This window comes from Bacteroides ilei, from assembly GCF_900128495.1.
Classification (GTDB): Bacteria; Bacteroidota; Bacteroidia; order Bacteroidales; family Bacteroidaceae; genus Phocaeicola; species Phocaeicola ilei.
On the sequence record NZ_LT635801.1, the window covers coordinates 2981046 to 3038716 of the forward strand.

Genomic DNA, 57671 nt, shown 5'->3' on the forward strand with positions numbered 1-57671 from the left:
TAAGATAGACTGCATATGAACAAAAACAAATATATCTTTGCCCAATTGGTAGAATTTCTTGATAAAGATAAGTTTCGCCACTTAGTTGACAAATACAATGGCAATCGGTATGTCAAGTCATTCACGTGCTGGAACCAACTTCTTGCACTGATGTTTGGTCAGCTTAGTAATCGTGAAAGTTTACGCGATGTAGTCGTGGCGCTGGAAGCGCATCATACCAAATGCTATCATCTTGGAATAGGACGGAATCCTATTGCTAAAACGACATTTGCTTCAGCCAACCAAAATCGAGATTACCGCATCTTTGAAGACTTTGCATTCTTCATGATGGAACAGGCTCGGAAAAAACAGGCAACAGATATTTTTAAGTTGAAAGGGCATGTGTATGCTTTCGATTCTACGACAATACCTTTATGTCTGTCTATCTTTTGGTGGGCCAAGTTTCGTAAGAAGAAAGGTGGTGTAAAAGCTCATGTGTTGTATGACTTGGAAGCACAAGTCCCAGCATACTTCCACTTCTCTACAGCATCTGTCCACGATTCAAAAGCAATGAAGTATATTCCTTATGAATCAGAGTCTTACTATGTGTTTGACCGTGGTTACAATGCCTTCAAAGAACTCTATAAGATACATTTGCACGAGTCTTTCTTTGTGGTGAGAGCCAAGAAGAATCTACAGTTTAAATGTATCCGATGGAGACGCAGATTGCCAAAGAATGTACTTACCGATTCTGTAATAGAACTTACCGACATAATCACTCGGCAGAAGTATCCTGAGCGGTTGCGCTTAGTGAAGTACAGAGACGAAAATCAGGATAGAGAGTTTGTCTTTCTTACCAATGCTTTTCATCTCACTTCACTTGAAATCGTCGAACTGTATAAAAACCGCTGGCAGGTTGAGTTGTTCTTCAAATGGCTAAAGCAGCACCTCAAAATTAAGAAGTTTTGGGGTACTACGGAGAACGCTGTTCGAATCCAAATCAGTACTGCCATTATCAGTTATTGCCTTGTTGCTATAGTGCAACATGATATGCAACTGGAACGGTCAACATATGAAGTTCTACAAATTCTAAGCATTTCTCTTACGGACAAAACATGCCTTAAGGAACTGTTTGATAAGACTAATTTCAACGATGTCAAAGAACTCAATTCTTCCCTTTTTCCGGGATTGTTTGATTAATATTAATTTGTCCCGATTTTAACGGGACACTAATGATATAAAGTATATTCCTGAACAATGATATACATTCTATAATAAATTATTATGTTTTAAACTTTAATCTATGGAAAACAACAAAGTTGTGATTTCGAATCAATTAAGTTTGACCGGTCATTTATTGAGGATTTCCTTTATCCTGTTATTTTGGATGACGGCAGTTTTTGCTTATGGTCAGGTAAAAAATGTAAAAGGACAGGTCTTTGACACCAAAGGTGAATCTGTGATTGGTGCAAGTGTCCTTGTAAAAGGAACTACAAATGGTACTATTACAGACATGGACGGTAATTTTATTTTGTCCAATGTTTCGGACGATGCTATATTACAAGTCAGTTTTGTAGGTTATGTAACCCAAGATGTACCAGTTGCCGGTAAAAGTGAAATAAAGGTTACATTGTCTGAGGATACCGAGACTTTGGATGAGGTTGTTGTAATCGGTTATGGTTCAGTGAAGAAGAGTACACTTACCGGTGCTGTTTCTAAAATGAATTCCAATAGCATCAAGGATCGTCCGATGGCACGTGCCGAGAGTGCGTTGCAAGGACAATTAGCCGGTGTTACAGTACGTACGACGACAGGTGAACCGGGTGCTGACCTCCAGATCCGTGTCCGTGGTGCAGCTTCTGTAAATGCAAATTCTGATCCGTTGTATGTTGTAGACGGTGTTCCCATGACTACTTTAAGTGGATTGAATCCAAGTGATATAGCTTCCATTGAAGTGTTGAAAGATGCTGCATCTTCTGCTATCTATGGTTCCCGCGGTTCGAATGGCGTAGTTATTGTAAGTACTAAGAAAGGTAAGGATGGTAAGGCAAAGGTTTCATTTAATGCCAGTTTCGGATTTCAGACACTGGAGAAGAAGCTTGATGTGTTGAGCGCCACGGAATGGATGGAATTCAGGACCCGTTGGAATGATGCCAACTATTTGGCTTTAGCAAAGGATAAGGGAATTACTGGTGCAAGCATTAAGGATGACAGTGCAACCCGTTTGGCTAATTTGGGTATTGAAGCTGGTTCGGCCAAGGCTTTTGAAGTAGTTAATGACGATCGCTGGTTCAACTATTTAAGTCAGGATATGCGTGATTCACATACTTATACATATAATCCGGAAGAACTTTCCTTGTTGGACTGGCAGGATGAATTTTTCCGTAATGGTATTGTACAGGATTATAGCCTGAATGTTTCCGGTGGGACAGATAATACATCTTATTTGTTTTCCGGAGGATACATGAATCAGGAAGGTATTGTAACTGGTACTGATTATGAACGTTTTTCTTTCCGTGCAAATGTTGAATCAAAGATTAACAATTATGTCAGTATGGGTATAAATCTGGCTCCGACTTATATTGTAACAAATGGATCGGGAAGAGCAAATGGTAAGGATGCACAGGTACATAAAGCTCTTGCCGCTACTCCTGTTTCTGAACCGGGAGTAGGTTATATGGTTAATGTAGAGCCTAACAACCTGTATGACTGGGCCGGAAGTACTTCAAGTCCAAGTTATGTAATGAATACTAATATCAATCAGAAGAGAATGTTACGTATGACAGGAAATGCGTTTGTACGTATTACTCCTATTAAGGATTTGAGAATTGAATTATCGGCTGCGGCCAATTATTATGATCTGGACGGAAATACTTATGATTTTACAAGTACCACTTCCAAATGGGATCAAGGTGAAGGTCAGAATTCATCTGGAGGTCATACAACAGCCCGTCAATGGACAACATTATTACAGGCTGTAGCTAATTATGATCATAATTTCGGTGACCATGGATTGAGCCTGATGGCTGGTTTTTCTTCTGAAAGATCAAATTTGGGATTTGAAACGGAACAGACTTTCAAGTATCCATTCCCCAACGATGCTATAACCGGATCTTTTGACGGGAGCAAGGTTTCTGCAAATAAAAATACCGTGTCGGAACTTACACCGAACAAGTTATTGTCTGCTTTCGGACGTGTACAATATAATTACGCTGAAAAATATATGATTTCTGCAAGTTTGCGTTATGATGGTGGTTCTGTTTTTGGCTCTAACAATAAGTGGGGTATGTTTCCTGCGGTATCTGGTGGATGGTTAGTTTCGAATGAAAAGTTTTTCAGCGACTGGGCACCTGAATGGTGGAATACATTGAAGTTGAGGGCCAGTTACGGTGTAACCGGTAATAATTCGATTAGTAGTACTGCTGCATATGCTACATTGACAAATGCTGTCTATGCCGGTAATTCCGGATATTATACTGCTACGTTAGGTAATAAGGATCTGGGTTGGGAAAAGACTCATAGTACAGATGTTGCTATTGATTTGGGATTTATGAAAAACCGGATCCAGTTATCTTTGGACTGGTATACCAAAAATACTACCGATTTGTTGTACCAGGTTCCGGTAGAAGGTGCATCGGGCTTTACTACTATTTGGGATAATTTAGGTGATATTCATAACGAGGGTTTTGAGATAGAATTAAATACACATAATCTGACTGGTGAATTTACGTGGGATACATCATTCAATATGTCGTACAATAAGAATGAAGTGAAATCCATCGGTAAAGATGATACGCCTATTTATTCCGGATTCGACAAGAATAACCCTTCAAATATTTTATGTGTAGGTAAGCCAATCAATACATTCTATATGTATGATGCCATTGGTGTATGGCAGAGTCAGGCGGAAATCGATGCATATAGTGCTGCTCACGGTAACCAGCCTGTGACGTTTGAAGGTAAACAGATTGTTCCTGGCGATATCCGTTATCGTGATGTGAATAATGACGGTAAGTTTGATAAGGATAATGATAGGGATTATTTAGGAAGTCCTACTCCTAAATTTATATTCGGTATGACCAATACTTTTACTTATAAGAACTTTGATTTGTCGGTTTTGTTGACGGCGCAGACTGGTGGAAGTATATTTGGTGTTCTGGGACGTGCTATTGACCGTCCGGGTATGGGTGCCAAAAGTAATGTAATGGGATGTTGGAGAGATGCCTGGTGGTCGGAAGATGAACCAGGAAACGGCAAAGTTCCTTATATCTTGAGTACGACAACCGGTACTACACTTGATTCCCGTTGGTTGTATTCTTCTAATTATTTACGTATAAAGAATTTAACTTTAGGGTATAAACTTCCGATTAATCCTAAATTCATTTCTTATGCACGTATTTATGTATCTATCGAAAATTTGGCCAAATGGGATAGTTATTATGGAGGATTTTCTCCTGAATCGGCCAATGCAGGTGTGAGTGACGCCCCTGGTGGAGCTAGTGCATTGGGTTTGGATTACGGAGGTTATCCATTGGCCCGTACATTCACTTTTGGTATTAATGTCAACTTCTAACTTTTAAAATGAAAATTATGTTTAGATTAAGAAATATTTTATGGCTTGGCTTCTTATCATTGGCTTTGTTTTCATGTGAAGATTATCTTGATACTCCACCTGTAGATACTTTAGGAACAGAAAATTTCTATAAGACGGCGGCTCAGTCAGAACAGGCTATTGTCGGTATTTATGCTGATTTGAGGGATGTCCATAATGAAACTTATTTATATATGTCGGAATGTCGTTCGGATAATGCCTGGACAAATCCACGTCCGGACGGACTACGTGATTATGCCGAAATAGGCGCATTTAGGGCGAATGATGAATTGGCGACTTTTAATGACGCATGGAATACCTGGTATAAGCTGATTTATGATGCGAATGTTGCTTTAAGTAAAATTCCAGGATGTACCTTCAATGATGAGAAGGTTAAGCAACAGTTTATTAATGAGGCTCATTTCTTGAGAGGATGGGCATATTTTGAACTGGCACGTTTATTTGGTAATATTCCAATGGTAGTCCAACCTGTTTCCCCCGCTGAAATCAAGACGATAGGCCAGTCGTCAGCCCGCGAGATTATCGATCAGGTAGTGATTCCAGATTTGAAGGAAGCCTTGAATTTACCTTATACTGAAAAGATGCTCGATTCAAACGGTAATTCTATTTCTACTCAGGGCCGCGCTGACAAGATGGCTGCAACGGCGATGCTTGCACGGGTATACATGACATTGACTGGATTTCCTTATAATGATAATTCGGCGAAGTCTGAGGCTAAAAAATATTTGCAGGAGGTATTGGATTATTCAAAAAGTAACGGTGATAAATTCTGGGCTCCGACATTAGATGAATGGAGAAAACAATGGATTCCAAGTACTGACTATTATAATAAATATTCGATTTTTGCCATTCAGTATCGTGCAGGAGGTAGTGGTAATCCGGCGTTATTCAATTATACGGCGCAACTCCCTCCTTCTTATACCGACCAGCGTTTTTTCAGTAATCAGATTTATGTGGAAAAGAGTCTGGAATATGAATTTGAACGGACTTTCTCAAACGGACAGAAAGATGGTCGCGGTGAGGGCTTTTCAACTTTGATAGGTTTTGAAAAAGAAGGTAATACCCAGGCATATACGAATGATAAAGATTTTGTAACAGTCGATGGTCAAAATGTAGAAGTATATACCAAAACCATGATTTATAAGTATCTCCCTACCAAACGGAAGATAGCAGCTTTAGGAATGTCCTTGAATCCGGAAGAAAATATGTTGGATTATAATGACTGGCCAGTCAACTATCCGGTATTGCGTCTGGAGGATATGATGTTACTGTATGCCGAACTTTTGGCTGACGAGGGTAATGTAACTGAAGCCATGTCTTATGTCAATAAAATCCGTGAGCGTGCCGGTTGTGATCCTGAAACAGCTTCCAGTAAGGATGAGGCTTTGAAATACATCAAGCGTGAACGTAGAATCGAATTAATGGGTGAAGGTATACGTTGGTTTGACCAGATACGTTATGGGACATGGAAACAGGATATTTGTGACATGTTCGACCGTTATCATAATCCGGATGGTATGGATAAGGCCAATGTGAAAGACGGATATTATCTCTATCCTATTCCATTGAACCAGATAAATGTAACTCCCGGATTATATAAGCAGAATGCGGATTATTGATAAAATGATGTCTATGGCGGTTCAGGTTAATTTTAAAGAGGTTTGAAAATTATCTTGAGCAGTTAAAAATTAATATAAAAAGAGTCCTATCAAACTCTATTCGGGTAATGATAGGACTCTTTTCCATTTGGCTTACTTCCCTCCTACTATTTTTTTTATTTCATTGAGTTTGTTCAGTGCTTCAATTGGTGTAAGGGTATTTATGTCCAAATGAAGAATTTCGTCACGTATCTGGCATAGCACAGGATCGTCGAGTTGGAAGAAACTGAGTTGTACTCCATCCGTTTGCGATGTTTTTGATGACGATATTTTGTTACGGGTAGAAGAAGAAATGCCTTCTTGCCTGTTTTCTTTTTCCAGTTGGTGTAGAATTTCATCGGCACGTTTGACTATCGATTTAGGCATTCCGGCCATACGGGCTACATGGATACCGAAAGAATGTTCGCTTCCTCCCCTCTCCAGTTTACGGAGGAAAATAACTTTGTTGTCTATCTCTTTTACAGATACATTGTAATTCTTGATGCGGGGGAAGATTTCTTCCATATCGTTCAGTTCATGATAATGGGTGGCGAACAGTGTTCGGGCTCTTGCACGTTTATGCTCATGTATGTGTTCTACAATGGCCCAGGCAATGGAGATGCCGTCGTATGTAGATGTTCCTCTCCCCAGTTCGTCGAAGAGTACAAGGCTATGCGGAGACAGGTTATTCAGGATATTGGCAGCTTCATTCATTTCTACCATGAAGGTGGATTCACCTACCGAAATGTTATCACTAGCTCCTACACGGGTAAAGATTTTGTCGACCAGACCGATATGTGCACTTTCTGCCGGGACAAAACAACCTATCTGTGCTAATAAGGTTATGAGCGCTGTTTGACGGAGCAATGCGGATTTGCCGGCCATATTGGGACCTGTAATGATAATGATCTGCTGTGTTTCCGTATCCAGATATACATCGTTTGCTATGTATTTTTCTCCTACCGGCAATTGTTTCTCAATTACGGGATGACGTCCTTGCCTGATGTCCAGAATATCGTCATCGGCCACGACCGGACGGATGTACCGGTTTGCTTTTGCTATATTGGCAAAAGAAAGGAGGCAGTCAAGACGGGCTATTTGGGTAGCGTTTATCTGGATGGCAGGGATGAACTCGGACAGCTCTCCTACCAGTTCGTTGTAAAGGCGTGTTTCCAGAATCAGGATTTTGTCTTCCGCTCCCAGAATTTTTTCTTCATACTCTTTCAGTTCTTGGGTGATGTAACGTTCTGCATTGACCAGTGTCTGTTTGCGTATCCAGTTGGACGGTACTTTATCTTTGTGGGCATTTCTAACTTCAATGTAGTATCCAAATACATTGTTATAAGCTATCTTCAAGCTTGGAATGCCGGTCAGTTCACTTTCACGTTGTTGGATTTGCAACAAATAGTCTTTGCCCGAATAAGAGATATGACGTAATTCGTCCAGTTCTTCATTGACTCCATCTGCAATCACTCCTCCTTTATTTACCAGTAACGGTGGGTCATTGTTTATTTCTTTGGCAATCTTGTCACGGATAGATACACAAAGGTTGAGTTGTTCTCCGATACGGCGCAAACTTTCATTTTCGGCGTTCAGGCAAGCGTTTTTAATGGGCTCAATGGCCTGTAAGGCTACTTTAAGTTGCACCACTTCTCTCGGCGAGATCCGTCCCACGGCAGCTTTGGATATTATACGTTCCAGGTCACCTATCAGATGCAGTTTTTCCTCAATAAAGTCCTTGAATTCGGGTTCACGGAAAAAATATTCCACAACGTCCAGCCGTTCGTTGATAGGTTTCACGTCCTTTAGAGGAAAAACGATCCAGCGTTTGAGCATACGAGCTCCCATCGGGCTGATGGTGTGGTCAATGACATCGAGCAGGCTGGTTCCACCCTCGTTCATGCTGGTGAGCAATTCCAGACTACGTACTGTAAATTTATCCAGCCTTACATAACGGTCTTCTTCAATACGTGCCAATGACGTGATATGACTGATTTGGTAATGCTGTGTCATATCCAGGTATTGTAGAATGGCTCCAGCGGCAATGATACCGTTTTTCAGGTGTTCTACACCGAATCCTTTCAAGTTCTTTGTTTCGAAATGTTTCAGTAGTTTTTCGCGTGCCGAAGCTTCTGTAAATATCCAGTCATCCAGTTCGAATGTGAAGAATTTGTTTCCGAAGTTACCTTCGAACATCGGTTTTTTGCCGCGTTCGAACAATACTTCCTTGGGAGCGAAATTATTCAAAAGTTTATCTATGTAGTCGAAAGGACCTTCGGCCGTGAGAAATTCACCGGTGGATATATCCAGAAATGCTATACCACAGGCATTTTTCCCGAAATGGATGGCAGCCAGGAAATTGTTTTCTTTGTATGACAGTACATTGTCGCTAATGGCTATACCGGGAGTGACCAATTCAGTGATACCGCGCTTTACCAGTTTTTTAGTTGTTTTCGGATCTTCCAGTTGGTCGCAAATGGCTACACGACGTCCTGCACGGATTAATTTAGGTAGGTATGTGTCAAGTGCATGATGAGGGAAACCGGCCATTTCTACGGTCTTGCTTTGTCCGTTGGCGCGTTTGGTCAGTGTAATTCCCAATATTTCGGAAGCTGTTACGGCATCTTCCGAATAGGTTTCATAAAAGTCTCCACAACGGAACAGCATGATTGCATCGGGGGGTTTGGCCTTCAAATCAAAATATTGTTTCATCATGGGGGTCAATACCACATCATTATCTTTAGCCACAATTATGTCCTTTCTTCTTTTTTAGTTTTGAATAAACGGTTTAACAGAGCAAAGATACTTTAAAAAAGTGGGAATGGGAGTATACACAAGCAGAATAAAATGTGTATTTTCGTGAAATTGTTTAATGATAAAATTGTGATATGAAAGAATTGAAAGTCTCGGATCTGAAAGATAACATGTTCAATGCTATCGGTGATGAATGGATGTTGGTTACCGCCGGAACTCCGGAGAAGTTTAATATGATGACTGCCAGTTGGGGAGGTGTCGGTGTCTTGTGGGCAAAACCTGTCGCTTTTATTTTTATCCGTCCGGAGCGTTATACGTATGAGTTCATTGAGAACGGTGACGGTGTTACTCTTTCTTTTTTAGGTGAAGAACATAAAGGGATACATAGTATTTGTGGAGCCCGTTCGGGACGTGACATTGACAAAGTTGAGGCCACAGGCTTGAAACCGTTCGTTACAGCCGGTGGGAATATCGGCTATGAGCAGGCACGTATGGTTCTGGAGTGTAGAAAACTTTATGCTGATATGATTGATCCTGAAAATTTTATAGACAAATCATTGGTTTCACGTTGGTATGGTGGGGAGCATGGCAATTTCCATAAAATGTATGTCCTTGAAATAGAGCATGTATGGGTTAAATGAAAAGATAATACATAAAAAAAGCCCTGAAAATATGATTCTCAGGGCTTTTTTATGTTGGACTACCAGGATTCGAACCTGGACAAACAGAACCAAAACCTGTTGTGCTGCCATTACACCATAGTCCAAACATTAATCGTTTTCCTCAGAAAACGCTGCAAAGATAAATGTTTTCGTTGATATATTCCAAATCTTTTTTAGTTTTTTTTCTTTATCACTATCTTTGTGATAGGTATTAAAGATGAGTTTATGAAAAAGTTTTTATTGAGTTTGGTTTTGGGGGCAGGCGCTGTTTCCGGATGGGCTTTTACTCCACTTTGGATGCGTGACGTCCAGATTTCCCCTAATGGTGAAGAAATTGTGTTTTGTTACAAAGGCGATATCTATAAAGTGAAATCGTCTGGAGGTGAAGCGGTTCGTCTTACTTCCCAGGAATCGTATGAAGCCAATCCGATATGGTCGCCTGATGGTAGCCAGATTGCTTTTGCAAGTGACCGTTACGGTAATTTTGATCTTTTTGTCATGTCGTCTGAGGGAGGAACGGCCAGACGTCTGACAACAAATTCCGTTTCGGAGATACCTTCCACTTTTACTCCCGACGGGAAGTATGTGGTCTTCTCTGCTGCTATCCAGGATCCGGCGTCCAGTGCGTTGTTTCCGAAAACTTCGATGACAGAACTTTATAAGGTTCCGGTAGAAGGTGGAAGGACCGGACAGATTTTGGGGACTCCGGCAGAAATGGTATGTTACAGTCATTCGGGTAATTTTTTCTTATATCAGGATCAGAAAGGAGTAGAAAGCGAATGGCGTAAGCATCATACATCTTCCATTACCCGTGACGTATGGATGTATGATACGGCCAGTGGCAAACATACAAACTTGACGAACCGTCCGGGTGAGGACCGTAATCCTGTTTTGAGTCCGGATGGAAAGAGTGTGTATTTCTTGAGTGAACGTGATAACGGTTCTTTTAATGTATATAGCTTTCCGCTGGATGAGCCAAACCGTGTCAGCCAGATAACCCGATTTAAGACAAATCCTGTACGCTTCCTTTCTATAAGCGGAAACGGTAGGCTTTGTTATACATATGACGGTGAAATATATACCCAGACGGTGGATGGACAACAACAGAAGGTGACGGTTTCGTTAACCCGTGATGATGTAGATTTGCCTAAGTCGTTGAGCTTTACCCGGGGAGCTACTGAGGCTGTCGTTTCTCCCGATGGAAAACAGGTAGCTTTCATTATCCGTGGTGAAGTGTTTGTCACTTCGGTAGAATATGGTACTACTAAACAGATAACCCATACTCCGGCAGCTGAAAAGGGACTTTCATTCGGAGCAGATAACCGTACATTGGTATATGCCAGCGAACGTGACGGAAGATGGGGGTTATATACAGCTAGGATTGTACGTAAGGAGGATCCTAATTTTCCTAATGCTACTTTGATTGAAGAAGAAGCTTTGATTCCTTCCAAAGACGTTGACCGTGCTTTCCCTAAATTTTCTCCCGACGGTAAGGAAGTGGCCTTCATTGAAGGTCGTACTAAACTGATGGTGGTGAATATGGCCAGTAAACAGATTCGTCAGGTGACCGATGGTTCTACCTGGTACAATCTTTCAGGGGGATTTGATTATAACTGGTCTCCTGACAGTAAATGGTTTACATTGGAATTTATAGGTAATAAACATGATCCGTATTCTGATGTAGGACTTGTTCGTGCCGACGGTAAGGAGCCGATTGTCAATCTGACCAATAGCGGTTACACCAGCGGTTCTGCACGTTTTGTTATGGATGGCAATGCCATCTTGTTTACGACCGAGCGTTATGGTATGCGTAATCATGCTTCATGGGGTTCTTTGAATGATGTTATGCTGGTGTTCTTAAATCAGGATGCCTTTGATAGATATCGTTTGAGTGAAGAAGACTATGAGTTGCAGAAGGAACTCGAAAAGGAACAGGAAAAGTCTGCCGGTAAGAATGAGAAGGATTCCAAGAAAAAAGAAGATAAAAAGGCCGGTGAAAACAAAGTAAAGGACATAGTTGTTGAACTGGACGGAATTGAAGACCGGATAGTCCGTGTTACTCCGAATTCTTCTCGGTTAGGTGCTGCTATTCTTTCGGAAGACGGGGAAAAGCTTTATTATATGTCAGCTTTTGAAGGTGGGCTTGATATGTGGAAAATGGATCTCCGTAAGCATGAAACTAAACTGTTGCATAAAATGGACGCCGGCTGGGCCAATCTTGAAATGGATAAGGACGGTAAGAATATCTTTATTTTAGGAAGCAGCAAAATGCAGAAAATGGAGGTAGCTTCTGAAAAACTTGAACCGATTACTTACAAGGCTGAGATGAAACTTGATCTGGCGGCCGAACGTGAATATATGTTTGATAATGTATGCCGGGAAGAAAAGGCCCGTTTCTATAATGTGAATATGCATGGAGTTGATTGGGATTCCATGACTGCCATTTATCGTAAGTTCCTCCCTCATATCAATAATAATTATGATTATGCAGAAATGCTGAGTGAATTGTTGGGTGAATTGAATGTGTCTCATACCGGAGGACGTTTCTATCCGACTTTGAAATCGGACGAGACCGGTAATTTGGGACTTTTATATGACTGGAATTATGACGGTGATGGATTGCGTGTGGCTGAAGTTGTAGAGAAAGGTCCGTTCAACCATAAGAACAGTCGTGTAAAGGAAGGCACAATCATTGAAAAAATAGATGGGACGCCTGTTACAGCCAATATGGATTATGATGTTCTGTTGAATGGAAAAGTCGGGGTCAAGACTCTTGTTTCGCTGTATGATCCTCAAAGTAAGCAACGTTGGGAGGAAGTGGTGAAACCTATTACCCGTGCAGCACTGAATGATTTGCTATATACCCGTTGGGTAAAGCAACGTGCCGCTGATGTCGAGAAATGGTCGGGTGGCCGGTTGGGTTATGTCCATATCGAATCAATGGGTGATGAAAGTTTCCGTACTGTCTATTCTGATATTTTGGGTAAATATAATAACTGTGAAGGTATAGTTATCGATACTCGTTTTAATGGAGGTGGCCGTTTGCATGAGGATATTGAAGTTTTGTTCAGCGGCAAGAAATATTTGACTCAGGTAATCCGTGGCCGTGAAGTCTGTGATATGCCTAGCCGTCGCTGGAACAAGGCTTCTATCATGTTACAGTGTGAGGCTAATTATTCGAATGCGCATGGTACTCCATGGGTCTATAGACATAAGAATATAGGTAAATTGGTTGGTGCTCCTGTGCCTGGTACTATGACTACGGTCAATTGGGTACGTATGCAGGATCCTACATTGGTGTTCGGCATTCCGGTTACCGGATATCGCTTGGCAGACGGAACATATTTGGAAAACAAGCAGTTGGATCCTGATATTTATGTATTGAATTCTCCAGAAACGATTGTTAAAGGAGAAGATACACAGCTGAAGGCTGCAGTAGATGAACTGCTGAAAGAATTGGATAATAAATGATAAGGACATGATGTTTTGTCCTGAATAAAATAAATCCTGTTTTTTTATATGGAAATATAAAAAGGCAGGATTTATATGTTTTCGGTAGATGGAACTTCTGTTATATAGATTATATTGTCGGATTTTATAAGATGACTGCTTTCAGAAATAGAAAAGGACCGGAGGAAATTTTTCCTGCGGTCCTTGTATGAATCAGAAGTTTGAGATTGCTTGTCCTTGACGGACTTTATTGTTTTTCAGTTGTCGTATCTATAGGTTTGGCTTTTTTCCCTTTATCCTTTTCGCTCTTCTTTTTGTCTTTTTTGTTTGTCTTAGACCCTGGAGTTTCTTCTTGTTCATAAGAAACCTTCAGCTTTTCCTGATTGCGGAGGTAAAGGTCATCGATTATACCGTCTGAAAGTCCTATGACCGGAACATATATGTATTCCGAGCCGAGAATACCGGCAATGGTCAGGAAAATGTCGCCGGCAGGTACAATAACGTCGGCACGGTCACTTTTCAAATCGTATTGTTTTATACGTTCTTCTACCGTCAGTGCCTTCAGCTTTTGATGTATTTCATTCAGGCTGTTTACTGTTATACGTAGCTGTTTCTTATCCTTTTTTTCAACCAGTCGGTAAAGTTTGTTTATATTACCTCCCGAACCGATTATATTGGCTTTAGGATAGGATTGGGCCAGTTCGGTCAGATCATTCTTCATACGTTCCCATTCGCTTTCCTTGACTGCGTTATTCAGGATGCGGACTGTCCCTATGTTATATGAACGGCTGCACACCAGTTCTCCTTGTGATAACAGGTTGATTTCCGTGCTTCCACCACCTACATCTACATACATATAATTTCCGGTGCGGTCTTTCATGTATTCAATGTGGTTGTTATATACAATTTTCGCCTCTTCCTGTCCGTCGATAATCTCTATATGGATTCCTGTTTTCTTTTCTATGTTTTTAATGATTTCGGGACCGTTTTTAGCGTCACGCATAGCCGATGTGGCACATGCTCTGTAATCCTCAACATCATATATCTTCATCAGATGGTTGAAAGCCTTCATCAGCCTGATCATATTTTTTTCTCTCTGTTCAGAGATCTTTCCCATAGCGAATACATCAAATCCTAGACGCAGTGGGACACGCAGCATCAGGACTTTGGAAAAACTGGCTTTATCCCCTCCTTCTTCTACTTTTTTAATCAATAACCGTACAGCATTTGAACCAATATCAATGGCTGCATAATTGATTTCACAGATATGTGTATCTATTGTCATTAGTTTAATATTTAATCCTTTTCATTTTCAGATAAATAGTGGTTGTAGAGTGCTTCTTGTGAACGGAAAGGAGTTTCTTCTTCCGTATTGCGGAAAAGGTTTTCCCCAGTGCCGTCTACAATCCGTCCTTGCAGTGTGTCATTTAGTCCATATTCAACTATTCTTTTCATTTCCTCTTTGATTTCCGGATCATTGACAGGGGTGATTACTTCAACACGGTTATCGAGGTTACGTGGCATCCAGTCGGCCGAACCGATGAATACCTTTTCTTCACCTCCTGCTGCAAATACAAAAATACGTGAATGTTCCAGATAACGGTCGATAATTCCTGTAATAGTGATATTATCGCTTACTCCTGGTATACCTGTAACCAATGAACAGTTTCCACGCACCAGCAAATCTATCTTTACACCGGCCTGGGACGCTTCGTATAGCTTGTTGACCATGATCGGATCTGTGATATGGTTGATCTTTATCTTTATGTAAGCTGGTTTTCCGGCTTTTTTGTTCTTTATTTCAGTATTGATCAGATTGACAAACTTGTTTTTCATTTCATTGGGTGATACCAGGAGTTCTTTGAATCTGATCGGACTGTATGGACGTTCGATAAAGTCGAATACAGCATTCACATCTTTCACTACCCGTGGAGACGCCGTCATCAGTATGCAGTCGGTATAAGAACGTGCATTCCCTTCGTGAAAATTACCGGTGCTGATGCAGGCTATGTCTGGACCTATTTTTGTCTTGATATGAGTAATCTTGGAATGAACCTTCAATCCTTCTACCCCGAAAATGACCTTTACTCCGGCATCCTGCATTTTCTTTGACCAGTTGATGTTTGACGCTTCATCAAACCGTGCCAGGAGTTCAATGACTACTGTTACTTTCTTACCGTTACGGGCAGCTGCAATCAAGGCTTTTACCACTTTCGATTCTTTGGCCAACCGGTACAAGGTAATTTTGATACTTGTTACCTGTTTGCTTACGGCAGCTTCCTGTAATACGCGGATAAATGAATCGAAACTATGATATGGAACATGAATGAATCTGTCTTTTTGCTGGATTTTTGCTATCAGACTTTCCGGTCCGTCAAGTTCTTTCTTCAGGATTGGATTCCAGACCGGATATTTCAGGTCTTTTCTTCCACAATCCGGAAACTTCATGAAGTCTTTATGATTCTGGTATCTTCCACTGCTTATGACGGTATCCAGATTATCCAGGTCCATTTTTTTCAAGACTCGTTTCAACAGGTCTTTAGGCATTCTTGAGTCATAGATAACGCGTAAAGGTTCGCCTCTCCGGCGGCTTTTTACACCTTTCGATATTTTCTGTAAGGTACCGGCACGCAAATCGTTGTCAATTTCCATTTCCGCATCGCGGGTAAATTTAAAGGCATATGCTTCAAATTTTGTGTATCCTAACCCTTCGAATACTAGTGGCAGGCAGCAACGGATAGCATCGTCCAGATACATCAGATAGCTTTTTCCGTCATTGTCCGGCAGGCGGATAAAACGTCCAGTCTGGTTTATAGGGAGTTCAAGAAATGCATAGTCAGTAGCGGCTTTGGCATTTTCTTTCCCGACTTTAACCGCCAAGTAAATGTTTTCATCGTTCTCAAAATCAAAGTATTTGATGGCAGAAAACCAGATGGGAGTAATGGAGCCGTTCAGTTCCTTCTTATAGAAGGATTGTATGAACATCTGTTGGTCAGGAGTTACTTCCGAGTCATTTACCAGATAGATATTTTCTTTACGGAGTTCATCGGTAATGTTATGTACAGCCTCTTCGTATAGCTTTACGTAATTGGCATTTATCTTGCTGATATGTTTAAGCAGTTTCTTTGCATGTTCACTTTCACGGGCGGTCGATTTGTCTGTACATTCGGCAATACGGCTTTGTGTTGCAATACGTACCCGGAAAAATTCGTCCAGGTTATTTGAATATATACCTAAAAAGGCCATACGTTCCAAAAGAGGGACATGCGGCCTTAAAGCTTCCTGCAGGATGCGTCGATTGAAATACATCCAGCTGATATCTCTTTCCAGATAGGGGAATTCTTTTTTCTTTTTCTGTATCATCACAAACTTCTTTTTTTGCAAAATAAGAAGTTTATTGTTACAAAAGTATTACAGAATCATAAAAAGATGAAATATTTTTGTAATCAGGGAATTAGATAAATTCTTCAACCATATACATTTGTTCTTCGGGCGATATGCTACCTATGTTTTCAAGTTCGTTTAGGATTATATATCCGGCAGAACGTACCCAATACTGGAATTGTAGGTTAGGCTTGTATCCGGCTGTAAAATCCAGTAGTTTTTCCAGATTGAAATTGTTGTCGGATATGCCGGCTCCGTTCTGTACCGCATCATATGCGTTACATTCCTGTTCGATGTGTGCCGGTACCATCAGAATCGGTTTTCCCAGATACATGGCCTCACATATGGATTCGAATCCGGCTGTACTGGCATATGCTTTGCAACCGGACATCTGCTTCAGAAAATTTACATCATCCAGTTGGTAGAAAGATAATGTATCGTCAATTTTTGTAATTGGTTCTTTGTCCCAACGGTCCCAAAAGAAACGTAGGGGAATGTCTGGACGTTTGTTATGCCATTCATAGATGCTTCTTGAAAATCCGGAGTTGACCATGTATCCGTGTATATAGTTTCCCTGTGTGGTTTCCAGTTGGAAAACTTCTTGTCGCAACAGAGGGGGAACGACACATATGTTGTGTCTTTTGTCGGGATTCATACCTTTGAATGAAAGTGCCAGACGTTTACTTGCGCCGATAGATGTTATGCGTGAAAAGAGGTTCAGACAGAAAAGTTGTGCCTTTTTTTCTGTCGGTAGTTTGAAATCCTTATGGAGGAAGAGATATTGATGACCGATACAGATATGTGGAACTGCAGGACGGTAAAAAAGATATGTCAGTCCGGTTATCAGTTCATAGAAGTTGATGACTATGTCGGCATGACTTTCTTTGATACGTTCATTGATAAAACGCATACTTTCGGCATATTCAGGCAGTTTTATCAGGTTGAACAGAAAACTTCTTGACAAGTCGGCCCGTTGGTTGGCTTGGGTAGGTAGAAAGTTTGGACTGAGGAATTGCCGGATGGGAGCTTTGATGCTTCGGTTAAAGAATCCTGGCAGTCTTCGGAATTCACTTTTCCCTACCAGAACCTCTACAACATGGTGTCCGTTATCGGTAAGCAGTTTTTCCATGGATATGGCTTGTGTGAGATGACCTCTTCCCTCACCTTGCACAACGAATAATATTTTCATGATGCAGCTGAAATTAGGGTTAATACAGTGCTGTTCTCGTATTCATGGCTCATCTCTTGGGTATAGAAGAAAACATTCCAGTTTCCGTCTTTATCTTCAGTAAGAGCCGACATGGTTTCAACCCAGTCACCGGAATTCAGATAATGGATGTTGCCAATCATTTTATTTTCTGGATGGTGGATATGTCCGCAAATTACGCCCTCACATTCACGTGAGCGGGCAAAATCTACCAATACATTCTCGAAATCGGATATATATGAAACAGCGGTCTTTACTTTTTGTTTGATTTCCTGTGACAGTGAATAATAAGGCTTGCCTTGTTTAATTCTCCATTGGTTGTATTTGCTGTTCATCCATAGCAGAAAGGTATATCCTAAATCACCTAACTTGGCAATCCATTTCATTTGTGTGGTTACACGGTCAAAAATGTCACCATGTGTGACGAAATAATGCTTTCCATTACTTTCCAATATATATTCTTTGACGATTTTCAGATTGGCGAATTGCAGAGGTGCCAGATTGTCCAGAAAATCATCATGGTTTCCCCGTACGTAGATAACTTCCGTATTGTGCTTTTCCATCATTTTCATGATGATTTTGAAGAAACGTGTATGTTCGGCTTTCCATTTTCCGGTACCGAACTTTTGAAGGCTCCATCCGTCTATGATGTCACCGTTGAGAATGAGACGGTCGCAATTTACATGGCTTAAGAAATCGCTTATTTGGTTGATTTTTGAATGGCTTGTCCCTAAATGTATATCCGACAAGACAATTGTCCGGTAACTGCATCTGTTTGTGAATTCTTTTTTTTCCATAGTTTGGGTAGAAAGATATTAGTGTCCGTTTTGATATAGATTATATCCCAGATAAAAAAGATATAGACTGGCTATCAGGAGCATAAGTAGACTTACGCTGTAAGCCTTTAGATTTCCGATTGATAATTTAAGTTTCATTTGTCTGATTTAGGCTATATCTTCAATTTTATATATGGCATATACTTCATCGAAGTATTCATCGGCTACAACCTGAAGGTTGGTCAGGGCTTCTTCTGCGCTTTCACCATAAGCGCAGCATTGTTCATGTGAAATCAGGTAAGCGTAGTATTCTCCACTTGCCGTACATCCTACAGCATATTGGTCTCCAAATATTTCCATAATAGTTTTTTTAACTACCCGAAAGTCGTAATATGTTATTACATAACGATGTACAGAATATTACTATTTTTTTACAGATAAAAAAAGAGACTGCTTTATATCTGAAGCAGTCTCTTTGAAGTATTGATAATTCAGTTGATTATTTCGCTATAATCAGGTAGTAGTTTTTCTTTCCACGTTGAACCAGCAGATATTTTTCATCCAGCAAATCGGCTGTTGTGATGATTTGGTCGAAAGCGGACAGTTTTTCTTTGTTTAGCGAAACACCGCCTCCTTGGGTAAGTTTGCGCATTTCACCTTTTGAAGGGAATATGGAAGCTTTTTCTGTAAACAAGTCGACAGCTTTGATTCCTGTTTCAATTTCTGATCTGGAAATCTCAAACTGAGGTACTCCTTCAAAGACAGATAACAATGTGTCTTCATCCAGTTTCTTTAATGCTTCTGAAGTGGAGTTTCCGAACAGAATACCCGATGCTTCTACTGCTGCATTGTAGTCTTCTTCTGAATGTACCATGATGGTTACTTCCTTGGCCAAACGTTTCTGCAATGTACGCAGATGTGGAGCCTGGTCGTGTTCTGCTGTCAATGCTTCAATTTCTTCCTTGCTTAACGAGGTGAAGATTTTGATATAACGTTTGGCATCATCATCACTTACATTGAGCCAGAACTGATAAAATTTATATGGGGAGGTATATTTCGGATCCAGCCATACATTTCCGGATTCGGTCTTACCGAATTTGGTTCCATCAGCTTTAGTGATTAGCGGACAAGTGAGTGCATATACTTCACCTCCATTGGTACGGCGAATCAGTTCGGCACCTGTCGTGATGTTGCCCCATTGGTCGGAACCACCTAATTGCAATTTACAGTTTTTAGTCTCATACAAGTGAAGGAAGTCATATCCCTGTAACAGCTGGTATGTGAATTCTGTAAATGACAGACCATCGCGTGCTTCACCGTTCAAACGTTTCTGGACAGAATCTTTAGCCATCATATAGTTGACTGTAATATGTTTTCCCACAGTGCGGGCAAAGTCAAGGAAGGTGAAGTCTTTCATCCAGTCATAATTGTTTACCAGTTCTGCCTTGTTGGGAGCGTCGGATTCGAAATCAAGGAATTTACCCAACTGTTTTTTGATACATTCCTGGTTATGGCGTAATGTCTCTTCATCCAGCAGATTTCTTTCTTGGGATTTTCCTGATGGGTCGCCGATCATTCCGGTTGCACCGCCTACCAAAGCGATAGGCTTATGTCCGCAGCGTTGGAAATGACGTAACATCATGATACCGCACAAATGGCCGATGTGCAGTGAATCGGCTGTCGGGTCAAAACCCAAGTAAGCTGTTACCATTTCTTTCTGCAGTAATTCTTCCGTGCCTGGCATCATGGTATGTAACATACCGCGCCATGTAATTTCTTCTACAAAGTTCATCGAATGATATATGTTATTTTATGTTATGATTTGATTTCTTGAATGACAGGCAAAAATACGATTCTTTATCTGAATAACCAACTTTATAGGTTAAAAAAGAGGCTGTTAATCGTTTTCTGTAAGCTTCCTTGCAGACTTTCTGCTGTTACGTTACGTATGTCTGCCGCTTGTCTGTACAATGTCTTTATATCTATGCTACTTTCATCTGTTTCCAGTAAAAAAGTATTGCTGGGTACCGATGCCAATGCTTCCGGTTGGTATTTTGCCCCGAAAGAGAGATATAACCCTTGTTTTACCAGACTTTGGGCCAGTTCTTTTTTCCCTCGGAATCCGTGGATGATCCATGGGATTGTAGGATGTATCTTTTGTTTGAAAGCAATGATTTCATTGTAGCTTTTTACGGCATGTATGATGAGGGGCAGGTGATATTGTTCCGCCTGTCTACAGGTAAAGGAGAAAGCTTCTTCCTGTATGTGGAAAGGCGTACTGCAGAGTTTGTCGAGTCCGCTTTCTCCTAGAGCAATGGTGCGGGAATCTTCCAGCTTGTCTATAAGCCATCGTTGTTGCAATGGGAGATTTTCTTCCGTAAGATACCAGGGATGGATACCTGCCGATATATAGACAGCTTCTTCCGGAATGGGGCTGCCATACATGCAACCGTTTATAATGGCGGTATCGTATGGCTGTGACAAATGGTGTGTATGGATATCCAGTAACATATATGATAAGGAGATTAGGGGACCGGATCATATCCGGAACCGCCCCAGGGATGGCATCGGAGTATACGGCGGATTGCCAGATAAAGTCCTTTTATAGGCCCATGTTTCTTAATCGCTTCTATGGCGTATTGTGAACATGTCGGCGTAAAACGGCATGAGGGAGGGGTAAATGGTGAAATACAGTTCCGGTAAAAGTAAATCGGAATCAGAAGCAAATATGTAAGCAATTTCTTCATTGCATACGTTCGGCTGTAAGTTGGAGCAGTTTCTTAACCTTTTCTTCTACTTCGGCTGTAGGATAGATATTGTTGTCCAACCAGATAAAGGCAATGACAGCCTGTTTGCCGCAGGCTTTTAACGGATCGGTCAGAAGGGATTTGTTCTTGCGGTATGCTTCACGAATCTGACGTTTGACGAGATTGCGCTTGACGGCACGTTTGAAGCGTTTCTTTGGAACACTGATCAGTACCGATACACAAGGAAAGCGGTCGTTCTCTATCGGCATATAGACAATGCGTAAAGGAAAAGCTGGCAATGACCTGCTTCCACCTGAAAACAGCTTTTCAATGAGAATCAGGCTGTTCAGACGTTCTGCTTTTGACAATGTGTGCTTTTCCGACTCTGCCATATATGGAGTTTATAAAAATAGAATCATCCGGTATAAGGCGGATCCTTGAAAACATGTGTATTTAAAGGATCTTACTTTATACCGAATGATATAAATACAATGTTATTTGTTGTGTTCACGGATGAATTGGTCCAATGCCGCAGGCATTGAGGGGGCTGCTACGGTAGGAGCTTCAAGATCCAGACGTAGGCCTGCATCCTTGACTGCTTTGGCAGTAGTAGGTCCGAAGCTGCCTATAGCTATATCTTTCTGTTCAAATCCTGGGAATTTCTTCATCAATGACTGGATACCGGCAGGACTGAAAAAGATCAGCATGTCATAGTCAAATTTTTCTTCCGGTGTGAAGTCATTGCTTACCGTACGGTACATGACAGCTTCAGTGTGTTGGAGTTTGTTCTTGTCGAGGAGGTTCTTTACCTCATCATTGTGAACGTCCGACATCGGTATGAAATATTTCTCAGTGTTATGCTTCAGCATGACAGGAATCAGATCTGCAAATTTACCTGTAGCTCCAAAGAAAACTTTACGTTTACGGTATTGTACATATTTCTGGATGTAGAGTGCAATTGTTTCCGATGTACAGAAATATTTCATTGTTTCCGGAATGGTTACGCGTAATTCGGCGCAAAGACTAAAGAAATGGTCTATGGCATGGCGTGAAGTGAATACTACAGCAGTATGATCCAAGATAGAAACTTTTTGTTGTCTGAATTCTTTTGCTGGCAGACTCTCTACTTTAATAAACGGGCGAAAATCTATTTTCACGCCGTATTTCTCAGCGATATCATAATAAGGTGACTTTTCTGAAGTAGGTTTAGGCTGAGATACGAGAACTTTCTTTATCTTCAAGGTATTAAAAAATTAAAATCAAAAAAATATTTAAACGAACCAACCCTTTCCATAATAGGATTAAGGGGATGATTTCGAGGGCACAAAAGTACACAATAAAATGGATAAAACCATGAAAATGATAAAAAAAGTTCCTAAAGCATTTATAAAATAACAATATTTTAGCTAAAAATAAAATAATTAGAATGAGATAGTTACCTTTATTGTAACCGATTTCGGAATAGATGATCAGTAAAACGGCAGGAAACAGCAGTAGACTGATTCCTCCTGTCGTGTTGAAATAGAACTGGATCCAGGTCTTATGTTTTTCCTTATCAAAAAATATCCAGTCTATGAAACGGTACATGCTCCATTTGATCCCGATGTATAGAAGTATAATGGAAATATAGATTCCCAAAGCTATTCCATGTGGTACTATTTTGTTGAGTAATACATTGGTATGTATAAAGTAATTGAAAAGATAGATACCGGACGAAATGCTGGTTACCAAGATAAGTGTGAAAATGTAGCGGGAATTGGTGTTTACTATCTCATCGAACAGACTGGTCCGTTCCTTATGGGCAAATAGGCTTTTGATGTGTTGTGCCAGGTATTTTTTGCAGTTCTTCAGTGCGTAGGTCAGAAATAGGAAGCAGAGTATGACGGTTCCGTTGATTATGTTGTCTGAACAGAGCGTATAGGGTAAGGGTTCACCCTGCATACCGGTCTTTTGGCTTACCTGTATGCTTTTCTGCAGAGCAGCTTGCAGTTCCTGCTGCTGTTTCTGCATCTGAGTGTCTATGAATTTAATTCCTATACGGCTCTGGTTGCTCATATTGCGGCAAATTTACGAATTTCTTTATCCCATATGGGGGTTGTATATAACATATTTATCGCTTCTTCCGGCGTAAAGGCTACTTGCCATATGTTTCCGTGTTCCGGTCGCATGAAATTCTGTTCAATGGCTCTTTTAAGCATTTCCAGAAGCGGATCATAAAATCCGTTGGTATTCAGTATGACGATGGGTTTCAGGTAGAGGGCCAGTTGTTTCCACGTAATGATTTCCAGCAGTTCTTCCATTGTTCCGCATCCGCCGGGAAGGGCTATGATGCCGTCCGACATATCAGCCATTAATTGTTTTCGTTCATGCATGTCTTTGGTCTCTATCAGCTGGGTCAGGCCTTTGTGGTGCCAGTTCTGTTCTATCATGAAATGAGGGATGATGCCGGTTACGGTTCCACCGGCTTCGAGTGTGGCGTCACTGATTTTACACATCAGTCCTAACCTGCCTGCTCCATTGATCAGGTTGATGCCTTTCCGGGCAAGCAGATGACCCAGTTCTTCAGCTGCCTGAAAATAGATACGGTTTATTTTAGTGCTTGATGCACTGTATACACATACGTTTTTTATATCATTCATGGTGGTTCTGTTTTTTCGGTTGCAAAGGTACGGATAAAATGGAGATTTCTGAAAAGAAAACATGCCATGAATGGCGTTCCGTTCTGTTCCGGATCGTTTCATGGCATGTCTTTATATCAGAATATTCGGCGGTTTCCGGATCAAAGTCCGAATGCTGCCTTCACTTTGTCTACATAATCCAGCTTTTCCCATGTGAACAGTTCGACTTCGACATCCTTGTTTCCTTCATATGCCGATTCGAAATGCTTGGTGACCACTTGTGGAGTACGTCCCATATGACCATAAGCAGCAGTTTCACTATAAATAGGGTTACGCAGTTTCAGACGCTGTTCGATAGCGGCCGGACGCATGTCGAAAATTTCGTCTACTTTCTTGGCTATTTCGCCGTCGGTCATGTTTACATGACTGCGTCCGTAGGTATTTACGTAGATATTGATCGGACGGGCTACTCCGATAGCATACGATACCTGTACCAGTACTTCGTCGGCTACACCTGCTGCTACCAGATTCTTAGCGATATGCCGTGCTGCATACGCTGCACTGCGGTCTACCTTGCTGGGATCTTTGCCCGAGAAGGCACCGCCACCATGTGCGCCTGCACCTCCATAAGTATCTACGATGATTTTACGTCCGGTCAGTCCTGTATCCCCGTGAGGGCCTCCGATAACGAATTTTCCGGTCGGATTCACGAAATATTTGATCTGGTCATTGAAGAGCTTCAATACTTCCGGGTTGTGTATTTCTGCGATGACACGTGGCATCAGGATTTCAATGACGTCTTTCCGTATCTGTGCAAGCATGGCTTCGTCGGCCTTTGCCTGAGCTTCAGGCGTATTGTTTTCCGGCTGGATGAATTCATCGTGTTGGGTAGAGACTACGATGGTATCGATACGTACCGGACGGCGGTTATCATCGTATTCGATGGTGACCTGACTCTTTGAATCCGGGCGGAGATAAGTCATTACTTTGTCTTCCCGGCGGATTTCGGCCAGAACCATCAACAGTTTATGTGCCAGGTCGAGTGAGAGAGGCATATAGTTTTCGGTTTCGTTGGTGGCATAACCGAACATCATGCCTTGGTCACCTGCGCCTTGGTTCATCGGGTCTTCACGTTCAACCCCACGGTTGATATCAGGGCTTTGTTCGTGAATAGCCGAGAATACACCGCAAGAATTACCCTCGAACATATATTCGCTCTTGGTATAACCGATTTTGTTGATCACTTCGCGGGCTACACGCTGTAAGTCGATGTAGGCTTTGGTTTTCACTTCTCCTGCCAGTACTACCTGTCCGGTAGTTACCAATGTTTCGCAAGCTACTTTCGAACTGGGGTCGTATGCCAACAGTTTGTCAAGCACAGCGTCGGAAATCTGATCCGCCACTTTGTCGGGGTGTCCTTCAGACACCGATTCGGATGTGAATAAGTATCCCATGTTACCTTAAAATTAGAAATGTTTTATTGATTGTTTTTATCCGTGTACGGATAAGAGTAGAAGGTTTCCTCAAGAAATTGATCTGTGTTTTAGCATTTTTTTCCGTGGTTGCAAGCTACTCAAATCTTTCCACATTTATTTTCAGCGGGCAAAGATAATAAGAATATTTGATATAATAGCATTTATGAATATTTTAACAGTAATTTGTTCCGGAAGATAGAATATGAAAAGGATATTTTTATCTTTGTCTGTATAATTCTTGCTTTATTGCTATGAAACTCAGGTTTATTCTATATCTGTATCTGTTGTTGGTATGGCTGCATGTGTGTCCGGTCGTGTCTGCTTCGTCTTGTGTCTTCACTCCGATTGATGCAACCCAGGGGTTGTCCGGAAACAAAGTGAGAAGTATCGCCCAGCTTCCCGACGGACGGATGATGATTATGACGGAAGGGCAGCTGAATCTGTTTGACGGTACGGACTTCAGTTATCTTCATTATGGACGGGAACATTTTTGTCCTTTATCGGAATATTCGGGTTATCATCATACCTATATAGACGGAAACGGATATATGTGGATAAAGAACCAGTATCAGTTGATGGTGTTGGATATTGACAGCCAGAAATTTGTCGTGAATCCTGAAACGTTGCCGGTACAATGGGGTATCAAGGGTGGACTTAAGGACCTGTTCATGGACAGGGACCGGAATTTGTGGGTGATAACCGGAGGTGATAGTCTGTATTGTGTAGACGGTAAGACGCATAAAGCCCGTTTTTTCAGGCGGAGGATATCATTGGACGGGGACCAGGTCTATGATCTGGGGATGGTGGATGACAGACTTTATATCTTTTACCGGTCCGGTCTGCTGGTCTGTCATGACTTCCATTCGGGACGAGAAATTTACCGGCAGGGATATCCGGAAAATCTCCCATCCGGGTTGTATGGGAAGACATCGTATGTAGTACAGGGGGAGCGTTGTTTCTATCAGCTGTGTAATGGTGTGAAAGGAGGGGTGATGCTGTATTATGACATAGCCCGTAAGGAATGGGATGTTGTGATGACCACAGAGTCCAGGTATAATTATCTGTCGATAGACCGTGATGGTAGTCTTTGGGTCAGCAGTCCGGAAGGTTTGTGTCATATAGACAGCGGACTGAAGGAGAAGCAATATATTCCGACGTTGAAACTGGTGGACGGCAGAAAGATCGATACGGAGGTAAGTACATTGTATAACGACCGGCAGGGAGGTATGTGGGTAGGAACGTTGGACCGTGGAATTCTTTATTATCATCCCGACAGGTTCCGTTTCCGGAATATAGGTCGGGCTGCGTTTCCTTTGTCGGGAGGTGAGACAATGCAGGTGACAGGCTTTGGAGGGGAAAAAGACGGGAATATCCTTGTAGATACAAATTGCGGACAGTTTCTCTATAATCCGCATACCGGTGGGGTGGTCTGTTATTCCGGGGCCCTTATGAAGGAGGAAGGCTGTGATTCGGTTCCAGGAATAAGGGAGGAAATCCTTCAGACGGACCATATCGGTAATGATCTTCTGGCCGGTATTACCCGGCACGGATGGTTCATTTATGACAGAGTGCGGAAGAGGTTGGATTTCCATTCTACTGTTCACTCCTGTAATGCCTTGTGTGTAGACAGGCAGGGTAATGTATGGATCGGACTGGAAGACGGCCTGTTATGGTGGCATAAAGGGGAGGAAAGGATGTTTTATACGGACGATGGACTGGTCAATAATTCGGTACGTTCCATTGTCTGTACTGCCGACGGGAATATCTGGATATCCACGGCCAATGGTATCAGTCATTTGCTTGTCGGAAAGGAAGGTACTTGTTCATTCGTTAACTTTAACCGTTTCGATGGAGTGATTGCCGATGAATTTTCTGAGCGTGCGGTTTACGTGTCTTCCGAAGGAATCCTTTATTGGGGAGGAATCAATGGATTCAATAGTCTGGATCCGAGATCACTGGTTGCCGACAGGGACAGTTATGTTCCGTTATTTGTAGGTTTCCGGCTTTTTGGTGAACGGATAGAAAGCGGAAAATCTTATCATGGCAGGGTGATATTGGAACATCCGGTAACCATGACCCATAGTATCATACTGGAGCACAATCAGAATTTCTTTACTATAGAGTTTACAGCTTTGAACTATATAAATCCTACGCAGACCTATTATCGTTATCAGTTGGCGGGTATTGACAAGACGGAACAGGAGTTTCATTCTACCGATGGGAAAGGATATGTGACCTATACCGATCTGCCTCCCGGTGATTATGTGTTTAGGGTACGCGCTGCCGGGAACGGGAAAAGCTGGACAGGACAATATGCTGAACTACATATTTGCGTGAAAGCGCCTTTCTGGCAAACAGGTTATGCCTACGTCTTTTATTTTTTACTGATTTTAGGTTGTATTGTGCTGTCCGTCATGTTTTATGTCAGAAGAAAGAAGCGTAATCTGGTCCGGGAACAGAAAGAGAAGCTGGATGAAATGAAGACGGTTTTTCTGCAGAACATGAATCAGGAACTGAAGGAGCCGGTTGAAAGGATCATGACTCCTCTGGACAGGCTGTTGAAGCATACCGATGAAGGTCGGGTGAAGGTACAGCTTCAGGAAATCAGTTCGCAGGTTATGGAACTGAAGGATCTGGTAGGACATCTTTCGGAAGGGGTATTGCTCCCGCTTTCGACCGATGAGAAGATGTTGGATATGGATTCGTTGCTTATAGACATGCGGCGACTGCTCGAGCAACAGGAAAAACGGAAAGAACAGCTGGGTAAGGAGCAGATAGAAGGAGAAGGCAGGAAGTTGCTTTCGGAAGCTGATGAGGCCTTCATCCGGAAAGCATTGGATTTTGTTGGAAAGAATCTGGATAACCCGGAATATTCTGTCGAGGTATTGAGTCGTGATATGGGTATGGACCGTACGGGGCTTTACCGGAAACTTGTTGCGGTAGTGGGAAAAACTCCTACGAATTTTATCCGCTCTGTCCGTCTGAAACGTGCGGCACAACTATTGGAAGAAGGGTATACGGTAGCGGAAGTAGCCGACAGTGTCGGTTTCAGTACATCCAGCTATCTTAGCAAATGTTTTCAGGAGGAGTTTGGCGTGCGGCCCTCCCAATATGTTGAGCAGCATAAAAAACGATAGAATTTGGCGTTTTTTCAACGAAAGTGTTATTCTCTGCAACATATTTCGCCTGTATTTGAAAAGGTAACTGAGTATTTTTGCAATAATAGAATTAATCAAATCTCGATAGATATGAAAAAGACTCTTGTATTTGTGGCGTGTTGCCTTTGTTCGGCTTTTGTCTGGGCACAGGATTTCCAGCGCACGGCAACGGGAATCAAGGCAACCGTTGCCGATAAAAAGACCGATGTGGAGGTTCAGTGGTATACTCCGAACAGTCTCCGCATACTGAAGACCCCTCAGGGAAAGACAGTAGAAAAGAAAAGCCTGTCTGTGATAGCTCTTCCAAAGGATCCGGGGATTAAAGTGACTACGGCCGACAATGAATCGGTTATAATGAAAAGTAAAAACCTGACGGTAACTTTGAATATGCGTACCGGTGTGGTTTCTTATGCCAAATCCGACGGGAGTCTGTTGCTGAAAGAACAGGAAAACAACAAGGCTTTCACGCCGTTTGATGATGCGGGGCGTTCTACGTACACCGTTTACCAGGGGTTTACGGTAAGTCCGGAAGAAGGACTTTACGGACTGGGTCAACTGCAGAACGGACAGATGATGCAACGCAACATGAGTAAGGTACTGGTACAAGGTAATGTAGAAGATGTCTCTCCTATTTTCCAGTCGACCAAGGGTTACGGCGTATTCTGGGACAACTATTCGGCCACTACTTATACCGATAATGCACAGGAGACTTCGTTCAGTTCGGAAGTGGGTGAATGTATTGACTATTATTTCATGTATGGCGGTTCGGCCGACGGTGTCATTGCCGAAGTACGTACGTTGACCGGTGAAGTCCCGATGATGCCGTTGTGGAGCTATGGATTCATGCAGAGCAAGGAACGTTACAAAAGCCAGGATGAAACGGTAGGTGTCGTGAAGAAATACCGGGAACTGGGTATTCCTTTGGATTGTATCATCCAGGACTGGCAGTATTGGGGAAACAATTATTTGTGGAATGCGATGGATTTCCAGAATCCGGCTTTCAGTCGTCCGAAGGAAATGATAGACGAAGTCCATGCCATGAATGCACATATGATGATTTCTATCTGGTCATCGTTCGGGCCTGCTACCAAACCTTATCGTGCTTTGGATAAGGAAGGTCTGCTTTTCAATATTGAAACCTGGCCGCAATCGGGAGTAGAAGGTTGGCCCCCCAATATGGATTATCCTTCTGGAGTACGTGTTTATGACGCTTATAGTTCCAAGGCACGTGACATTTATTGGAATTATTTGAATAAGGGAATTTTCCAGCTGGGTATGGACGGTTGGTGGATGGACTCTACCGAGCCGGACCATTTCAATCACAAAAAGGAGGATTTTGACCATCAGACAGCTATGGGTTCATTCCGCAGTGTCCGTAACGCATATCCGTTAATGACGGTGGGTGGTGTCTATGACCATCAACGTGCAGAGACTGGCGACAAGCGTGCAATTATTCTGACCCGTTCCGGTTTCTTGGGCCAGCAGCGCTATGCTTCCAATGTATGGTCGGGTGATGTCCAGTCTTCATGGGATTCTTTTCGTAAGCAGGTTACGGCTGGTCTGAACTATTCCCTTACGGGTATGCCACACTGGAATTCCGATTTGGGAGGTTTCTTTGCCGGGTCTTATAATACCAGCTGGGCTGACAACAGTGCTGTAAAGAATCCGATGTATCAGGAACTTTATGTACGTTGGGTTCAGTTTGGTACGTTCTGTCCGATGATGCGCAGCCACGGTGCCGATGTTCCCCGTGAATTCTATTGGTATGGTAAGAAGGGTGAACCTGTCTACGATGCTTTGGTCAATGCTGTGAAACTCCGTTATGCTTTGCTCCCTTATATTTATTCCACTTCATGGGATGTTTCACATAATCGGTCTACTTTTATGCGTGCGCTGTTCATGGATTTTTTGGGCGACAAGAAGGCGTGGAATGTGACTGATGAATACATGTTCGGGAAAGCATTTCTGGTAGCTCCGGTAGTTCATGCACAGTATACTCCTGAACTGGTACAGAAGGATCTGAAGGAAAATGAAGGATGGGGAAGCGACAGCAAGACAGAAATAGATAAGGTTGTTGCTGCCGATTTTGCACAAGCAAAGAGTATGGACGTGTATCTGCCTGCCGGAACTCGCTGGTTCAATTATTGGACCAATGAAGTGCAGGAAGGTGGAAAAAATGTAACGGTTGAGACGACTTTGGGTCGTATTCCTCTCTTTGTCCGTGCAGGAAGTGTGGTACCGGTAGGACCGGATGTACAGTATTCGGGAGAAAAAGCATGGGATAACCTGACTGTGTGTGTATATCCTGGTGCAGACGGTAACTTTACGCTTTATGAAGATGAGTTCGACAATTATAATTACGAAAAGGGTGCCTATACCGAGATACCGATGACATGGGATGATTCCAAGCGTACACTGACCATCGGTTCCCGTAAAGGTGGATATACCGGAATGTTGGCTAAACGTCAGTTCGTTGTAAAGACAGCCGACGGGAAAGAAAGGACTGTAACTTATGCCGGTAAGAAAGTACAGGTGAAGCTCTGATTTTTTTGACCGGGTAACAGGAAACAGGCTGGAAAGGCTTCATGATGAGCTTTTCCAGCCTGTTTCCTATTTGGATATAACAGAGGAACCGATAAATGAAAGTACAGGTTAAATACACCCCTTTTGTAATTATAATATATTGATTTACAGTTGCTTAATTTTTAAAAAGGGTGCATTTTTCGTATCATTTACTGAGTTTGAGCCTTTTTTTACGGCATTGACATTTCAGGGAAAGTGGAATTAGAAAAGTTTTGAACGGGAAAAATGTTGGGGAGACCTGACGACATCGTTATTTTTTCCGGGCAAAGGCTCGAAGCCGGAACTCTTTCATTTCCACTATCCCCTTATAAATTTGCCGTCAAAAACGTTTTGCAATAAGAGGCATGTCCTTATTCTTCACCCTCAGAATTTCATCATGGAACTCAGAAACCTTATTATACCGCCCTCTGTTCTGAACCACATTCATGGTCTCCAGTGGAACCTCGATTGTTTCTGTTTCCACTCCGTCCACCACAGCCGAGAAGATAAGTGAATTATCATCATTGAAATATTCAATGGAAGTATGAGATGAAAGTTGGACAATTCGCCATACCTAATCTGAGTAAAAGTTGCTATCGCGGTGCCGGAAGATACCCACAGACCCCAGTTATGCATATCCCCTAAACCTTTCATAAGGGCATAAGGGCACAATGAGCCAAGGCTTATTTATAATTGGCTGATTCACCGACAAGCTTCACACCTTCTTCTGTATAGTCAAAGAGATGAATGCTGGCATCTGGCATAGACATCATCTCCGTCTGTCAAACACAAGTAAACTTTCCACGCTTTTGCTTCGGCGACTTCGTCCGATGCCTTCCCCTTCTCGTCGAGGAAACCATCATTCACCAATATGGGATATAATTCTTTGTGGAATAGCCTCGTCATGCTCTTTTTGCAAGGATATTCGCCATAGTCAATTTCGTCATCAGATGTGACAAGCGACAAAGACACTTCCACAAAGTCCTTTGTTACCTTTGGTGTGATATTTTTCAATTCTGACACATAATCATAGTGGCAGATATAGTCCAAGGCTTCTTCAAATCTATCTTTCGTCATATATACTCCCTATATTACTTGTTCATTAATGAATGAAACAAAAGTAGGCATTTTTTATCTGTTTATATGGGAACAAGATGCGATTAACAAAAATTTCATAGAAGCCGACTAAAAGTGGGACTGTCATGAAAAAGGCTATTAACACAAATTATCCTGTAAAATTTGCAAACCGACCTTTCACGACCTTATATTTGCAACCGAAACATCAAGAGCCGTTTAAGTACGCACCAACCGAGTTCCGATATTGTAACCACGGTGGTAAGACGATGTGGATTTGTCTAATAATCAAAATATAAACAATATGGATGATTTTACAATCACGGGGGAAAACCGCCCCGAATTCTCTTTTTACCAATCACTTTTTAAATATTTTGTGTTGGGACATATGGAAACGTACGATGCCAGCAAGCTGGACTGTTGGGCTTTCCATAAGTCTACAGACGAGAGGGATGACATGCCTCTTCGCATGGGAAACCTTTGTGGAGGTTATCCGTTCTCTTTTTACAGACATATTTCTCTACTTATGATTAAATAAGGCAATCCGCAACAACGCTTGGTAAAAAATGGGAAAGCTTGAAATTACAAAGAATGACTTGAAAAAACGTTTTGCGGAATACAACGATTTGTATTTTCAGAACAATAGATGCCGATTCGGTGACACTGCATGTATATTCTCTGCCTGTTTTCCCGATTTATAAGGGAAGAGGTACACGCTTCGGCGTGTCGGTTGACGGGCAGCCTGTGCAGGTAACGAACAATGTGCCGGTGGAATACTCGAAGGAATGGAAAGACCATGTGCTTCAAAACGGAGTCAAGGCAACGTTTACTTTCCCGATCGACCGCAGCCGCGAGAAGCACACGCTGACTTTAAGTTGCGGAGCCCCCGACGTGATGATACAGCGCATTATCGCAGACTGGGGCGGACTGAAGCAAACGTATGTGGGGCCTGATATAAGAATCCTGAAATAGTCTTGCCATGAAAAGGATTGTCATAGCAAGTCTGTTTGGCTTGGGCATGCTGACTGCGGTTCATGCCCAGACTCCTCCCATAACGCCCGCATGGGCGTTCAGGCACATCGTATGGGAAGACAGCCTGAACACGGAAACGGGAGCAAAGAAACTGGTCGACGGATATTTGTCAAGGGGCATTCCGGTGGAAGCTACCATCATCGACAGCCCCTGGTCGACTGCCTACAATGACTTCAACTGGGACAAAGCGCGGTATCCCGACCCTGAAGGGATGCTTTCCTACTTCAAGCGGAAGGATGTAAAGGTCATCCTGTGGCTGACCGGCGTGGTGAACCAGAAAGGAAAGGACACTCCGCTGCAGCAGTGCGAGGCTTACGACTATGTGCGCAGCAACAAACTGGGGATAAACGGCAGCGAACCGCACGAATGGTGGAAGGGATACGGCATTCACATCGACTTTACCAACCCGAAGGCCGTGGAATGGTGGCATACGCAGTTGGACAAAGTATTTGTTGACGGAGTATACGGATGGAAGGTCGATCAGGGCGAGTTTTGGTTCGGAGATTATCTCCAGACCAGCAAGGGAACGATGAGCAATGCCGAGTTTCCCCCGTATTATTACGATGCCATGTACGACTATACCACGGCCCGGAATCCGGAAGGAATCATCATTGCGCGTCCTTATTCCCATCAGGGAGGCTATTCCGCCAGTCCGGACAAGATGAATCTGGGATGGTGCGGCGATTTCTCGGGAGACTGGAGCGGCCTGAAGCTGCAAATCGACAATATCTACCGGTCAGCTCTGCGCGGATATGCCTCGCCGGCCTGCGAAGTGGCGGGCTTCTTCATGCGGCGTGCCGGCAAGGAGGAATTTGTCCGCTATGCCCAGTTCGGCTGCATGACGGCCGCCATGATCAACGGCGGGGAAAACGGAGCGTTTACCAACCATCTGCCCTGGTTTCACGGACAGGATGTGGAGGATATCTACCGCTTTTGCGTGGTATTGCACGATGAACTGGTGCCTTATCTGTTCTCTACGGTTGTCGACGCGCATCTGCACGGAGGTTCGCTCCTGAAGAATGTTTCTTTTAGTGAGGAAAGCCACCAGGTGGGCGATTATATCTTTACGAAAGCCATTACTTCGGCCGGTTCCGGTCCGGTGGTCTTCCACCTTCCGTCTGAAGGAACCTGGATTGACTTCTGGACGGGCGACTCTTTTGCCCCAGACACCCGGATTTCGCGCCGGTATCCGTTGGACGAGTTCCCGCTGTTCATCCGGAAGGGGGCAATCATCCCGATGGATATCCGGTCGGGGGCAACAGGCATCGGCTGTGAAAAGCTGGAAGGCTGCCGCTCTTTCCTGATTTGTCCGAACGGCCTTTCCGCCCGCACGCTTCATCTGCCGCAGGGCGACGGTACGGAATATTACGATTGCACGGTCTCTTTTGATGAAGCTAAGGGTGAGCTCCGACTGAAATCAGACCGTTCATCCCGCTATGCCTTTATATTGCGGAATATGCCTGCCGTGTCCTCGGTAAAGGATGCGGCCGACTGGCAGTATGATGCGGAACGGAAAGAACTGCTGATTATTGCGGAAGGCAAGGACATCAGCTTGCAGATTGACTGAAAACAGGAAAGAGTCTTGCTCTTGAGGGCATCCCAGAGCAAGACTCTTTTCTGTTTCCGTTCCGTCCGTCGGACATGAGAAAATTCTTGTTACGGTCAAAAATCTGTTCTGACCGCATCATCGCGCAGGCGGATGCTGTCCAAACCTGCTTAATCCAATTGTCCCAGAATTTCCACCTCGGCAAGCTTCGGCGTTACATATTTCCCGGTCTGGGGGAAGCTGAGGCGAAGATAGTGCATCTTCACCGTCTTTTCGGGTTTTATCTTGTCCGATCCGACCGGATTCTTGTTGCCTGTCTTGTCTGAGACCAGCATCCAATTCTTGTTGTCTTCTGACACTTCCACCTTATATTGGTATCGGTCTGTAGAAGCGAACCGTATGCTGACTTCACTCAGCATCAGGGAACGTTCCGTATCAAGCGTCCAATAGACATTTTGGTCAGAACTTTCGGGTTCCCACCACGTATCAAACTTGCCGTCGGCAGCATATCCTGTGGAGTGTCCGTCAGCAGCACTGCTCGCGAATGCGGGATTGTTCAGCCCGAAGCTCTGTATCTTCCCCTTTTTCTGCAAGGAGAAAGGAACATACGGACGGTCTGCCACCTTCGGAGTGACCCCTTCTTTGTAGGCCGGTGCTCCGGTAAAAGTCAGCTTGATGCGGGCAGGCTCCAGTCCCGGTGAGGTGGCTTCGATGACGGACTCGCCTGCATAATAGGAGCGGAAGGCTATCGCCGCCTTTCCGTCCATGATGCGGATGTCGCTTCCCGCCTCGAACAGGATGCTGCCGCCGGTAGGAAACTCTCCCGGACCCGATATCAGAGTAAGTTTTACATCCGGTGAATTGCTCAGTTCCCTGCCTTCCTCGTCGAGGACTGTCACGGTCAGATGAACATCGTCTGTACCGTCGGCCTTGATATCGGTATATCGCGATGCTTCCAGTCTCAGCTTGGCCGGGGTACCCGATACGCTCCATACCGGAGGGTTGACACCGGCATAAACGTTACGGTACCAGTACCAGGAGCGCTTCGGGATGCGGAAATAGTCGATTATGCCCAGTTTGGCCATTCCTTCCCCAAAGAGGCTTCCGTGGTCGAACCCGCACCAGATGGCCTGTCCGCTCCGCCACTCCACGCCTTTCCATGCGTCATTCTTCTCCAGGTCTCCCCATCCCGGGATGTATTCGCCCGGGCGGTCGGCGTTTGTGCTCCCGTATTCCGTCACCATGCTCGGTATGGGAGGCTGCTGGAAATCGAGGATAGTGGCTCCGTCGCCGTTATATCCCACGATGTCGCCTATCAGATCAATCCGTTCTTCTCCTAACGGACGCTGTGCTCCGCCTATGCCGGCCGGTCGAGTCGGATCAAGCAGATGCGTATAGTCTACCATCCGCTTCAGCAGTTTCCTTACTCCGTCCATCGTTTCCGGTGTGGTGAAAAAAGGTTCGTTACACATGCTCCATGCAATGATGGAAGGATGGTTTCGGTGGATGCGTATCATCTCCTCCAATTGTTGCAGGACATTTTCTTCAAAAGCATCGCAGTCTTCCTGCCGGACGGGATAGGCGCTTGCCGTCCAATACCCGTCTTTCTTTTCTCCGGCCGTGGCCCAAAAGGGAGCTTCCGACCAGAAAAGCACGCCTTCTTCATCGCACGCCTTCGCGAATGCCGGGGAATGCGGATAATGCGAACCGCGAATCATGTCGAATCCCGCTTCCTTAACCAGAGCCACATCGCGGCGCGCGGCGGCGTCCGTTACGGCATCGCCCCATCCGGCCTGGTCTTGATGTACGTTTACTCCTTTAAAATACAGATGTTCCCCGTTCAGAAAGAAGCCGTGGTCTTTTGTCCACTCAAACCAGCGGAAGCCGAACGAAGTTTCATCCCGGTCTATCAGTTTGTCGCCTTTGAAAAGCAGACTCTCCAGCTTATACAATACCGGATGTGACGGATGCCACAGGCAGGGATTCTCAATCTTTTCCGTCGTCTGCCTTACGGTTTGAGCCGTATTGCACTTCATCTCTATCTCTTTCTCGGCCGATGCGATAATCCGGCCGTCGGGAGACAGCACATTGGATACCAGACGGAAGTTGTCAGTATCGTTTCCCGAATGCCTGACCTCGGTTGAAACGTTCACAATCCCATATCCGCCGTTGCTCGTGTCCAGTCCGGATGTCGTGACAAACGTTCCGTACCAGTCGATGTAGGTGGACGACTTCAATACCAACCGGACATTCCGGTATATTCCCCCACTGAATACATGTTCTCCGCCGCGCGGCGCAAGAGTCGGCTGCCATAAATTGTTTACCCGCACCGCAATCAGATTGTCTCCCACCTGCGCCGCCTCCGTTATGTCGACTGAAAATCCGGTATATCCCCCGCGATGGCGGTCGACGAACTTTCCGTTTACAAATATCTCCGCCTCCTGAAACACGCCGTCGAACTCCATAAAGATTTTTCCCGAGAGATTCTTTTCCGTAAAGGCGACATGCTTGCGATACCATCCGTATCCTGTGTAGAAATCTCTCGACATGAAGTACGGAATGCTGAAGGAATGGGGCAGTCCGATACGCTCCCAACCGCTGTCGTCATATCCCGTCTGCTCCGCTCCCCGGCAGTCTCCGCGCATATACTTCCATTCCCGGTTCAGATTGATGACTTCACGCGGAGAATAGGCATATCCCGCGCTGCAAATACAAAGCAGCATCAGGCAGCTTATTATAAAGAAATGATGTTTCATATATATCCTTTTTTATAGGGGTGATTAATCCGTTTCTGCTTAAATTGTGGCAATCTTCTTTCTTTCTCGGCAGCGAAGCAAAGAAATCCGTGAAGCATCCGTATGAATGTACACAATTTCTTTGCTTCGAACCTCATCAAAAAAAGATTAATGTATAATATTTAGCAACTAATACTTATTGTTAATGTTTTTTGCACCTATTGCTCAGCCGGACTGTCTGCCACAAGCGGCCAGTATGGATTCTGATACAAGGGAGACAGCTCTACATCCGCGTGGTCGGAAGAGGTCAGCAAAAACTGTTTGATAGGCAGCGGCTCTAAATAGTGAGCCATCATCCAGTGCAGTCCGTCACGGTACAGATTGGATTTCTCCTGAATGTTTTCGTAGGCGATGATGTATTGCCCGCGCGACGGAGGCGTGACAAAAGCGTCGTTGCCGCCGTCATAGTCTGCCGGCTCAAGGTCATATTCGTTCTGCATCACATCCCACAGGCGGAATCCCTCTACATGATAGGGCGTTTTGCACATTTGATCCAAGGCCCGCCAACGTATCAAGTCCATCCAGCGCAAGCCCTCGGCCATCAGTTCGCAACGGCGTTCCCTCCGGATGTTATAGAGCGTAACATCCGTCAGCAGCTTTCCGGCGGTGTAAGCTCCCCAATCGGCCTTTTCCTTGTCTATCGAAGTATAGGTGTTGGTGGTCTGCGGGTCGGCTGCTGCACCGGTAAATCCTGCGGCTTCACGAATCAGCTTCCAATATTCCAGGATGTGTCCGGCCTGAATGTTACGGGTCAGCATATATTCTGCCTCTATATAATTCAGCAATGCCTCGGTCGCGCGGAAAACGATAGAGCCTGTATAGCTGTTCCACTGGTCACACCGTGCCTTGTCGAATGAGCCTCCTTTCCGAATCCGGTATCCGGTGAGCGAGCGGTTCACGGTTCCGTCGCCTACATCAAGGGGAGGAAACGCTTCGTCCTTGCGGGCATGGTCGGCAGGATAGTCTTCATTGATAAAATAATTAATCTGTCCCGGTTGTTTCATAAAAGCCACCAGTCTGGGGTCGCGGTTCGACCGGGCTTTGGCAATGGTCTGGTCATCGTAAGGGATAGAGGAATTGTAGACCGGTCTGCCGTCTTCCATCAGGAAACAGTCGACCATACTGCGGGTTACATCATATCCTCCCTGCACAATCACCTCTAAATGATTCGTTATGCCCAGACCTTTGTTGTATTCTCGCCAAAGCAAGACATCCGGATAGGTGCTCATATCGTCATCCCCGAACATATAGAAATAGTCGTTCACATCGCTTACGCTTTGGGGAGTGATGCCCGTATTCCGGGTCAGACTGTTTTTATATTTTTCTGCTACCAGTTCGGCGGACTTTACAGCCTCTTGAAAAAAGAACTGGGCCTCTTGATCAATGTCGCCTGCCGGGAACTGATAGTCTTTGTTGTAGTCTTTAGCGGTGCCTGGCCACCCGTTTCCGTTCGGAACGAAAGGAGTATCCTTGAAGTTTGTCAGCCACGAACCTTCAAACAGCGCGACACGGGATTTCATCAGGTAGGCACAATCCTGAGAGATTCGCGTGTGGCGGGTCTCGAAGTTCGGGGTCATGTATTTTGCGGCCAAGTCCAAATCTTTCAGAATAAACCGGGCAACTTCATTTCGGGGCGAGCGTTTGCTGGCTTCAACCAGTGTCGCCTCGTCGTCATTGAAGGCTTGCGTCAGTATGGGCAGGTCTCCCCACTTTTGCAGCATGGAGAAATAAGCATAGGCACGGAGGAAATGCAGTTCTCCCAAGTATTGTTTCAGTGAAGTCTCGTCGCCGGTTATGGTTCCGTTCTCATAATTTTCTGTTATGACCTCTATCCCGTAATTTACATTGCGGATGTTCGTCCAGGACCACGAGCTGTTGTCCATCGAAACCTTCCATTGTCCGGTGTTATCGTATTTGTTTCCCGGAGTTTCGGTGGAGGGCTGGTTGTCGGTATCCTTATCTATTTCAAAGGTACTGCTGTACGAACCGTGTGTTGTCAGTATGTCGGCATACAGTTGGTTGGTGAATTCTTCCACTTGGTCTACGGTCTGATAATAATCTTCCGGCGTTAACTCAGACATTGGCTCCATATCCAAGAAATCGTTGCAGGAAGCAAGCGGAGCGACTAATCCCATCAGGACAATATAAAAGAATTGTTTTTTCATAATTCAACAATTAAAAGGTTAGACTTATACCGCATGAAACGGTTCTTGACAAAGGATATGCGTTACCTCCGCTGCCGCCGGAAACGGTTTCCGGATCGAACTGGTCGGCCAGTTTCGTGCCTGTCCACAGATTTTCTCCCGAAACATAGACCCGGAGATTCTGCACACCGATTTTGTTCAGCACTTCGCGCGGCAGCGAATAGCCGAGCTGCAGATTTTTCAGACGGATGTAGGCTGCACTTTGCAGGTATCCGTTCTGGCATTGGTAGTTCTTGTTATCCCATCCGAGACTTGGCCGCGGAAGATATGCGTCCGTGTTTTCGGTGAGGAAACCGTTTTGAACAGACCATGAGTCCGCGTTGCGGAAATAGTCGGCCACATCGGTAATGCCTTCTGCCCACCACACATCGTTTCCTCCACCAAAGAAGAACGGGCTTCCCTGCCAGAAATCACGCTTCATGATTCCCTGGAAAAATACGCGGATATCGAATCCCTTCCAGCTTGCATTCAAGTCGATACCGAAATGGTACCGTGGAGTGGAGTTTCCGATGACGGTCAAATCGCCGGGATCACCGATTGTCCTTGCGCCGGCTGAGACCTTCCCGTCATTGTTCCTGTCCTTATACATCACATCACCGGCAGCCCAGTTGGTTCCTATCGAGTTCTGGTCGGCACTTGCCAGATGCTTTTGCATCTCTTCATCTGTTCTTGCGATGCCGTAGGTCTCATATCCCCAGATTTCATTCGTGTAGCGGCCGGCTATATAGGTGTCGATCGACCCTGTCGGATTATTGGGATACCGGGTTATCTTGGTACGGGAGTCAGACAGCAAGAAGGTGGCGCTGTAAGACAGTCCGTTGTTCAGGCGGTCTTGCCAACCGATATTCAGCTCCCATCCTAATGTACGCAAGTCTGTATTGTTGGTAACCGGCACATCCGTACCCAATATGGCCGGCAGCTCAGGAGCTTTTCCCACCATGTTCTTGGTGTTGCGCACAAAGTAATCGAATGAACCGGTCAGACGGTTGTCGAATAAGGCCCAGTCCATTCCGGCATTGTAGGTTTCGACCGTCTCCCAAGTCAAGGCTGCCGAGACCAAAGACGGAGCGGAAGAGGCATTCGGCTTGATACCATTCTGTAACCAGTTTCCTCCCGCTATCATCAGGTTTATGGTTTGATAAGTCTGATACCAGTTATTGGTGTTCTGATTTCCTAAAGTTCCGTATGAAGCGCGAAGTTTTAAAAGGCTTACCACATTTTGTATCGGCTCAAAAAAATCTTCTCGTGCTATGTTCCATCCCAAAGAGAAGGACGGAAAAAGTTTCCAGCGGTTGCTTCTGCGGAATCGGGAAGAACCGTCGTATCTCAGATTCCCTTCAAACAGATATTTTCCCTCGTAATCGTAATTCAAACGCCCGAAAAAACCGACCAGTCCCCATTCAGACCGTTGGCCTCCTACTGTCGGAGAGACCACACTGCCGTCTGAACCCAATCCTGTGGTCAGGTCAATTTCCGGTTTTGAGTTCAGTATCACCCCGTCGCGATAGAGGTTATAGGTCTGTTGCTTGAGGTTTTCTATCTGAGAACCGACCAGAACGTGCAGATTATGCTTGTCTTTGAACGAATGGGTATACTCACTGTATACCTCGAAATTGTAATAATTCTCCTTTGAAATGTCTTCCCCGATTCCGGAAGTCAGGTCGGAGCTGTATGGTTCTCCATTAATGTCGTGATTGTATATGGCGAACTGTTCGGAGCGGTTGAATACATTGTTGATGCGGTAATTGAAATTGATGTGGGTCACCCAATTCTTTATCGGCTCAATGACAAAACCGACCTGTTGATACAGGTTGTCGGCCTGTTGGTACTTGCTTCCCTGCTCAGCCAACTTAAGCGGAACGGACGGAGCATTGAAGTAATAGCCGTTTCGGTCGTAAAGCGGGATGTTCGGCCAAGATGATCTTCCCACCAGTTCGTAATATTCCCCGTTGTCCATGAAGAAGGGATGCTTGTAGTCTTGGCGGGAAAATCTCATGGAAAGATTCAGTTTCAACCAATTGGTCAAAGTCATATTGAATTTGGCCGTAGCGTTATATCGTTTCAAGTCATCATCTCCGATTTTCATGAGACCGTCTTGGTGCAGGTAGTTGAAGGAAACATAATAGTTCAGCTTGTCACTTCCGCCGCTTGCACTGAAGTTATGTTCTTGATTAAAGGTGGTACCTTTATATATCTCGTCGAAAATGTTGACATCGTCTATTCCGTTCGCATAACCGTCCAACCATTGTCCGTTCGCGTCCGGGTCAATGGCATAAATCAGGGAGCCGTCCGCTTTTCTTCTTGTGCCGGGTCCCACCGGTGTGGCGTTCATATAATCTTTCATTCGGTTTACATGGTCGAGAGTGAACTGGGGAGATCGGCCCGAGTTTGTCATCGCGTCGTTTAAGAAGCTTGCAAAATCCACGGAGTTCATCATTTCCATCATCTTGATGGGAGACGACCAACGGAAACTGTTGTTGTAGTTGATGGAAACCTTTCCTTTTCCGCCTGATTTCGTAGTGATAAGGATAACGCCAAAGGGTGCGCGCGAACCATAGATGGAAGAAGACGCAGCGTCTTTCAGTACGGAAACGGAAGCGATATCTTGCGGATTAATCATATTCAAGTCTCCTTCCATGCCGTCAATCAGGATTAAAGGACTTCCGCTCGAGCCTTCGCCGATGGTTCCCGTGCCACGAATGTTGATGGTCGGCGTGTCGCCCAGTGTTCCGTTGGATTGAGTAATCTGTAATCCGGGAACTAATCCCTGTAATGCCTGAGTAGCATTCAAGACGGGACGCTCCTTCAGACTTTCTGCATCTGTCAGTCCGACCGCTCCGGTCAGATTTACTTTCTTTTGTGTTCCGAATCCCACGACTACCACCTCGTCCAAAACCTGGGATGATTCCCTCAGCGTTACGAGCAGCACCTTTCCGGGCGTGGCCTTGACGGTCTGCGTCTCGTATCCGATATAGGAGATTTCCAGGGAGGCACTGGCGGAAGCGACATTCAGGGTGAAGTTCCCGTCGAAGTCACTGATAGTCCCGTTCGATGTACCTGACTCTCTCACGGTCGCGCCGATGATAGCCTCGCCGTTCTGGTCGACAATCCTTCCCTTTATCTCGGCCGACTGCTGGACGGGACGGCGGGAAGGCACTTCCGTCGACAGGATAATCTTGCGGTCGAGCACGGCATAGTTCACGTCCGTGCCGCTGAACACGGCGTCCAGCACCGAGAAGATGTCGCTCCGCTCTGCGGGAACGGAGACTTCACGCTCCAAATCGATGTGGCTGTTGTTGTAGAAGAAGTCGAAGTCCGACTGGCTCTCTATTTCCTTCAGGACTTCGCCCACGCTCATGCGTGAAGAGCCAAGTTCCACCCGGACTCTCTGAGCATAGCTGTCTGAAGCATAAAGCATGCTGACAGAACAGAATAAACAAGCTAAAAAGACTTTCATGGTTAATGGTACCTTTTTCCAGATAAAATACAGGCTTCGAATACCTGGATTCGTTTGGATACTTAATTGTTTTTCCATAATTTTGTAATGAATTTAGGTTTAAAAAAGGTTTTCTGTTTGTCGCCAAACAAACATTGAACGGGTCTTTCATACAGACGGATGCGCCAACATCGGTCTGTATGTTTTTTTACGGTCAGGGAGGATGTGTGTTTCTCATTTTCGGTCAGTTTTAAAGGTTAATATAATTCTATTCGGATTTTCTCCTGCTCTATGTCCGGGTCATCCAGATACCGCCAACGGATATGGGAGGAAATTTTAAAATATTCCAGAATACGCTCCAGATGCTGGTTTGTAAAGGTTCCCGTGAAGGAATAGCGGTCAAAGTCTGTGTTCTTCACTATAAAGTCGACATTATACCGTTTCTCCAGCATGTGCAGGGTCTCTCTGAACGAAGTGTTTGAAAGGATAACCTTTCCTTCCCTCCACGACAATTCCGACAGGCCGTCTGTCCGGTGGCGGCTGATTTGCTCGTCCGCCGTCTTATAAACCACCTTCTCGCCCGGACTCATAAGCATGCGCAACATACGGCCAGACCTTTTGTAGATGAATCCGATGCTTCCCTCCGTCAGGGTGGCGATAACCGCGTCGGCATCACCAAATGCTTCCAGATTGAAGCATGTACCAAAAACTTCCACCTTCGAGTCTTGCGGAGTGGAGACCACGAAACGCCGCTCCGTATCCTTCGTCACTTCAAAATAAGCTTCACCGTCAAGATACACTTCGCGGCTGTCTTTAAAGGCTGAAGGATAGCGGAACACCGAGCCTGAATTAAGGCAGACCAGCGTACTGTCCGGCAAACGGAAGGAAGTGACCATGCCCGGATTCGTGCGCATCTCAATCATGCTCACTTTCTCCGCAGGCAAAGTCTCCGTGCGCCGACCATACAAGACGAATACGGCCACGACCAGCGGCAGAAACAAGACAGCCGCCGCCCGCTGCATCCATATCCATCCCATCTTGCGGACGCGCCGCATGGCGATACGCTTCTTTGTCCGCCGCAAAGAGGCCTCCGTATCGAGTCCCTTCATCACCTGCAACGCGTCGGCCGCAAACAGCAACGTATACAACTGCCGGGCATTCCGCCGGTTTTCCGCCGATTCGTCCATCCAAGCCTCAACCCTCTTCGCTTCTTCCTCCGTCGCCGTACCGTCATAATACCTCACAAGCAACTCTTCCATCAATATATCGGTCTCTTTATCCATTCTGTTTTTATTGGAAAGACAATCGGGAAATGGACTTTCCCGATTCATTCCCTCGTTTTTAACAATCAATAACACTTGCAGGCAATAAGAAAAACAAATTTCCCCGAAAGCGAAAAAATGATTATATTTGCATCCATGAGAAGCACTGAAGAAACATATCTGCTGGCTGCTTTGGCAAAAGGAGAACCGTCCGCTTTCGACAGCATTTTCAGAAGATACTATCCTGTACTTTGTGCCTACGGAAGCCGTCTTGTCGGTCTGGAAGACGCAAAAGAGATTGCCGAAGAAACGATGATATGGTTATGGGAACATCGCGACAGCCATGTGATAAACTCTTCTTTAAGCAGCTATCTGCTGAAATGCGTGTACCGAAGGGCGCTAAACCAAATCAAACGCAACGAAATAAAGGGCATGGCAGACACTCGCTTCTTCAACGAAATGCAGGAGATGATGGAAGATGCCGACTTTTATCAGTTTCAGGAACTTTCCAGACGAATCAAAGAGGCCGTCGACGCACTGCCGGAATCTTACCGGGAAGTATTCATCATGCACCGTTTCCAGGAGAAAACCTACCGCGAGATAGCGGAACAGCTCAACATCCCCACCAAGACAGTGGACTACAGCATGCAGCAGGCGCTGAAACAGCTGCGCAAAGACCTGCGCGATTACCTGCCGCTCTTGATTTTCATACTGACGAAATGTATGGCTTCCGGGCATTAGAATCTTTTCCGGACAAGACCAAAAATCTCTTATCCCCCGTCGCGCCGCGAAACACAAGCCGCACTTTCACTCAAATTCCATCACAAACGTCGTGTTCCACCCGTTCGTTCCGGCCCGCAGCAGGCTGATGCTTCCGCCCGACAGCTTCATAATCTGACGGGAAAGGGACAGGCCGATGCCGCTTCCCTCTTTCTTGGTCGTAAAGAAAGGAACAAAAATCTCTTCCGCCTCACCTTCCGGGATGACCGGCCCGTCATTGCTCACATAAACGAACACATGCTCATCGGCCGCACTGTATGCACGGATGTGGATGCGCCCTCTGTCCGTGCCGATGGCCTGCACCGCATTCTTGAACAGATTGATGAGAACCTGGCGAATCAGGTTCGGGTCGGCATATACCATAAGGTCTTCCGGCTCTATCTGGCGGGTAAAGGCCACATTGTCCGGTATCAGACGCAGCCCTTCAATCTGCCGTACCAGCTCCGACAAATAGAAAGGCTCGGGAGCCGGCTTCTGCAAAGCGGAGAATTTACGGTAGCTGTCGACGAAAGATATCAGTCCCGCCGACGTGTCGTGTATGGCACGGATTCCGTCATAAAGCGGCCCGCCGACCACATCCTCCCGTCTCAAAAATGTTTCGCTCAGCGAAGAAATCGGCGCGATAGAGTTCATGATTTCATGCGTCAGCACCCGAGTGAGTTTTATCCACGAGTCAAGTTCCTTGGCATCCAGTTCACTGCGGATGTCGTTCAAGGTCAGAATCTTCACTTCATGCCCACCAACCTGCATGACTGAAGCGCGCACCAGCAGATATGCCTCGCCCTTCGCCGTGGTATACTCCAGATTGCAGCGCTCTCCGGCCGCCAGATTGCGGAGTTTGTCCGGCAGCTCCTTTCCGTATCGTTCCAATTGCTGGAGCGTTCCCAGTACCGGAAGTCCCAACAGCCGGGATGCGGCCGGATTTGTCTGTATCACCTTCATCTGTTCGTCCAGCACCACAACGCCCGATGTCACGCTCGAAAGAATCTGTTCATAAAACCGTTCCCGCTGTTCCATCAGCTGTTTCTGCTCGCCCATCAGGGTGCCAAACTGGTTTAACGTATCCTGCAGGATGCGCTCGCCCCCTGAAAATCCATAGACAGGCAGGCGGAACGAATAATCGCGGTTGCGAATGGCCTCCAGCATCAGGAAACTCTTTTCGCGTGGCTTTTCCATGCGGCTCTAAAATATTTTTTATAACTTGCCACTGTTTTTCAGTCAGGTCGGTTGGATACTGTGTCATAACTTTATTGTTTGGTACCTGTAAAGATATAACATTTTTCCAATTGACCGGCTGATTCTGAATTGTATGTAGCCCTATAACATTTTTCTTAAATCAATTCAAAACAGTTTCTCAAAACAGTTTCTTAATGAGAAACACGCTCCTTTCCTCAAGCCTGAATACTTGAAGAAGTTGGAAGAGGAACGGGCAAGCATATACTATGTCGGACACTTTGAAGGACAGAACAATATGGGCAAGGTGCTGAAAATGTGCCAAATTGCTTTGCTGAACAAGGTCGCTCCGCCCATTGACTATGACTTGCTGAGGGAGAAGAAAATCCATCTGTTCGGAGAGTTGTTGACTTTTGACAAGGAGGAGACCCTATGAGAATAGAAACATTCAAGATTGAAAAGCCGTATAGGGGAATAACCTTGGAGGGGACTTGTAGGGTCATCCCTCCCTCCACCTATACCATTACAATGGAGAAGCCCTACAAAGGATTGGCTAAGGCAGAATACTTCCGCAACAATGACGGTGGTTATTCCATAGAAAACATCAAGAGTAGGGCGCAGTGGGAACTGGGCAGGCTGTATAAGCAGTTCCAAGACATACTGTATGAGTACGACAAGTATAAGAAGTTACTGGGTGAATGGATGCCCTACGAGCAAAAGATGCAACGGTTGAGAGAGGATGTCAACCCATTCAGGCAGGGAGCGGATGCGGAGAAAGCGGCTTTGCTTGACTTCCACAGCGAGATGTTGGAAAGGGATGCCCAAGAGCATTTCTACGATTTGATTGATAAGCATGGGATTATGCCGTTGTCGCTCTCTCCGTCTGTGCTGAAAGTGTCCATCAGGCTGATTGAAGAAGAATTTGTTAAACCTAAAAGTGAACGATATGAAAGCAATACTGAAGAAAAGCGTGGAGAATAGATTTTGGGGTACCGATGATTATGACATACTGGATCTAAATCCCATAAACAAAGCGATAACTAATTACTATCTTCCCTATCTGTCTCCTTCTCCATTGAAAGCCTTCCTTTTGAAAAGACTGACCACCTTTAAGCAGATGTACCTTTACTTGAAAGTGGAATGCGTGGAAGGTAACCCCGTAGTGACGTCTCTTTCTTTGAACTGCAATCTGTTGGACGATGTGGAGCGTATGTATGATGACAACAAAGTCGATTGGAGTAAGATTCAGGGATGTCTGACTGAATATTTTCAAAGCATCGGTTACGCAAAGATTGAATGTGTAGACGATGATGGCATTGTCGGTTTTCTCAAACGGTTGGAGCAGGATGTCCCGTTGGTGAAAGAATACTTTACAATCATTAGGGAAGACGAATCAGAGAACGCTATGACAGATGATAAAAATGAGGCTCGAATATGAAGAAAGTATTGCTGAAAAAGGAAGAGGGGGACAGATGGCTCTTATGGGAAGATTCCGACTTGCTTTGTGTCAACAGGCTCAATATGGAATTAACCGAAATATACCTGTACAGCTATTGGCGTACATGCGGCCTATTGTTAAAGGCATTGACAGAAAAGATGGAAGCGGAAAGGAAACTGTTCCTTGGCTTGAACATCACTTGCAAGAAAGGCACAAACATTGTCGATTCATTGACTTTGCGTTGCGACTTGGAGGACGATGACGAGAGGGAAGAGGAAAGGCAGGGGAGGTTTAAGGTCGATTGGGATGCCCTGTATCGTGATTTGGAATGGCATTTCCGCTCTATGGGTTATCCCTGCATTCGATGTACGAATAATGAGTCATTTATATTCATTTGTATTATATATGTCTGATAATCAGTATTATATATGGAAATTTCCAACACCTTATAATGGCATTTCAGGGTATTATTTCCTTCTTTTCCTGTACCAGAGATAATAGCCGCTTAACGGTAAAATACCTCCCAGAAAAGCCGCCAGGAAATAGAGGGTTTTAGTCCATACTCCTCCCCAAGTTCCTGTATGAAAGCTGTAGAAATATCCTTTTATCTTTTGGGATGCCGGTATTTGGCTGGAAGTGGTGATGCTGGTAACCGTTCCGTATTCCGGGTGGAATGTAGCGGTATCAGTTTTACGTAACCGTCCTTCCGGTGAAGTGACTATCTGTGCGGTATTCCGTTCCAGTTTGATGGTCGTATAGGTCGGATATATTTGTTTCAGTGCAGAGAGTGCATTATCCCATGTATGGTATGGTGAGTGATATGCTTCTGTATCAACCGGTTTGTCATGTCGGTCCCTGTTGCCATTTGGGGTGGCTGGATGAGTATTTCCTGAATTTCCATTTCCTTTTTCTGTGGCTTGGGGAGAAGCTCCGAACAGAGAATAGGCGGCATTGCGATACCAGCCGAACGACCATGTCAGTCCGGTGAGAGCCATGACCAGCAGAAAAACCAGTGTATAGATTCCGGTGGCTACATGACTGTCGTACCAGAACCTGCGCCATCCCTTGTTACAACAGATTTTTAGCCGGTTCTTCAAAGCTTTTGATTTGCGGGGAATCCAGATGATGAGTCCACTGACCAGAATAATAACCATTGCAAGAGTGGTGATTCCTACAATGACCTTTCCTGCCGATTTTTCCCCTTTTTGTGCCGGTGCATCCAGCAACCAGCGGTGCAGTTTACGTACTTGCTGGAAAAACGGATAACTTTTACTCCATCCGTTCACTTCACCGGTATAAGGATTGACGCTCAGAGTCTTTTTGCCCGTGTTTTTGAAGCCGGCCCAAACTGGTTTTTCCGGATCCCGGGAAAATTGCAGACTGGTCAGTTGCAGGCTGTCTGTAACCTGGTTACGTATCTGTTCTGCCAGTCGGGACGGTGTCAGAGCCACACTTCCCGGAACGGCTTCGACGTGATACAGTTTCGGATTCAAGGCTTGGGTAATGTCTTGTTCAAATACAAGGATAGCACCGGTCAGGCAGATGACGGATATGATAATACCTACCGGGAGAGAAAGCCAGAGATGGATTTTTGAAAACAGTTTACGCATGGGGTATCTGGTATAAATGAAATGATTCAAAGTGAATCCACCTTGCCGGAGGATTGTGATCCTTATGGCAGGCAGATTCACGTCAAGCTTGTGGAAGAGAAACCGGTGTTATTTCTGGATGTCCAGCTTGCCTACAGCACTCAGTTGGGTTGCCTCTACAGTCAGGCCTTTGGTTGCAGTAGCAGTTGCCGGATCAATCTTATAGATGGCAGGATAACCTTCGGTAGTGGTTACCGTTATGTATGCTTTATCATTTTCGATATAAGGTGTTCCTCCGAATCCGGAAATTAAATCGGTGGAAGGAAGTCCGCTTACGTAAGTCAGCCTCTGGTCCTCGGCTTTGAAAATGGCCAGCCGGTTGGCCGTAAAACCAGATTCAGTCAGCGGACGGTCGTACATCAACAGGAGGAAATAATCTTCGGTAACCGGCCAGCAGCGTAGAAACGAGTTTCCACCGCTCAGTACCTCCAGGTTGCAGTAGTAGTCGTCGAAATCTTCTGTTCCGGCAGGGATACGTACCACACCGGCAGGCAGTGTAGTTTGCTGGCGTGAATCACTCATCGTCTTGGCATAACTTGGTGAGAATACGTAGATATCTCCGTTCCCGGCGGCCCAGATCATCTGGTAATATTGTGATTTGTAACGTCCGCAGGCATAGCTGATCTTATCGGTTCTGATCAGTTTCTTGTCGGTCAGGGTCTGATCGGTGAATATGGCTACCCAACATTCGTTCGGATATTGGGTCCATTGCAGTTCGTCCTTGCTGTATGCACCGCTACCAGATCCTCCCGACTCTGTCTTGACCAGGTCCTTGTTCCCTGGAAGTATCCATTTTCCGTTTTCATATTTTGTACCATATTGGCTCAATCCCATCGGAACGGCTGCCGAGAACAGTTTTCCATCTTGTTCCAACAGGCCGGCCAGGGTAACATATTCGCCGTTTCCCAGGAAGTTTTCCGACAGGTACGCCTTGTTCTGGGTGTCGTTGGTTGCATAGGTATCCATTTCTGTATTCAGATAAGAAATCAGGAATGATTTAGGTGTATAACCGTTTGCATCATTCCATTCGGTCGGTCCGTCACCTGTAGACGTTGTCATCACGTATTTGCCGTACGTACCATATGTAGTGAAACGTCGTACCGCAAATTCTCCGTTACGTTTTTTGGGGGTGCCGTTATTGTCCAGATAGAAAGAGGTAGTGATGCCGGCATTGCCTTGATTATAACTGAGTCCGTACAGGTATTGGTTGTTGTAATAGACCCATTGTGTGGCTCCATCATTTACCAGACCGTTTTTTACGGTACTGATTGTACCTTCATCCAGTGTCTCTGCTGTAAGCAACACATTGGTCGTGTTTCCGGATGCCGTTACCGAGGCTGCTATGACATAGTGTGAAACAGCTGTTGTACCGGCCCCGTTACCGCTATTTTCTCCATTGTTTATCGGTTCATCTTTCGAACAGGAAGTGAAAGTCATTGCAGCCGTTGCTGTGGCTAGAAGGCTGATGAATAGGAAATTTCTTTTCATGACAGTTTTATTGATTTATATTTTTCTTTTGTTATAAATTATTTGTACGACCTCTGGATTATCTGCCGAAGTGGACCCGTACTTTTCCATAAAAGCTTCGTCCGGCTTTCTGGAGGCTGAAGTTGTCATACAGCTTTTCATCGGTAAAGTTCCGACATTCGAATGAGAAGTTGTATCTTCCGTTCCTGATACTATAGGAAAGGCTGACATTGTGCGAGAACTGGTCCGGGACAATGTAATCGCTGCTGGAACCGATAATCTGCGAATAATAAGAGAAACTGTGCAGATATTGGTTGTCGTAAGTCAATGTCAGCACATTTCCCTTTTTCCACAGGTCGTGCCAGTAAAAATTCACGTCTGCATCGGCAAACTGGTATGGCAGGTTCGGCATGCGTGCCTTATAAGCCAGGTTGTTGACTGTAGTGCCGATCATGGTCTTCATGTTGTCGCGTACATCCATCTGTGTGAAGTTCCCTCCGATGCTGAACCAGTTGCTGTAGCTGTAGCGGGCGGAGAGATTGTATCCTTTGGTCAGTACCTTGCCATAGTTGGTATAGGCTGCCGCATACTTGCCTCCGCTCAAGTCGGTCACGTTTCGTTGGATGTAATCCTTGGTATCGCGATAGACCAGCCCTCCTTCTACATAAACCGAATGTTTGCCGAATGTCTTTGCGTAGCTGACATTCAGGTTAATGTTGTCACTGTTTTCCGGGCGGATGGTGATTTCTCCCATTTCCAGGTCCTCATCGCCGAACATTTCTTCAATGGTAGGCAATCGGTAGGCTTTCTCGTAGGAAAGTTTGACCTGAAGTCCGGGAAAAACAAAGTATGTGCCGGCTATACCGTAACCGAAAGCGTCGATGCTGCGGGTAGTCTTTTTGTAGTCATCCTGGTTGGTGGTAGTCGCCATGGGACCTGATACATACTGGTTATAGTATTTCCCGAAGACCGAGGCGTTCCAGTGTTCCGAAGGCATTACACGGTACGAAAGTCCGGAAATGTTTTTTCTGGTCTTCTTGGCTATGGCATCGGTCTGTTCTTCATTGGCCAGCAGTGAAGTGTTGCTTCTTCTGAAGGCATTGAACACCTGGTTGAAGGTGAGGGTATGTATTTTCCCGATGCGGTAATTTACATTGAATGTCCCGTTCCAGTTGTCGTTATCGGCCCGTGAGTACTGGTACGACTGTTCGCCGCGTGAATTCATTTTCTGCTTTTCTCCCAGCCAGTTGTACTGGTAGGCTGCCGTATCGATGTTGGTTGTCGCATTACGGTTATAGTTGGCAGTCAGCGTTACGTCCAGCCCTTTGGTAAGAAGGTTACGTTTGCTGTATTCCAGTGAAGGCATCAGGGAGTGTCCTTTCCGGTGCTTTTCGCCGTAGACGATGTTCTGTCGTACCCCGGTCTGTATTTCCTTATACATCTGCGAGTAGGTGAAGCTGAGCATCAGGCGGTCGGCCCATTTTTTGTCGATAAGTCCTACTTTCCCGATAATGGCTTCGTTGTGGTAGGTATCATTGAAACGTTTCACGCGCTGGTAACTGCCGTTGATGTTTCCGGTAGAAAAGTCCTGTACCGGTGCATCTACGTAATAGTCATTGTCCGAATAGTTCTGGAAAGCATTGATCTCATATGTGAATCCGTTTCTGAATGTCTGTCCGAAATTGATATACGACTTATGGGTATTGAATGAACCGTAAGAATAGGAAGCGTCCAGGAACCAGTTACGGCGTTTCTTGTTGGTCACGATGTTGATGACACCTCCGATGGCATCTGTACCGAAACCTACGGGAACTACCCCTTTATACACTTCGATACGTTCGGCAAAGTTGACCGGGATGTTGTTCAGTCCGAATGAGCTTCCTACTCCTTCCTGCGGTACTCCGTCTATGAATACTTTTACGTGCTTGCCGCTGAATCCGTCCATCATAAGTTGCATGTCCGACCCTACACCACCCGATTCACGCAGTTTCATGCCCGGTGCTTTGGTCAGTGCTTCGCTCAGGCTTTTGGTGGAATTCTGCATGTCTTTCGTGTCTACGGCCACTGTATTGAAGGCGGAGCGTTTCACACGTGACACTTCCGATGAGACTACCACGACTTCGTCCAGTTCGGTTACAGATGTTTTCAGTATGAAATTCTGTTTCTGACGTTCATTCCCGTCGAGGATAATCTGCCTTTCGGAGGTCTCATATCCGACGGCCGATACGACTAATGTGTATTTGCCGCCAGGAGCTTTCAGGTGATAGAGTCCTTTTTCGTTTGTTGTACATCCGTAATTGGTTCCTTTCAGGTATACCGTGGCGAAATCGATTTCACTTTTGTCGGACGATAGGATTCTTCCCGAAATCATGGCACTTTGCGCCCATGCCGGAACAGTTCCCAACAATAATACTGCCCAAAGAAGCAGGTTGCATTTGAAATTAGTTCTCAATTTATATGAATTTAAATGTTAGCGAATGTCTTTTTACCGTTTCCGGTTTTCCGCCGCAAAGTTAAATTCAATAAAAAATGAGGGCAATCGCAAAAAATGGGTATTTTAAAGTGAGAGGATAAAGCTGCTTCATATTCCATATCGTCGCAATTTTTATGCGATTTACGACATTATGGAATATGAAAAGCTATTTTTGAAGTTTCCCTGTCTTTTCTTCAATCTTGGCTCCGCCGGATTTTCCGTGGCGTTTTTCGTTCCATACCAAAAAATAGTTATCCGTTGGCCGGAGCAGGTAGTGTGTTATCTCTTATTGTCCGAAGTGTCCGGGCAATGCGATGTATACCGGATGGTGTGGAGTTCCGATATTTTTCAGTCTCTGGGCTTCTACCAGTTTCCTGATGGTACGGCAGGCGGTAGGGGTGGTCAGATGAAACAGTTCTTCAAACTTCTTGCGTGTAAGGATCGGAGTTGTCCTGAAATGTTCGGAGAGGCGTTCTTCAAGTTTCTCTTCGCTGATGTCTGCCGAATGGATTTTTTCCGGTGAACGTTTGGTCTTCAGGTTCTGCAGACTGTTCTTCAGTGACTGGTCGGCCCGGAAACGTACATTCTTGAATTTGACATCTTCGGCACGTGTATTCTTGGGATTCTTGGTTTCGGGACATTGCAGGGTAATCTGGAAATATCCTATACCTTCCAGGTGTACCCTTTTTCCGTTCTTCAGGTGTTCGGCCATCTGTTCGCTCAAGGCTACCAGTGCCGCTTTGATATCGGCCTCGGTGAGGCTGCAGTTATGGCTTATTTCTTCGGCCAGCTGGTCGGAACTGATATGCTGCTGGTTTACCACACGTGCATGATAGCGTTTTTTACTGTTGCCTATGCTGTTAGGCGACTGGTAGAATTCGAATTTTACGGCCATAGATTCTTAAAGGATATTTTATTTTATCACTAGGGTGATAATATCTTATCACTGCAATGAAAAGATCTCATCACTGGAGTGATAAAATCTTATCACTAGGGTGAAAAGATAATATCTGTATTACAAATGTAGTGAATACCGATGGAATATGGAAGAGGATTCCATATGTTTGAAAAAATATTTCCGGGATGAACCGGATTATTTTTCCGTAGATGATATCTGTTCATCCAACAAGTGCAGGTCTTCTATTCCTGAAACTTCGGTAGAGCACTCCCCTATCCAGCCGTTTACCTGGTTGACTCCTGTATAGATTTTGATGAAATCAGCTCCCGGCAGTCCGGCTTTGTTGCCCTTGCTGTCTATAGCCCAGTCGATGTCAATGGCTGCTTCGGGTGCTGTATTGATAGCATTGTCGGCGTATCCGTAACTGAACGGGTAAAGGATGTAGTAGCTTGTTACCGGATCGGTACTTTCATTGACCGCATTCTGAGGTAGGCAGGTACCTTTGAATGTCAGGTGGTCGTCGGATATCCATTGGGGGAAATATGGCTGGCTGTGGAACTGGTTCATCGGAATGTATCCCCATCGTCCCAGGTTGTCTTCCCAGCGGATATACGTAGCCTTTTCTTCTTCGCTGACAGGTTCTTTTTCCGGACGGAAATAGGTGATTTCGTAGTTACGGTGCAGGGTTATGTCATTTCCGGCCTGTTCTGCTTTTCCGTACCAGCTTTCACTGGCATCGGGCTGGTGGGCACTTCCGGCTATTTCATACCATTCGTTGTCGTCGGGAAGTCCGTTTCCGTTCTTGTCGTAGGCCACCATGACAATTCCCGGTTCATAGCTTCCTCCGTTCGCTCCTCCTGAAAAGGCGTTACCCAATATGCGGAAGTCGCATAGTCCGGACTTGTTCTCAATGGTATGGTCGAAACCGACAACCACATATCCTCCGAATCCTCCCAGAGATATCAGTCCCTTGCGGTTGTTTCCGATGGCATCCAGTACTTTCTTGTTCATGGACTCCTGAGTATCTCCTTCCTCATAGGCTGGCTGTTGGTTTGTAAATTGTCCTGCAGCCGGCATGTAATCCAATACACGGGTTATGTAGGGAGAATATTCCGCAGGTTTTTCGATATTCGGTTCATTTCCGTCATGGCTACTGCATGATATGAACAGCCCTGTTGATAATAGTGTGGATAATATAAATAATCTGTTCATTTCCAATGTTGTTTCAGGTAATTTTGATGTGAGTTATTTAATAGAAGTCTTCGTCGGTGAATGCGAAATGTCCTGGAATGTCTCCGGTACGGACCTTCCATTTCATCTTTCCGTCGGGGGTAAAGCAGTAAAGGTATCCGGGTGTGACATAATCGGTGGCATCGCTGATGTATATTTCTTTGGTTTCGGGATTGACAGCTACTCCATAAGGCAGCTTGATTTCCTGGTCGGTGCCGTCGGTAATGAAATTATCCGAGACTATTCTGCCCTGTTTCGTGTCATAGATGGCATAGGTTGCCCGGTTGCTTTGAGTGGTATAGCTCCATCCGGATCCGGTCAGATAGATGGAATCTCCGCACAGATACATTTCGTTGGCACTGATTCCCAGATTTCCGGTTACAGTTCCGGTCCGGCTGTCAATGACAAAGACATCGGCTCCCGTACCGTAATAGTCTCCTCTGGAGCTGACATAAATGCGTCCGTACCGGTCCAGTTCCATCCGGTGCAGGTTGATGGCTACATCAATGGTGTCTACTACCTGAAAACTGTCCAAGTCAATGACCGAAACTGTCCGGTCGTAGTCAGGAAAACGATATCCCCCCGAATTGGCCACATAAAGGCGTCCGCCGGTAGCAACCATTTCTTCCGGTTGATAGCCTACGGTTACTTCACGGGTAATCTGCAGGGTTTCCGTATCAATCTCCACCACTTTACCCGGGCGTGCGTTGGGGTCTATCTGTACAGGTCCGGCATATGAGCTTACATAGGCTTTATCGCCCGAAAATGTGATATACCTGCAGTTGGGGATGTTTATGCTTCCCAGGTGGCGGGCTGTCCGCACATCCATCACCTCCACAAAATTCGAGCAGTTGATGACGGCATAAAGCTTTCCGTCATGGATTTGCAGGTCATTCCCTACATCACCCAGTTCCTTCACTATTTCAGGGTTCCGTTCGGGGTAAATGTTACGCAGGTAATATCCTTCACGGATGTTGAAATAGTCAATGGTGCATTTGTTGCTTCCCATATTTCCTTCATTGAGAAGGAAAAGTCCTTTTACCCGGCGGGTTTCCGTTGGATAAGTGATGTATTCCTTTTCGGATTCCAGTACAGGCAGTTCTCTTCTACATCCGTTGAGAAGGAAAAGGATGCATACCGCTCCTATTACCAAGAGCAGGCGTGTATAGGTGTTATATGTCCGTCTGTATATCATAAGCATAACCGTCAGAATGTATATTGGGCAATCAGTCTGAAGTTGATTCCCGGCATCGGGTAACAGGATACCACTTCATATTGCTGGTTGAAAAGGTTGTTTATTTCCAGTGTCAGTTTCAGCTCGTCCGACCAGACCGGTTGTGTTTTCGACAATGAGAAGTCGCTGGTATACCAGGGCTGCTGATAGTTGACCGGCAGGTTAGCCTGAGAGGAATAGCGCTCGCCTGTATAGATGAAGCTATAGTTGGCTTCCCAGGATTTCCAGGTCAGGTTGAGTGCAGCCGAGCCGCTGTGCCAGGGAATGTATGGAATCTGTCCACCATAAAACTCGTCGTTTTTGTCAGTAAGATCCTGTGCCTTCTGGTACGTATAGTTCAGGCGTCCGTTCAACAGCATTTCTTTTCCGGGTTTCCAGCTTGCCTGGGCGGCTATATCGATTCCTCTGATTTCCACTTTTCCCAGATTGACCATTGTCCATCGGAAGAAATTGGAGGTCGGGGTGGCTACAATCTTGTTGTCTACTTTATTGTAGTAAATGTCGGCCTGTATTTCCAGGTGCCGTAACCAACTGTTTTCAAATGGTTTGCCGTAGGTTATCCCTATGTCATACTGGTCGGTAAATTCAGGATCGAGATAGGCATTTCCTACGAATGTATAGTAGAGGTCGTTCAGTGTCGGCATACGGAAAATCCGCTTATAGAATGCCCGCAGGTTCAGGTCGGCGTGCCTGAACGGCTTATAGGTGAAGACGGCGGCAGGAGTCCATTCGGTTTTGTCGGGGGCGGAACCGGAGTTTGCGGTACGGTCATGCACGAAGGTACCCAGGATACTTGCCTGAAGCTTAATTTGTTCGAAGCTGAACGACGTGGCGGCAGCCAGCAGTCCGGTATTCCGCCGAGGGTAGGCAAAGTCGCGCAAATCGGCGTCCAGCAAGTTATATTGCCAGTCGGCCGATACATTTACGTCCCAGAAGGAGGCAAGCATAAAACGGTTGGC

42 protein-coding genes, 1 tRNA gene and 1 riboswitch (1 of these 44 only partly in view) are annotated in these 57671 nt (G+C 45.0%); of the genes, 15 read left to right on the plus strand and 28 right to left on the minus strand.

Annotated elements, in window-relative coordinates:
- The first annotated feature begins 15 nt into the window (after positions 1-15).
- From BQ7489_RS12665 to BQ7489_RS12675, 3 genes are all read left to right on the plus strand, one after another.
- Positions 16-1179, plus strand: coding sequence for an IS4 family transposase (locus BQ7489_RS12665; RefSeq protein ID WP_072529666.1), 1164 nt, complete (start codon positions 16-18; stop codon positions 1177-1179).
- Positions 1180-1282: 103 nt separating this feature from the next.
- Positions 1283-4552: a SusC/RagA family TonB-linked outer membrane protein gene (locus tag BQ7489_RS12670; protein ID WP_072531295.1), complete on the plus strand. Its 3270-nt coding sequence runs from the start codon at positions 1283-1285 to the stop codon at positions 4550-4552.
- Between the two features lie 17 nt (positions 4553-4569).
- A complete protein-coding gene (locus BQ7489_RS12675; protein ID WP_072531296.1) occupies positions 4570-6210 on the plus strand; it encodes a RagB/SusD family nutrient uptake outer membrane protein in 1641 nt (546 codons plus the stop codon).
- A 132-nt stretch (positions 6211-6342) separates the two neighbouring features.
- Here BQ7489_RS12675 and mutS read toward each other — a convergent pair whose 3' ends face one another.
- Positions 6343-8943 carry a DNA mismatch repair protein MutS gene (gene mutS, locus BQ7489_RS12680; protein ID WP_072532185.1) on the minus strand — a complete coding sequence of 867 codons (2601 nt, stop codon included), beginning with the start codon at positions 8941-8943 and terminating at the stop codon, positions 6343-6345.
- A 173-nt stretch (positions 8944-9116) separates the two neighbouring features.
- Between mutS and BQ7489_RS12685 the strand changes: the two genes are divergently transcribed.
- A complete protein-coding gene (locus BQ7489_RS12685) occupies positions 9117-9623 on the plus strand; it encodes a flavin reductase family protein (RefSeq protein ID WP_072531297.1) in 507 nt (168 codons plus the stop codon).
- Between the two features lie 54 nt (positions 9624-9677).
- On the opposite strand, the gene BQ7489_RS12690 is transcribed toward BQ7489_RS12685, so the two are convergent.
- Positions 9678-9748, minus strand: a tRNA-Gln gene (locus tag BQ7489_RS12690).
- Between the two features lie 121 nt (positions 9749-9869).
- Here BQ7489_RS12690 and BQ7489_RS12695 point away from each other — a divergent pair.
- Positions 9870-13115, plus strand: coding sequence for a S41 family peptidase (locus BQ7489_RS12695; RefSeq protein ID WP_072531298.1), 3246 nt, complete (start codon positions 9870-9872; stop codon positions 13113-13115).
- Between the two features lie 226 nt (positions 13116-13341).
- On the opposite strand, the gene BQ7489_RS12700 is transcribed toward BQ7489_RS12695, so the two are convergent.
- The 13 genes from BQ7489_RS12700 to metK all read right to left on the minus strand — a co-directional run bounded on the left by BQ7489_RS12700 (position 13342) and on the right by metK (position 25280).
- Positions 13342-14379 (minus strand): Ppx/GppA phosphatase family protein, encoded by a 1038-nt coding sequence (locus BQ7489_RS12700; RefSeq protein WP_072531299.1) that lies wholly within the window; start codon positions 14377-14379, stop codon positions 13342-13344.
- A gap of 11 nt (positions 14380-14390) precedes the next feature.
- Positions 14391-16457 carry an RNA degradosome polyphosphate kinase gene (locus BQ7489_RS12705; RefSeq protein WP_072531300.1) on the minus strand — a complete coding sequence of 689 codons (2067 nt, stop codon included), beginning with the start codon at positions 16455-16457 and terminating at the stop codon, positions 14391-14393.
- A gap of 91 nt (positions 16458-16548) precedes the next feature.
- Entirely contained in the window at positions 16549-17667 is a 1119-nt protein-coding gene (locus tag BQ7489_RS12710; RefSeq protein ID WP_072531301.1) for a glycosyltransferase family protein, read from the minus strand.
- Positions 17664-18482, minus strand: a complete 819-nt coding sequence (locus BQ7489_RS12715; protein WP_072531302.1) for a UDP-2,3-diacylglucosamine diphosphatase — start codon at positions 18480-18482, stop codon at positions 17664-17666. Before BQ7489_RS12715 ends, BQ7489_RS12710 begins: the two co-directional genes overlap by 4 nt.
- 147 nt (positions 18483-18629) lie before the next feature.
- Positions 18630-18821, minus strand: coding sequence for a HicB family protein (locus BQ7489_RS12720; protein ID WP_072531303.1), 192 nt, complete (start codon positions 18819-18821; stop codon positions 18630-18632).
- A 139-nt stretch (positions 18822-18960) separates the two neighbouring features.
- Complete coding sequence (gene tyrS / locus BQ7489_RS12725; RefSeq protein ID WP_072531304.1) at positions 18961-20253, minus strand: tyrosine--tRNA ligase; 1293 nt, start codon at positions 20251-20253, stop codon at positions 18961-18963.
- Positions 20254-20336: 83 nt separating this feature from the next.
- Positions 20337-20972, minus strand: coding sequence for a TatD family hydrolase (locus tag BQ7489_RS12730; RefSeq protein ID WP_072531305.1), 636 nt, complete (start codon positions 20970-20972; stop codon positions 20337-20339).
- A gap of 14 nt (positions 20973-20986) precedes the next feature.
- Positions 20987-21208, minus strand: a complete 222-nt coding sequence (gene yidD / locus BQ7489_RS12735; RefSeq protein ID WP_072531306.1) for a membrane protein insertion efficiency factor YidD — start codon at positions 21206-21208, stop codon at positions 20987-20989.
- Positions 21205-21600 carry a ribonuclease P protein component gene (gene rnpA, locus BQ7489_RS12740; protein WP_072531307.1) on the minus strand — a complete coding sequence of 132 codons (396 nt, stop codon included), beginning with the start codon at positions 21598-21600 and terminating at the stop codon, positions 21205-21207. Before rnpA ends, yidD begins: the two co-directional genes overlap by 4 nt.
- A 102-nt stretch (positions 21601-21702) precedes the next feature.
- On the minus strand, positions 21703-22449 hold the full coding sequence (locus BQ7489_RS12745; protein ID WP_072531308.1) for a uroporphyrinogen-III synthase: 747 nt from the start codon (positions 22447-22449) through the stop codon (positions 21703-21705).
- A gap of 4 nt (positions 22450-22453) precedes the next feature.
- Positions 22454-23263 (minus strand): DUF4271 domain-containing protein, encoded by an 810-nt coding sequence (locus BQ7489_RS12750; protein WP_072531309.1) that lies wholly within the window; start codon positions 23261-23263, stop codon positions 22454-22456.
- Entirely contained in the window at positions 23260-23847 is a 588-nt protein-coding gene (locus tag BQ7489_RS12755; RefSeq protein ID WP_072531310.1) for an LOG family protein, read from the minus strand. The genes BQ7489_RS12750 and BQ7489_RS12755 overlap by 4 nt, the downstream gene beginning before the upstream one ends.
- Positions 23848-23987: 140 nt before the next feature.
- The gene (metK, locus tag BQ7489_RS12760; protein WP_072531311.1) at positions 23988-25280 is read right to left on the minus strand and encodes a methionine adenosyltransferase; all 1293 of its coding nucleotides are present in this window, start codon (positions 25278-25280) and stop codon (positions 23988-23990) included.
- A gap of 272 nt (positions 25281-25552) precedes the next feature.
- On the opposite strand from metK, the gene BQ7489_RS12765 reads away from it, so the two are divergent.
- Positions 25553-28438: an AraC family transcriptional regulator gene (locus BQ7489_RS12765; protein ID WP_072531312.1), complete on the plus strand. Its 2886-nt coding sequence runs from the start codon at positions 25553-25555 to the stop codon at positions 28436-28438.
- 111 nt (positions 28439-28549) lie between these two features.
- Positions 28550-31003 (plus strand): glycoside hydrolase family 31 protein, encoded by a 2454-nt coding sequence (locus BQ7489_RS12770; protein WP_072531313.1) that lies wholly within the window; start codon positions 28550-28552, stop codon positions 31001-31003.
- A gap of 753 nt (positions 31004-31756) precedes the next feature.
- Here BQ7489_RS12770 and BQ7489_RS12775 read toward each other — a convergent pair.
- On the minus strand, positions 31757-32098 hold the full coding sequence (locus tag BQ7489_RS12775; protein ID WP_072531314.1) for a hypothetical protein: 342 nt from the start codon (positions 32096-32098) through the stop codon (positions 31757-31759).
- A gap of 197 nt (positions 32099-32295) precedes the next feature.
- A riboswitch (SAM-I-IV-variant riboswitch) is annotated at positions 32296-32401 on the plus strand.
- On the opposite strand from BQ7489_RS12775, the gene BQ7489_RS12780 reads away from it, so the two are divergent.
- The 3 genes from BQ7489_RS12780 (at position 32400) to BQ7489_RS12790 (ending at position 34694) form a co-directional block, all read left to right on the plus strand.
- A complete protein-coding gene (locus BQ7489_RS12780) occupies positions 32400-32633 on the plus strand; it encodes a hypothetical protein (protein ID WP_072531315.1) in 234 nt (77 codons plus the stop codon). Its footprint overlaps the riboswitch before it by 2 nt.
- Before the next feature lie 71 nt (positions 32634-32704).
- Complete coding sequence (locus BQ7489_RS12785) at positions 32705-33067, plus strand: hypothetical protein (RefSeq protein WP_072531316.1); 363 nt, start codon at positions 32705-32707, stop codon at positions 33065-33067.
- Positions 33068-33074: 7 nt separating this feature from the next.
- Positions 33075-34694: a TIM-barrel domain-containing protein gene (locus BQ7489_RS12790; RefSeq protein ID WP_072531317.1), complete on the plus strand. Its 1620-nt coding sequence runs from the start codon at positions 33075-33077 to the stop codon at positions 34692-34694.
- A 149-nt stretch (positions 34695-34843) separates the two neighbouring features.
- Here the strand turns inward: BQ7489_RS12790 and BQ7489_RS12795 are convergent, their stop codons facing one another.
- From BQ7489_RS12795 to BQ7489_RS12810, 4 genes are all read right to left on the minus strand, one after another.
- Positions 34844-37396, minus strand: a complete 2553-nt coding sequence (locus BQ7489_RS12795; protein ID WP_239416454.1) for a glycoside hydrolase family 2 protein — start codon at positions 37394-37396, stop codon at positions 34844-34846.
- Between the two features lie 230 nt (positions 37397-37626).
- A complete protein-coding gene (locus tag BQ7489_RS12800) occupies positions 37627-39633 on the minus strand; it encodes a RagB/SusD family nutrient uptake outer membrane protein (RefSeq protein ID WP_072531319.1) in 2007 nt (668 codons plus the stop codon).
- A gap of 10 nt (positions 39634-39643) precedes the next feature.
- Positions 39644-43129 carry a SusC/RagA family TonB-linked outer membrane protein gene (locus tag BQ7489_RS12805; protein ID WP_239496954.1) on the minus strand — a complete coding sequence of 1162 codons (3486 nt, stop codon included), beginning with the start codon at positions 43127-43129 and terminating at the stop codon, positions 39644-39646.
- Positions 43130-43365: 236 nt separating this feature from the next.
- A complete protein-coding gene (locus tag BQ7489_RS12810; protein ID WP_072531320.1) occupies positions 43366-44391 on the minus strand; it encodes a FecR family protein in 1026 nt (341 codons plus the stop codon).
- Positions 44392-44526: 135 nt separating this feature from the next.
- On the opposite strand from BQ7489_RS12810, the gene BQ7489_RS12815 reads away from it, so the two are divergent.
- Positions 44527-45111: an RNA polymerase sigma-70 factor gene (locus BQ7489_RS12815; protein WP_072532187.1), complete on the plus strand. Its 585-nt coding sequence runs from the start codon at positions 44527-44529 to the stop codon at positions 45109-45111.
- A 66-nt stretch (positions 45112-45177) separates the two neighbouring features.
- Here BQ7489_RS12815 and BQ7489_RS12820 read toward each other — a convergent pair whose 3' ends face one another.
- On the minus strand, positions 45178-46326 hold the full coding sequence (locus BQ7489_RS12820; protein ID WP_083580604.1) for a sensor histidine kinase: 1149 nt from the start codon (positions 46324-46326) through the stop codon (positions 45178-45180).
- 229 nt (positions 46327-46555) lie between these two features.
- Between BQ7489_RS12820 and BQ7489_RS12825 the strand changes: the two genes are divergently transcribed.
- Genes BQ7489_RS12825 through BQ7489_RS12840 form a run of 4 tightly spaced genes read left to right on the plus strand, consistent with a single transcriptional unit; the run spans position 46556 to position 48174 of the window.
- The gene (locus tag BQ7489_RS12825) at positions 46556-46759 is read left to right on the plus strand and encodes a hypothetical protein (protein WP_072531321.1); all 204 of its coding nucleotides are present in this window, start codon (positions 46556-46558) and stop codon (positions 46757-46759) included.
- On the plus strand, positions 46756-47304 hold the full coding sequence (locus BQ7489_RS12830) for a hypothetical protein (RefSeq protein ID WP_072531322.1): 549 nt from the start codon (positions 46756-46758) through the stop codon (positions 47302-47304). The genes BQ7489_RS12825 and BQ7489_RS12830 overlap by 4 nt, the downstream gene beginning before the upstream one ends.
- Positions 47270-47761 (plus strand): hypothetical protein, encoded by a 492-nt coding sequence (locus BQ7489_RS12835; RefSeq protein WP_072531323.1) that lies wholly within the window; start codon positions 47270-47272, stop codon positions 47759-47761. The genes BQ7489_RS12830 and BQ7489_RS12835 overlap by 35 nt, the downstream gene beginning before the upstream one ends.
- Positions 47758-48174, plus strand: a complete 417-nt coding sequence (locus BQ7489_RS12840; protein WP_072531324.1) for a hypothetical protein — start codon at positions 47758-47760, stop codon at positions 48172-48174. Before BQ7489_RS12835 ends, BQ7489_RS12840 begins: the two co-directional genes overlap by 4 nt.
- A 54-nt stretch (positions 48175-48228) precedes the next feature.
- Here the strand turns inward: BQ7489_RS12840 and BQ7489_RS12845 are convergent, their stop codons facing one another.
- The 7 genes from BQ7489_RS12845 to BQ7489_RS12875 all read right to left on the minus strand — a co-directional run.
- Positions 48229-49371, minus strand: coding sequence for a PepSY-associated TM helix domain-containing protein (locus tag BQ7489_RS12845; protein ID WP_072532188.1), 1143 nt, complete (start codon positions 49369-49371; stop codon positions 48229-48231).
- Positions 49372-49479: 108 nt separating this feature from the next.
- The gene (locus BQ7489_RS12850; RefSeq protein ID WP_072531325.1) at positions 49480-50898 is read right to left on the minus strand and encodes a DUF4374 domain-containing protein; all 1419 of its coding nucleotides are present in this window, start codon (positions 50896-50898) and stop codon (positions 49480-49482) included.
- 58 nt (positions 50899-50956) lie between these two features.
- A complete protein-coding gene (locus tag BQ7489_RS12855; protein WP_394334082.1) occupies positions 50957-53305 on the minus strand; it encodes a TonB-dependent receptor in 2349 nt (782 codons plus the stop codon).
- Between the two features lie 331 nt (positions 53306-53636).
- Positions 53637-54245 (minus strand): HU family DNA-binding protein, encoded by a 609-nt coding sequence (locus BQ7489_RS12860; protein WP_072531327.1) that lies wholly within the window; start codon positions 54243-54245, stop codon positions 53637-53639.
- A 198-nt stretch (positions 54246-54443) separates the two neighbouring features.
- On the minus strand, positions 54444-55460 hold the full coding sequence (locus BQ7489_RS12865; protein WP_083580606.1) for a PKD domain-containing protein: 1017 nt from the start codon (positions 55458-55460) through the stop codon (positions 54444-54446).
- 37 nt (positions 55461-55497) lie between these two features.
- Positions 55498-56673 (minus strand): YncE family protein, encoded by a 1176-nt coding sequence (locus tag BQ7489_RS12870; protein ID WP_072532189.1) that lies wholly within the window; start codon positions 56671-56673, stop codon positions 55498-55500.
- 11 nt (positions 56674-56684) lie between these two features.
- Positions 56685-57671, minus strand: the final stretch of a protein-coding gene (locus BQ7489_RS12875; RefSeq protein WP_072531329.1) for a TonB-dependent receptor. Its footprint extends 1053 nt past the window's final position; 987 of the gene's 2040 nt are visible here — the last part of the coding sequence; its start codon lies beyond the right edge, outside the window; the stop codon is at positions 56685-56687.

Coding starts and splice junctions, on each gene's coding strand:
- BQ7489_RS12665 (WP_072529666.1), top strand. CDS start 16: ATGAACAAAAACAAATATATCTTTGCCCAATTGGTAGAATTTCTTGAT.
- BQ7489_RS12670 (WP_072531295.1), top strand. CDS start 1,283: ATGGAAAACAACAAAGTTGTGATTTCGAATCAATTAAGTTTGACCGGT.
- BQ7489_RS12675 (WP_072531296.1), top strand. CDS start 4,570: ATGTTTAGATTAAGAAATATTTTATGGCTTGGCTTCTTATCATTGGCT.
- mutS (WP_072532185.1), bottom strand. CDS start 8,943: ATGATGAAACAATATTTTGATTTGAAGGCCAAACCCCCCGATGCAATC.
- BQ7489_RS12685 (WP_072531297.1), top strand. CDS start 9,117: ATGAAAGAATTGAAAGTCTCGGATCTGAAAGATAACATGTTCAATGCT.
- BQ7489_RS12695 (WP_072531298.1), top strand. CDS start 9,870: ATGAAAAAGTTTTTATTGAGTTTGGTTTTGGGGGCAGGCGCTGTTTCC.
- BQ7489_RS12700 (WP_072531299.1), bottom strand. CDS start 14,379: ATGACAATAGATACACATATCTGTGAAATCAATTATGCAGCCATTGAT.
- BQ7489_RS12705 (WP_072531300.1), bottom strand. CDS start 16,457: ATGATACAGAAAAAGAAAAAAGAATTCCCCTATCTGGAAAGAGATATC.
- BQ7489_RS12710 (WP_072531301.1), bottom strand. CDS start 17,667: ATGAAAATATTATTCGTTGTGCAAGGTGAGGGAAGAGGTCATCTCACA.
- BQ7489_RS12715 (WP_072531302.1), bottom strand. CDS start 18,482: ATGGAAAAAAAAGAATTCACAAACAGATGCAGTTACCGGACAATTGTC.
- BQ7489_RS12720 (WP_072531303.1), bottom strand. CDS start 18,821: ATGGAAATATTTGGAGACCAATATGCTGTAGGATGTACGGCAAGTGGA.
- tyrS (WP_072531304.1), bottom strand. CDS start 20,253: ATGAACTTTGTAGAAGAAATTACATGGCGCGGTATGTTACATACCATG.
- BQ7489_RS12730 (WP_072531305.1), bottom strand. CDS start 20,972: ATGTTACTGGATATCCATACACACCATTTGTCACAGCCATACGATACC.
- yidD (WP_072531306.1), bottom strand. CDS start 21,208: ATGAAGAAATTGCTTACATATTTGCTTCTGATTCCGATTTACTTTTAC.
- rnpA (WP_072531307.1), bottom strand. CDS start 21,600: ATGGCAGAGTCGGAAAAGCACACATTGTCAAAAGCAGAACGTCTGAAC.
- BQ7489_RS12750 (WP_072531309.1), bottom strand. CDS start 23,263: ATGAGCAACCAGAGCCGTATAGGAATTAAATTCATAGACACTCAGATG.
- BQ7489_RS12755 (WP_072531310.1), bottom strand. CDS start 23,847: ATGAATGATATAAAAAACGTATGTGTATACAGTGCATCAAGCACTAAA.
- metK (WP_072531311.1), bottom strand. CDS start 25,280: ATGGGATACTTATTCACATCCGAATCGGTGTCTGAAGGACACCCCGAC.
- BQ7489_RS12765 (WP_072531312.1), top strand. CDS start 25,553: ATGAAACTCAGGTTTATTCTATATCTGTATCTGTTGTTGGTATGGCTG.
- BQ7489_RS12770 (WP_072531313.1), top strand. CDS start 28,550: ATGAAAAAGACTCTTGTATTTGTGGCGTGTTGCCTTTGTTCGGCTTTT.
- BQ7489_RS12775 (WP_072531314.1), bottom strand. CDS start 32,098: ATGACGAAAGATAGATTTGAAGAAGCCTTGGACTATATCTGCCACTAT.
- BQ7489_RS12780 (WP_072531315.1), top strand. CDS start 32,400: ATGGATGATTTTACAATCACGGGGGAAAACCGCCCCGAATTCTCTTTT.
- BQ7489_RS12790 (WP_072531317.1), top strand. CDS start 33,075: ATGAAAAGGATTGTCATAGCAAGTCTGTTTGGCTTGGGCATGCTGACT.
- BQ7489_RS12795 (WP_239416454.1), bottom strand. CDS start 37,396: ATGCTGCTTTGTATTTGCAGCGCGGGATATGCCTATTCTCCGCGTGAA.
- BQ7489_RS12800 (WP_072531319.1), bottom strand. CDS start 39,633: ATGAAAAAACAATTCTTTTATATTGTCCTGATGGGATTAGTCGCTCCG.
- BQ7489_RS12805 (WP_239496954.1), bottom strand. CDS start 43,129: ATGAAAGTCTTTTTAGCTTGTTTATTCTGTTCTGTCAGCATGCTTTAT.
- BQ7489_RS12810 (WP_072531320.1), bottom strand. CDS start 44,391: ATGGATAAAGAGACCGATATATTGATGGAAGAGTTGCTTGTGAGGTAT.
- BQ7489_RS12815 (WP_072532187.1), top strand. CDS start 44,527: ATGAGAAGCACTGAAGAAACATATCTGCTGGCTGCTTTGGCAAAAGGA.
- BQ7489_RS12820 (WP_083580604.1), bottom strand. CDS start 46,326: ATGGAAAAGCCACGCGAAAAGAGTTTCCTGATGCTGGAGGCCATTCGC.
- BQ7489_RS12830 (WP_072531322.1), top strand. CDS start 46,756: ATGAGAATAGAAACATTCAAGATTGAAAAGCCGTATAGGGGAATAACC.
- BQ7489_RS12835 (WP_072531323.1), top strand. CDS start 47,270: ATGAAAGCAATACTGAAGAAAAGCGTGGAGAATAGATTTTGGGGTACC.
- BQ7489_RS12840 (WP_072531324.1), top strand. CDS start 47,758: ATGAAGAAAGTATTGCTGAAAAAGGAAGAGGGGGACAGATGGCTCTTA.
- BQ7489_RS12845 (WP_072532188.1), bottom strand. CDS start 49,371: ATGCGTAAACTGTTTTCAAAAATCCATCTCTGGCTTTCTCTCCCGGTA.
- BQ7489_RS12850 (WP_072531325.1), bottom strand. CDS start 50,898: ATGAAAAGAAATTTCCTATTCATCAGCCTTCTAGCCACAGCAACGGCT.
- BQ7489_RS12860 (WP_072531327.1), bottom strand. CDS start 54,245: ATGGCCGTAAAATTCGAATTCTACCAGTCGCCTAACAGCATAGGCAAC.
- BQ7489_RS12865 (WP_083580606.1), bottom strand. CDS start 55,460: ATGAACAGATTATTTATATTATCCACACTATTATCAACAGGGCTGTTC.
- BQ7489_RS12870 (WP_072532189.1), bottom strand. CDS start 56,673: ATGATATACAGACGGACATATAACACCTATACACGCCTGCTCTTGGTA.